Source organism: Actimicrobium antarcticum (assembly GCF_039536745.1).
Classification (GTDB): domain Bacteria; phylum Pseudomonadota; class Gammaproteobacteria; order Burkholderiales; family Burkholderiaceae_D; genus Actimicrobium; species Actimicrobium antarcticum.
This window is the reverse complement of record NZ_BAAAZE010000002.1, coordinates 129,921-174,586: the sequence shown is the minus strand read 5'-3', so window position 1 is coordinate 174,586 and position 44,666 is coordinate 129,921. Positions and strand designations below refer to the sequence as shown.

At 61.1% G+C, this 44,666-nt stretch carries 36 protein-coding genes and 1 tRNA gene; 17 read left to right on the top strand and 20 right to left on the bottom strand.

Annotated features, from left to right (window positions below; translation table 11 throughout):
• Window positions 1-487: 487 nt before the first annotated feature.
• From ABD720_RS02000 to ABD720_RS01990, 3 genes are all read left to right on the top strand, one after another.
• Entirely contained in the window at window positions 488-895 is a 408-nt protein-coding gene (locus tag ABD720_RS02000; RefSeq protein ID WP_344761539.1) for a ribbon-helix-helix domain-containing protein, read from the top strand.
• Window positions 896-1,091: 196 nt separating this feature from the next.
• Complete coding sequence (locus tag ABD720_RS01995; RefSeq protein ID WP_344761538.1) at window positions 1,092-2,375, top strand: PQQ-dependent sugar dehydrogenase; 1,284 nt, start codon at window positions 1,092-1,094, stop codon at window positions 2,373-2,375.
• Window positions 2,376-2,510: 135 nt separating this feature from the next.
• On the top strand, window positions 2,511-2,864 hold the full coding sequence (locus ABD720_RS01990) for a c-type cytochrome (protein ID WP_344761537.1): 354 nt from the start codon (window positions 2,511-2,513) through the stop codon (window positions 2,862-2,864).
• Between the two features lie 464 nt (window positions 2,865-3,328).
• Here ABD720_RS01990 and ABD720_RS01985 read toward each other — a convergent pair whose 3' ends face one another.
• The 9 genes from ABD720_RS01985 to ABD720_RS01945 all read right to left on the bottom strand — a co-directional run bounded on the left by ABD720_RS01985 (window position 3,329) and on the right by ABD720_RS01945 (window position 12,799).
• Window positions 3,329-4,324 carry a fasciclin domain-containing protein gene (locus ABD720_RS01985; protein WP_344761536.1) on the bottom strand — a complete coding sequence of 332 codons (996 nt, stop codon included), beginning with the start codon at window positions 4,322-4,324 and terminating at the stop codon, window positions 3,329-3,331.
• A gap of 235 nt (window positions 4,325-4,559) precedes the next feature.
• On the bottom strand, window positions 4,560-5,210 hold the full coding sequence (locus tag ABD720_RS01980; protein WP_344761535.1) for a TIGR04282 family arsenosugar biosynthesis glycosyltransferase: 651 nt from the start codon (window positions 5,208-5,210) through the stop codon (window positions 4,560-4,562).
• Window positions 5,207-5,929, bottom strand: a complete 723-nt coding sequence (locus ABD720_RS01975; protein ID WP_344761534.1) for a TIGR04283 family arsenosugar biosynthesis glycosyltransferase — start codon at window positions 5,927-5,929, stop codon at window positions 5,207-5,209. The genes ABD720_RS01980 and ABD720_RS01975 overlap by 4 nt, the downstream gene beginning before the upstream one ends.
• Complete coding sequence (locus ABD720_RS01970) at window positions 5,910-8,060, bottom strand: FAD-dependent oxidoreductase (protein ID WP_344761533.1); 2,151 nt, start codon at window positions 8,058-8,060, stop codon at window positions 5,910-5,912. The genes ABD720_RS01975 and ABD720_RS01970 overlap by 20 nt, the downstream gene beginning before the upstream one ends.
• A 28-nt stretch (window positions 8,061-8,088) precedes the next feature.
• On the bottom strand, window positions 8,089-9,069 hold the full coding sequence (locus ABD720_RS01965; protein ID WP_344761532.1) for a hypothetical protein: 981 nt from the start codon (window positions 9,067-9,069) through the stop codon (window positions 8,089-8,091).
• Entirely contained in the window at window positions 9,066-10,028 is a 963-nt protein-coding gene (gene arsS / locus ABD720_RS01960) for an arsenosugar biosynthesis radical SAM (seleno)protein ArsS (protein WP_344761531.1), read from the bottom strand. The genes ABD720_RS01965 and arsS overlap by 4 nt, the downstream gene beginning before the upstream one ends.
• A 104-nt stretch (window positions 10,029-10,132) precedes the next feature.
• The gene (locus tag ABD720_RS01955) at window positions 10,133-10,999 is read right to left on the bottom strand and encodes a PhnE/PtxC family ABC transporter permease (protein WP_344761530.1); all 867 of its coding nucleotides are present in this window, start codon (window positions 10,997-10,999) and stop codon (window positions 10,133-10,135) included.
• Window positions 11,000-11,014: 15 nt separating this feature from the next.
• The gene (locus ABD720_RS01950) at window positions 11,015-11,878 is read right to left on the bottom strand and encodes a phosphate/phosphite/phosphonate ABC transporter substrate-binding protein (protein WP_344761529.1); all 864 of its coding nucleotides are present in this window, start codon (window positions 11,876-11,878) and stop codon (window positions 11,015-11,017) included.
• Between the two features lie 48 nt (window positions 11,879-11,926).
• Complete coding sequence (locus tag ABD720_RS01945) at window positions 11,927-12,799, bottom strand: S-methyl-5'-thioadenosine phosphorylase (RefSeq protein WP_344761528.1); 873 nt, start codon at window positions 12,797-12,799, stop codon at window positions 11,927-11,929.
• Between the two features lie 319 nt (window positions 12,800-13,118).
• Between ABD720_RS01945 and ABD720_RS01940 the strand changes: the two genes are divergently transcribed.
• The 4 genes from ABD720_RS01940 (at window position 13,119) to ABD720_RS01925 (ending at window position 15,263) form a co-directional block, all read left to right on the top strand.
• Entirely contained in the window at window positions 13,119-13,868 is a 750-nt protein-coding gene (locus ABD720_RS01940; protein WP_344761527.1) for a hypothetical protein, read from the top strand.
• Window positions 13,865-14,398, top strand: coding sequence for a GTP-binding protein (locus ABD720_RS01935; protein WP_344761526.1), 534 nt, complete (start codon window positions 13,865-13,867; stop codon window positions 14,396-14,398). Before ABD720_RS01940 ends, ABD720_RS01935 begins: the two co-directional genes overlap by 4 nt.
• A gap of 20 nt (window positions 14,399-14,418) precedes the next feature.
• On the top strand, window positions 14,419-14,802 hold the full coding sequence (locus ABD720_RS01930) for a roadblock/LC7 domain-containing protein (protein WP_344761525.1): 384 nt from the start codon (window positions 14,419-14,421) through the stop codon (window positions 14,800-14,802).
• Between the two features lie 101 nt (window positions 14,803-14,903).
• Window positions 14,904-15,263, top strand: coding sequence for a hypothetical protein (locus tag ABD720_RS01925; protein WP_344761524.1), 360 nt, complete (start codon window positions 14,904-14,906; stop codon window positions 15,261-15,263).
• Window positions 15,264-15,346: 83 nt separating this feature from the next.
• On the opposite strand, the gene ABD720_RS01920 is transcribed toward ABD720_RS01925, so the two are convergent.
• On the bottom strand, window positions 15,347-16,339 hold the full coding sequence (locus ABD720_RS01920) for a serine/threonine protein kinase (RefSeq protein WP_344761523.1): 993 nt from the start codon (window positions 16,337-16,339) through the stop codon (window positions 15,347-15,349).
• A 95-nt stretch (window positions 16,340-16,434) separates the two neighbouring features.
• Here ABD720_RS01920 and ABD720_RS01915 point away from each other — a divergent pair, with 95 nt between their 5' ends.
• The 4 genes from ABD720_RS01915 (at window position 16,435) to ABD720_RS01900 (ending at window position 21,487) form a co-directional block, all read left to right on the top strand.
• Window positions 16,435-17,124 carry a UPF0149 family protein gene (locus ABD720_RS01915; RefSeq protein ID WP_344761522.1) on the top strand — a complete coding sequence of 230 codons (690 nt, stop codon included), beginning with the start codon at window positions 16,435-16,437 and terminating at the stop codon, window positions 17,122-17,124.
• 278 nt (window positions 17,125-17,402) lie between these two features.
• Window positions 17,403-17,789 carry a DUF2946 domain-containing protein gene (locus ABD720_RS01910; RefSeq protein WP_344761521.1) on the top strand — a complete coding sequence of 129 codons (387 nt, stop codon included), beginning with the start codon at window positions 17,403-17,405 and terminating at the stop codon, window positions 17,787-17,789.
• A gap of 70 nt (window positions 17,790-17,859) precedes the next feature.
• A complete protein-coding gene (locus ABD720_RS01905) occupies window positions 17,860-20,178 on the top strand; it encodes a TonB-dependent receptor (protein WP_344761520.1) in 2,319 nt (772 codons plus the stop codon).
• A 4-nt stretch (window positions 20,179-20,182) separates the two neighbouring features.
• Window positions 20,183-21,487: a PepSY-associated TM helix domain-containing protein gene (locus ABD720_RS01900; protein ID WP_344761519.1), complete on the top strand. Its 1,305-nt coding sequence runs from the start codon at window positions 20,183-20,185 to the stop codon at window positions 21,485-21,487.
• Here the strand turns inward: ABD720_RS01900 and ABD720_RS01895 are convergent.
• From ABD720_RS01895 to ABD720_RS01885, 3 genes are all read right to left on the bottom strand, one after another.
• A complete protein-coding gene (locus tag ABD720_RS01895; RefSeq protein WP_344761518.1) occupies window positions 21,462-23,957 on the bottom strand; it encodes an ankyrin repeat domain-containing protein in 2,496 nt (831 codons plus the stop codon). The two genes, ABD720_RS01900 and ABD720_RS01895, sit on opposite strands and share 26 nt — an antisense overlap.
• 175 nt (window positions 23,958-24,132) lie before the next feature.
• The gene (locus ABD720_RS01890) at window positions 24,133-24,771 is read right to left on the bottom strand and encodes a response regulator (protein ID WP_344761517.1); all 639 of its coding nucleotides are present in this window, start codon (window positions 24,769-24,771) and stop codon (window positions 24,133-24,135) included.
• Window positions 24,768-26,078: a sensor histidine kinase gene (locus ABD720_RS01885; RefSeq protein ID WP_344761516.1), complete on the bottom strand. Its 1,311-nt coding sequence runs from the start codon at window positions 26,076-26,078 to the stop codon at window positions 24,768-24,770. The genes ABD720_RS01890 and ABD720_RS01885 overlap by 4 nt, the downstream gene beginning before the upstream one ends.
• A gap of 223 nt (window positions 26,079-26,301) precedes the next feature.
• On the opposite strand from ABD720_RS01885, the gene ABD720_RS01880 reads away from it, so the two are divergent.
• A complete protein-coding gene (locus ABD720_RS01880) occupies window positions 26,302-28,848 on the top strand; it encodes a TonB-dependent receptor (RefSeq protein ID WP_344761515.1) in 2,547 nt (848 codons plus the stop codon).
• 50 nt (window positions 28,849-28,898) lie between these two features.
• On the opposite strand, the gene ABD720_RS01875 is transcribed toward ABD720_RS01880, so the two are convergent.
• From ABD720_RS01875 to ABD720_RS01850, 6 genes are all read right to left on the bottom strand, one after another.
• On the bottom strand, window positions 28,899-30,188 hold the full coding sequence (locus ABD720_RS01875) for an ankyrin repeat domain-containing protein (protein ID WP_344761514.1): 1,290 nt from the start codon (window positions 30,186-30,188) through the stop codon (window positions 28,899-28,901).
• Between the two features lie 115 nt (window positions 30,189-30,303).
• Window positions 30,304-30,975 carry a general secretion pathway protein GspB gene (locus tag ABD720_RS01870; protein ID WP_344761513.1) on the bottom strand — a complete coding sequence of 224 codons (672 nt, stop codon included), beginning with the start codon at window positions 30,973-30,975 and terminating at the stop codon, window positions 30,304-30,306.
• A 4-nt stretch (window positions 30,976-30,979) separates the two neighbouring features.
• The gene (locus tag ABD720_RS01865) at window positions 30,980-32,587 is read right to left on the bottom strand and encodes an ExeA family protein (protein ID WP_344761512.1); all 1,608 of its coding nucleotides are present in this window, start codon (window positions 32,585-32,587) and stop codon (window positions 30,980-30,982) included.
• Window positions 32,588-32,715: 128 nt separating this feature from the next.
• Window positions 32,716-35,859, bottom strand: coding sequence for a bifunctional diguanylate cyclase/phosphodiesterase (locus ABD720_RS01860; RefSeq protein WP_344761511.1), 3,144 nt, complete (start codon window positions 35,857-35,859; stop codon window positions 32,716-32,718).
• 215 nt (window positions 35,860-36,074) lie between these two features.
• Window positions 36,075-37,184, bottom strand: a complete 1,110-nt coding sequence (locus ABD720_RS01855) for a Stealth CR1 domain-containing protein (protein WP_344761510.1) — start codon at window positions 37,182-37,184, stop codon at window positions 36,075-36,077.
• Window positions 37,185-37,476: 292 nt separating this feature from the next.
• On the bottom strand, window positions 37,477-39,141 hold the full coding sequence (locus ABD720_RS01850; RefSeq protein WP_344761509.1) for a bifunctional aminoglycoside phosphotransferase/ATP-binding protein: 1,665 nt from the start codon (window positions 39,139-39,141) through the stop codon (window positions 37,477-37,479).
• A gap of 151 nt (window positions 39,142-39,292) precedes the next feature.
• On the opposite strand from ABD720_RS01850, the gene ABD720_RS01845 reads away from it, so the two are divergent.
• From ABD720_RS01845 to trmB, 5 genes are all read left to right on the top strand, one after another.
• Window positions 39,293-39,745: a fasciclin domain-containing protein gene (locus ABD720_RS01845; RefSeq protein ID WP_344761508.1), complete on the top strand. Its 453-nt coding sequence runs from the start codon at window positions 39,293-39,295 to the stop codon at window positions 39,743-39,745.
• Window positions 39,746-39,996: 251 nt separating this feature from the next.
• A complete protein-coding gene (locus ABD720_RS01840; RefSeq protein WP_344761507.1) occupies window positions 39,997-40,536 on the top strand; it encodes a heme NO-binding domain-containing protein in 540 nt (179 codons plus the stop codon).
• A complete protein-coding gene (locus ABD720_RS01835) occupies window positions 40,517-42,544 on the top strand; it encodes a putative bifunctional diguanylate cyclase/phosphodiesterase (RefSeq protein ID WP_344761506.1) in 2,028 nt (675 codons plus the stop codon). The genes ABD720_RS01840 and ABD720_RS01835 overlap by 20 nt, the downstream gene beginning before the upstream one ends.
• Before the next feature lie 121 nt (window positions 42,545-42,665).
• Window positions 42,666-42,739: transfer RNA gene (locus ABD720_RS01830), tRNA-Gly, on the top strand.
• Between the two features lie 77 nt (window positions 42,740-42,816).
• Window positions 42,817-43,533: a tRNA (guanosine(46)-N7)-methyltransferase TrmB gene (gene trmB, locus ABD720_RS01825; RefSeq protein ID WP_344761505.1), complete on the top strand. Its 717-nt coding sequence runs from the start codon at window positions 42,817-42,819 to the stop codon at window positions 43,531-43,533.
• Between the two features lie 71 nt (window positions 43,534-43,604).
• On the opposite strand, the gene waaF is transcribed toward trmB, so the two are convergent.
• Complete coding sequence (gene waaF, locus ABD720_RS01820) at window positions 43,605-44,657, bottom strand: lipopolysaccharide heptosyltransferase II (RefSeq protein ID WP_344761504.1); 1,053 nt, start codon at window positions 44,655-44,657, stop codon at window positions 43,605-43,607.
• Window positions 44,658-44,666 lie beyond the last annotated feature (9 nt).

Sequence of the window (44,666 nt, the reverse complement as noted above, 5' to 3'; positions counted from 1 at the left end):
ACCGCAGATCGCGCGTCGTGGCGACCCGCAAAGGAACCTGACGCATGTTGGGCTTCGCAGCCCAACCTACGACCTGCCGGGCCGCACCCGGCTTGGCTCCACGGAGCGCAACCCGTTTTAGCTACCGCAGCCCGCAGCCCGCGCGTCGTGGCGACCCACAAAGGAACCTGACGCATGTTGGGCTTTGCAGCCCAACCACCAGTCGGTAGTTTTCATGGTGCGTACGCGATCTCGAACAAGTCATGTCGATTACCAACGACGGTAAGGCAGCGGCAACCGCAACCTGACCACCGGCTTACTGAAAGCCACACCATATATGCAAACTTCTGCCACATTCGCGTCGACGATCAGGGTACTGGATAAACTGCGGCATTCGCAGTAAAGTCCGCTTGTCAAAGGGCTGCGAAAAGCGACAAAAAGCGACAATCAGCCCATGCGCCAACGCCGGGCAGACAACGCCAGACCCATAAAAAATCAGGAGACCAGCATGTGCGAAATCTATGTCAAGGCAGATCCGATCCACTACGAATTGCGTACCCGTTCGATCCGTGTCCATGGCGTTGTCACCAGCATTCGCCTCGAAAACATGTGCTGGGATGTGCTGGCCCGCATCGCCCGTAAAGACAGCCAGTCCACCAATCAATTGATCAGCCAGTTGTACGACGAAGTGATTTGCCATCAAGGCAAGGTCAGCAATTTTTGTTCGTTCCTGCGGGTCAGTTGCATGCACTACCTGTCGAACCTGGCAGCCCGGGAAAACACGACGTCATTACTGCAAGAAAATGCCGATGACTCTGTCGCACTCCCTGTGCCAAAACCTCCATCACGGCATCGCCCCATGGCATCAGAGCTTGTCCTGTTGCAGGTGGCCGGACAGCGCTCCTGCAGCCAGTGACCGACCAACCGGCTGGCCGGCATCGGGCACTGAACAATCTCCGGAAGTAGTAGCCCGCTATTACCAGTACACCGGCGTCATGGAGAATAATCGATCGACCGTGCGTAAAAAAGCCGGTACGTCAGGTGCACTGCATCCCGTTACCGCCAGAGCGCCTGGACACAGAAAAAACCCATAAAAAAATTAGGAGATGACCATGCAGAAAACACGTTTATCCGCATCCGGCGCGGGACTGCTTGCGCTGGGCCTGCTTGCCGGATTATCGGCACCGGCCTTTGCGCAGGAACAGGCGATGGACAAACTGAAATCGATGCGCGTGTCCGGCATCGATCCGAACCTGCCGCTGATTCCGCAAACCGGCAAGAACGCCGATGCCATCAAGGAAAACCTGAAGCGCGTGAAGATGCCCGCCGGCTTCGCCATCGACCTGTACGCGATCGTGCCGGATGCCCGCCACATGGCAGTGGCACCATCGACCAACATGCTCTTTGTCGGCACCCGCAAGTCGTCGGTCTGGGCCGTCACCAACCGCAATAGCGGCGATGCTGCCACCGAGGTAAAGCAGTTCGCTCCCTCCCTCAAATTTACCCAGCCCAACGGCGTGTGCTGGACCAAGGATGGCTTCCTGATCGTGGCCGAACACAACCGCATCCTCAGCTTTCCGGCAGCCGAGTTTTTTTATGAAGGCGCCGATGTCGCGGTATCGGAAGTGGTCCCGCAGGGCAAGCTGATTCCGGTCGAAGATGAAAGCTACAACCACGGCGCGCGCGTCTGTCGCGTTGGCAAGGATGGCATGCTGTACGTTGCCCTCGGCCAACCGTTCAATGTGCCACCGCGCGAAAAACTGAAGGCATTCACTGAACAGGGCATCGGCGGGATCATCCGCCTGGACCCGTTCACGGGCGCCAAGCGCGAAGTGTATGCCAGCGGTATTCGTAACTCGGTTGGCATCGAATTCAATCCGAAGAACAACGACCTGTGGTTCACCGACAACCAGACCGATGGCATGGGCGACGAGATCCCGAGTGGCGAGATCAACCGCGCCACCAAAAAAGGCCAGTTCTTCGGCTATCCGTACATCCAGGGCAAGACGCGTATTACCGAATACGGTTACGACAAGGACCCGGTACCTGCCAACACCACCAACCCGGAGGTCTATACCGAAGCACACGCGGCGGATCTGGGCCTGACTTTTTATACGGGAGACAAATTCCCGGCCAAGTACCGCGGCGGGATTTTCTCGGCGCAGCATGGGTCATGGAACCGCACCACGCCGATCGGTGCGCGCATCCTGTTTACCTCACTGAAAGCCGATGGTTCGGCCGACAAGACCGAAGTCTTTGCCGATGGCTGGCTGGACCCGAAGACGCGTCAGTATCGCGGACGCCCGGTCGACGTGGCCAACCTGCCGGATGGATCGATCCTGGTGTCGGATGACTTCGCTGGTGCAATTTACCGGATTACCTATACCGGGATCTGATGCTGGCTTGCTGCCTGTTGCGTGAGCGGAGTTCTTCGCTGTTTTCATGCGCAATGGGCAGTTTCAACCCCTGATGTTCTTGCGCTGCAGTCCCCTCGGCTCCCTCCCCTGCTTCACTTCCTTGCTTGATTCCCGATGACTACTTTCTCCCGATTTGCAGTGCGGTCACGCACCACCCTGATGTTTGCGCTGTGCGTGTTCGGCAGTGCCATCTCCACCAGCACACCGGCGGCCGACCTCGATGCCGGCAAAGCCAAAGCCATGAGCTGTGCGATGTGCCATGGCGCGAATGGCATCAGCCAGATGCCCGGCGCACCCAATCTCGCCGGACAACAAGCGATCTACGTCGAACAGCAACTGAAGCATTTCCGCAGTGGCAAACGCAGCAATGAAATCATGGGTGTCATTGCAAAGCCGCTGACCGATACCGAGATCAGTGATCTGGCGGCGTGGTACGAGTCGATCAAGGTGTCGGTAGTGGAGCGCTGATCATCGTGCCTGATTCTTTCGGTCACAGTTGGTAAAAGAATGTGGCGGAAATTTGCAGCCGGTCGCAACGCCGGCTTTGCGGAGGTCGCAAGCTGCAAACGCAAGTTTCCGGGGTCCGCGTTTTTTTTCGCAGGGGGTATCGCGAAATTTACGCTGACCCCGCAAACGGATTGCGGAGTGCCGTCGTCGCGTACCGGCAGCGTCGGTCGCGATCAGCCGGCTCCGAATCCCGCAAGCAGGGTCAGTGTAATTTTCGCGGAACAGCATCGCGAAAAAAAACACTGACCCTGGTTGCTGCCGCCGTGGTGTGCGGCGGTTGGCAAGAGCGGGCTTTGCGGAGGTCGCAAACTGCAAACGCAAGTTTCCGGGGTCAGCGTTTTTTGCAGGGGTTTCGCGAAAATTACGCTGTCCCCGAAACGGCCTCGGTCAGCTGCCCGCAGTGGCAAGACACCTATGACGAAATCTCAAGGCAGCGGCGAAATCACCTTGTCGATCACATGAATCACGCCATTCGATGCCAGCACATCCGTGGCAGTGATTTGCGACTTGCGTCCAAGCTGGTCGGTGATGACCAATCCGGCGTCGATCTTCAGGGTGCTGCCCTGCAACGTTTTCAGCGGCGTATTGACGGGGATCTCTGCTTTCAGCACACGACCCGGCAGCACGTGATACGTCAGTACCTTGGCCAGCAGCGTCGGGTTGGCGATGGCCTCGGCCTTGGTGATGCGCAGTTCGACGAACAGGGCTGCAAACGCGTCATTGGTTGGCGCAAATACCGTGAACGGGCCGGCACCGTTGAGCGTGCCTGTCAGGTTGGCCGCACCGATGACTTCCACCAGCGTGCTGAACTGCGGCAGGGCCGAGGCGGTGTCGAGGAGGTTCTTGTTGGCGGGCAGCAGGACTTTGTCGATCACGTGTATCACGCCGTTGGCTGCAGGGATATCGGCCTGGATAATTTTTGCGGACCGGTTGCGCCCATCGGTAATCACCAGATCGCTGCCGACCGCATCGATCTTGAAGATGCCACCTTGCACCGTGGTGTTGGCGACTCCTGCCACGACCTGCGCCTTGTTCACTTTGGCGGGCAGCACGTGATACGTCAGTACGCTGGTCAATAGTGTTTTGTTGGCCAGTAACTGATCTTTGGACAGGTTGAGCTCACCCAGCAACGCGACGAAGGCATCGTTGGTGGGCGCGAACAAGGTAAATGGGCCAGCACCCGACAACGTCGCGCCGAGGTCGGCGGCCACCACGGCTTCGACCAGAATACTGAAGCGCGGATCGGCTTTGGCGACCTCGACGATATTGCCGAGAGGCGCAGCGGCAGTCGTGGTGGTGGTCGACAGCGATTGCTCTGACGGGGAATCGCTGCCGCCGCCGCATCCCGACAGAAAGCCGGTAGTGGCGACGAGGGCGGTCACGCCGAAAAGTTTGAATCGATGGATAGCGTACTGAAACATGGCAGATCTCCTGATGGGTTGGCAGGGGGGAAGGTGCCGAAAGCCCCTGTTGCCGGAAGTGAAGGATGACCTCTGCGCAAGCCGGACCTGCAGAGTCCGGTTATTTTGGGTGGAGCGGGACACGCTGCATTTGATCAAGCGCAGCGATGGGGAAATTGCACGGCAGGTTACCGGTTCAAGTGGAAGTGGCTTTAGTGGAATACATCGAGCGGCAGCGCCCGACCCGACTGGCAGATCAAGCCGCTGGCAGCAACCCGGCCTCGACCGCACGCAGATGGTCGGCCGGCATGTCGACATCCCAGCGCATCGGCATTTCGGCCCAGTCGTTTCCTGCCTGCCAGCCCAGCGCCGCAAACCGGGTGCGGGTCTGCGCCATCACCTCGACTGTGCTCCAGGTGATCTCATCGAAGGCGGCAGTAAAACCGTCTTCGTCGTTGCATCGCGCGCCCACCAGCACGTAGCCACCATCCTCGGCCGGCGTAAACACCATGCGCGCACTGCCTTCCAAAGCCGCTGCGGCAAGCTGTAAATCCGCGCTGGTGAGTGCGGGACAGTCGCTGCCGATCAGCAGTACACGCTGATTCCCGGACAACAATGTGCGCAGGCAAGTGGCCATACGCTGCCCCAGATCGCCCTCCTGCTGCTGATACTGGGGTACCTTGAACTGCTCGCAGCATGCCTGCAGGAACGGATGCGCAGGATCGCCCGCGCTCCACAGTGACACCTGTCCGGGTGCCGCAGCACAGGCAATGCGTAGCGCATGTCGGGTCATGATCCGGTGCGCCTCGGCGGCGCCCTCGGCACCGAGCAACGGAATGAGCCGGGTCTTGGCGCTTCCCGCGACAGGCGCTTTGGCGAAGACGGCAATGTGCAGGCCGGCGCTCATGAGGCCTTTGTATAGCCATAGGCGCGCGCCAGTGCGGCCGGGTCGGCACCCAGAAAATACGCCAGCCGCAAGCGCCACATCAGCCAGATCGTGCGCCAGATACCGTGCTGTTCCCAGCGTCGACCGGCGCTGCTGACCTTGTCACGCAGGCAGGCAGGACGCGAGATTTTTTTCAGGCGACGACTGAGTTCGATGTCTTCCATCAGCGCAATCGATGCGTAGCCACTTAGTTGCACGAAGACGTCGCGACGCAGGAACAGGGCCTGGTCGCCAGTCGCGATTCCCGACAGCCGCGAGCGCCAGTTCATCATCGCGGCGATGATGGCGAGCATCGGATGCGCGCCCGTGAGGGTGATGTCGAAGCGGCCCCAGGCACGGGTGTCTCCGGATAGCGCATTGGCGATCAGGGTATCGGCGTGCTCCGGCAGCGTCGTGTCGGCATGCAGGAACAGCACCACGTCGCCGGTTGCCATGGCGGCACCGGCATTCATTTGTGCGGCACGGCCACGCGGCGCCTGCACCACCAGATCGACCAGCGGTGCTGCCAGCGCGATGGTCTGGTCGGTGCTGCCGCCATCGACGAGGATCAGTTGCACGCCGCGCCGGCGCAGCGGATCGAGTCGGACCAGCACGGACGCGATCTGCGCCGCTTCATTAAGTGCCGGAATGATGATCGACAACGACACACCAGCGACGCAATCAGCCACGCTGCCACGCATGGTATTTCTCGACCCACTTCAGCAGGCGCACTGGCGTGTGGGCTTTTTTCCAGACACCGGCGACGTATTTGTTCGCTTCGGCCAGCGTCGGATAAATGTGGATGGTGCCGAGGATCTTGTTCATGCCGAGGCCATGCTTCATGGCCATCACGTATTCGGCGATCAGGTCACCCGCATGGTCGCCGACCATCGTCACGCCCAGGATCTTGTCCTTGCCCGGCACGGTCAGCACCTTGATGAAGCCATGCGCTTCGCCATCGGCGATGGCGCGGTCGAGATCATCCAGCGGATACAGCGCGATTTCATAGGCGATATTGGCCGCCTTCGCCTCCTGCTCGTTCAGCCCGACCCGTGCGACTTCCGGCTCGGTGAAAGTGGCCCATGGAATCACCGAATAATCGGCCTTGAATTTTTTGAAGCGACCGAACAGGCCATTGACGGCGGCATACCAGGCTTGATGCGCCGCGGTGTGGGTGAACTGGAATGGTCCGGCCACGTCACCGGCGGCGAAGATGTTGGGGTACAGGGTTTCGAGGTAGTCATTGGTCTCGACGGTGCGGGTTTTGGTGACACCGATACCGAGTTCTTCCAGCCCGTAACCGGTCAGGTTGGCGCTGCGGCCGAGTGCACACAACACCTCGTCGAATTCGATCCGTACTTCGGTGCCGGCATGGTCGGCGAACAGCACCTTGCCGCCCTCTTCCAGCGCAAATCGGGCCGCCTTGTGACCGGTCAGCAGCGTGATCCCTTCGGCCCGAAAACGCGTTGCCACCATCTCCGAGACTTCAGCATCTTCGCGCTGCATGATGCGATCGCCCATCTCGACTTGCGTGACCAGCGAGCCCAGTCGCGCGAACGCCTGCGCCAGTTCGCAGCCGATCGGCCCGCCACCCAGCACCAGCAACCGGCGCGGCAACGCCCGCAACGACCACAACGTATCGGAGGTGTAGCAGCCCACCAGATCGATCCCCGGAATCGGCGGCACGAACGGCCGCGCCCCTGCCGCGATGACGATATTGCGTGTCGTCAGCGTGCGCTGGCTGCCATCGGGATCGGTCACCTGTACCGCAAACGGCGAGAGGATGCGCGCATCGCCTTTGACGCAATCCACGCCCAGGCTCTGGTAACGCTCCGCCGAATCATGCGGCTCGATCGTGCGGATGACGCGCTGCACCCGCTCCATCACCGCCGCAAAATCCACCTGCGCGGTGGCACCGGTCAGGCCGAATTCACCGGCCCGTGCGATATGCGACATCAGCTTGGCCGAGCGGATCAGCGTCTTCGAGGGTACGCAACCGGTATTGAGGCAATCGCCGCCCAGCTTGTGTCGTTCGATCAGTGCCACTTTGGCCTTGACTGCTGCGGCGATGTAGGCGCTGACCAGCCCGGCAGAACCGCCACCGATGACCACCATGTTGTAGTCGTAGCGCGCCGGACGCGGCCACCTGGCATACACCTTGCGCGCCTTGAACCAGTCCAGCGCTCTTTTTGCGATCAGCGGAAACACGCCCAGCAACACGAATGACAACAGCAATCCCGGCGACAAAATGCCTTTGAGCGAGGTGATTCTGGCCAACTGCGTACCGGCATTGACGAACACCAGCGTGCCGGCCAGCATGCCGAGCTGGCTGACCCAGTAATAGGTCCAGACCCGCATCTTGGTCAGGCCCATCAGCAGGTTAATCAGAAAGAACGGGAACACCGGCACCAGCCGCAGCGTGAACAGGTACAGCGCGCCGTCGCGATCGATCCCTTCGTTGAAGGATTTCAGTTTGTCGCCAAAGCGCTTTTCCACCCAGTCGCGCAGGATGAAGCGCGCCGACAGGAACGCAAGCGTGGCGCCGACGCACGACGCAAACGAGACGATGAGCGTGCCAAACCACAAGCCAAAAATCGCGCCAGCGGCCAGCGTCAGGATCGCCGCGCCCGGAAACGACAGCGCCGTCACCACCGTATAGATCAGAAAGAATATGCCTGCGCTGGCCAGCGGATGGGCCGCCGCGCCAGCCTGCAAGGCATCCTGACGCGACTTGAGTTCCTGCAGGCTGAGGAAGCGACCGAGGTCGAACACGAAAAAGGCGATGATCGCGGCAACGATCAGCAGCAACAGGAAAAGACGGTTTTTTTTCATGGTGGACTTTGGCAATGATCAGAAAAAACTACTTGAATCCTGGCGGATAGGCTTGCGCCGGCAGGTACGACGGGCCGTGATCGATGCGTTGCAGGTAGCCGGTATGGGCGGGCGACCCCTCGGGCCAGTCGCGCAGGAATTGGGCACGCCAGCCGGCCTGATCGAATTCCAGCGCAACGGCGGCGACATACAGGTCCTGCCCGTCGGTCCGAAAAACCCGTTCGTACAGCACGCGCAAATCATCCGGCGCGGGCGTGGTTGCAATCCGGCTGATGATGCCGAACTGCGTTGCTGAAAAATTCGGCAGGCCCGCCGCGCCATTGTTGATGACACCACATTCGCGGCCTTCCACCTTGAAGCGGCGCAACGCCGGCAGACAGGTATGCGAACTGGCGAACAGCGTGACTTCGCTCTTGCGGAAAAACTGTTCATTGATGGCGCGACGGCATGGATCATCGAGCCGCTCGCGCGCAAAATCCCAGCCGGCCAGCGAGCTGGCGTCGCCATGCACAATCCCGATGCGTGCATCGCCGACCTGCGCCAGCAACTGCATAGGCAAGGCGGCCAGGTCGGTACGCTGCTCGCCCAGCGCCTGCGTTGCCGTGGCGCGCAAGATCGCGATGATCTGGTTCGAGCGCTCGACCACACCGTCACTAACATCGTCCGGATAGCCGCAGCCGCAACCGGCGGCATCGTCATCGGCAGCCAGTTCGGTCTCGACATTGCCGCGCAGCGCGACATGCTGCAGAACCCGTCGCTGCACCTCGGCGAACACCACAGCATCGCGGTCGAACCAGTGGAAGTCGCCATTGAAGACCAGCTGCGGCGTCACCGTTTCGCGCGCTGCCAGTGCGTCGATGGCATCGAGTGCAAAGCGGTTGCCGTACAAGCCGCCAATCGCGTACAGCGTCGGCGCAACCAGGTCCGGTTCGCGTACGAACACGCCCGGGCCATAGCTATACGCGAGCGGACAATTGCGTCCGGCTGGCGTGGCCGGAAGCGGCATCATGCGAGCGCGCCACCGCAACTGCTGCCGGCGCCAGCGGTGCAGCCCCAGCAATGATCGGCGACGACGATCGGATTGCCTTCCATCGTTTCGGTCAGCAAATTGGTCAGGTGACGTCGTCCCTTGCCGGCCACTTTCAGCGGCAAGCCCAGCATCTGGTTGAAATCGCAGTCGTACAGATAACCGAGGTAATCAACCGAGATCAGCGACCGGCACATGACGCTGCCGAGGTTGGCATCCTGATGCGCCGAGCGCAGCAGGTCCATGTAGCTGTGGAACTGGCCTTTGGAAATCAGGGTGCTGCCGAAACGCTGGATCGGCATGTTGGTGATGGTGAACAACTGGTTGAAACGAATCCCGAATTGCTCGCCAAGGAAGTGATCGTAGTCGCGCTTCAGGTTGGCCTGCGACGGTGGCAGTACCGGACCCTGCGGGTTGTAGACCAGGTCCAGCGACAACGCACCGTCCTCCGCGCCATACCCCAGTGCATTGAGCCGTTGCAGCACGCGGATACTGGTCTTGAAGGTGCCGTCACCACGCTGCTTGTCGACATTGTCTTCGAGGTAGCACGGCAGCGACGCGACGATCTTGACCTGATGATCGGCCAGGAATTGCGCAGTGTCTTCGTAGCCCGGCTCGTCCAGGATCGTCAGGTTGCAGCGATCGATGACCTGCACGCCGAGCGCACGCGCCTGTTCGACCAGGGTACGAAAGTGCACGTTCATTTCGGGCGCGCCACCGGTCAGGTCGATGGTCTTGATCTCGCCCTGGCGCAGCACGTCGAGAATCTGGCCTATGGTGTCGAGCGACATCTGTTCGGTACGATTGGGTCCGGCATTGACATGGCAATGCAGGCAGGACTGGTTGCAGGTGTAGCCCAGGTTGACCTGCAGCGTATCGGGACGGTTGCGGCGCAGCGCCGGAAAATCGGTGGCGACCAGCAGGGGTAACGTAGCGTGCATGAATGAGTTCCGAGAGAAGCGACAGGTGGCAGGATAAACCGAAACGACGGCAAGCGAATTGGTCGCGCCGGCTCGCGCTTCCTTACAAGCAAACTGGCCGCACCCTATTGCGTGCGTGCCGCGAGCGTTGTTCGTACGCGCCGGCTGATCCGGTCGAACACGGTCACCAGCAGTACGATTGCGATTAGCAACGTTGCCAGCCGCCCCCACTGAAATAGCGAGACCGCCTCCGACACCAGCAAACCCAGGCCGCCAACGCCGATCAGACCAAGCACGGTGGAGTCGCGCACATTGAATTCCCAGATATACAAATGGATCGACAGCGCCTGCGGCAGCAGCGTGCGCGGCAGCGCGTACCGGACGGTTTGCCACGGCGTCATGCCCAGTACCAGACCGGATGCGATCAGGCGTTCGTCGATATTCTCGATCGCTTCGGCGTACAACTTGCCGTAGGTGCCAAACGAATGAAAAGCGATTGCCAGTATGCCCGCCATCGGTCCGAGCCCAATGATGCCAACCAGCAGCAGCCCGAACACCAGCGCATGGATCGCCCGGGCGATATCGAGCAGGCCGCGCGCCGGACTGGCCAGCCAGACCGGCACGCCGAGGTTGCGCGCGGCTGCCAGTCCGAACGGCAGCGCCGCGACTGCGGCAAGCAGCGAGCCGAGCGTGGCGACTTTGAGCGTGGTCCAGATGGCTACGGCCAGACCGGTCAGATAGCGCCGTTCGCTGGCGCGCTGGTCTTCCACGCGCAGCACCACTCCGGCATCGTTCCTGAATTCCAGATGGGGGTTGCCGAACCAGGCGTCCAGCAGGCTGGGACGGGACAGTTCGCTGGCGGTTTTGCGTAAATTTTCCAGCGGCTTGCGGCCGAACTGGATATCGCCGGCCTGCACGAAACTGACCACGCTGGCCACAATCAGCACGCCGTACAGCAACCCGAACCACCACAGCCGAGCACGGCCAGCCAATGTGAACCGCACGCCTTATTTGCGCGGTTGCAGCTTGCCGGTCGCCAGGCCCGCGTCGCGAATCGAGCTGTAGAGCTTGTCGTCACTCTTGACGAAGCCGGTGTAATGCGCTGGCAGCAGCGACGGATTGGTTTTCAGTTCGGCACCGACCTGCTCCAGAGCTTGCTGCAGGCGCGCCACCATGGCCTTGTCCTTCATCATGTCGGCGCTGACGGCGACCGCGTCGTTAGGCAGCGGTGCCGAGGTCCAGATGATCTTGCTGTCGGCAGCCTTGATCAGGCCCTGTTCGATCATCGCATTGCGGTTGCGATCGTAGTCGGCACCGGCATCGAGTTCACCGCGCGTGACCTGGGTTTCGATGGCCTGATGCTTGGTGTAGAGCACCTTGCTGAAGAATTTTTCGGGGTCGCTGATGCCCATTTTCAGGAACTGGTGGGTCGGAATCAGGTAGCCCGAGGTCGAGCCCTTGTCGCCGAAGGCAAAGGTCTTGCCTTTCAGATCGGCCAGGGTGTTGATGCCGGATGTCGGGTGCGTGATCATTAACGCAAAATACTCAGGCTTGCCGTCGTACAGGATGGTCGCGACTGCCTGCGCGCCGGACTGATTGTTCGCCAGCACATAGCCCCACGGCCCCATCAGGGCGATATCGGTTTCGCCATTGGCCAGGGATTTCGCCAGCCCTTCCCAGCTGTCGACGGTGCGCAGCTCGACCGGCTTGCCGAGCTTTTTTGACAGGTACTCGGCCAGTGGACGATAGGTGGCGTCGTTCTTTTCCTTGTCGGGCTGGAATAAACCGACGCCGAGACGGATCGCATCGGCAGCCAGCGCGCCGCCGGTGGCGAAGACGGTGACCAGCAACAGCAGGGCAATACGCAGCATGGGAATCCTTTTGATCAAATCAGGTAGTCGGGTGCAGAGGTCTATCGCTTACAAATACTTTTGCAGCAAGGGCGCGAGTCTGTCCCGCGTTGCCGCCGGCATCGCAGCCGGTTGCGTCACCAGCGCCTGCGACAGCGCGCTATGCGCCTGTGACACCGGCGCCGCCGCACCCAGTCGGCGTATCGCCGCCCGCAACACTTGCTGCGCGCCGGCCGCATTGTGCAGCATGTTGCCGATCGCCATCTCAGCGGTCACGACATCGTGGCCCGGATGCCAGCAATCGAAATCGGTCACCAGCGCCAGCGTCGCGTAGGCAATTTCGGCTTCCCGCGCCAGCCGCGCTTCGGGCAGGTTGGTCATGCCGATGACCGACGCGCCCCACGCGCGATACAACTGCGATTCGGCCAGCGTCGAAAACGCCGGGCCTTCAATGCAGATGTAGGTACCGCCGCGGTGCAGCGTGGCTGCCGGCAGCGCGGCATCATCAAAGGCATCGGCCAGTACCTGGCTCAGTGCCGCACAGACCGGGTGCGCCAGACTGACATGGGCGACCGCGCCATCGCCAAAAAACGTTCCGTCGCGCTTGCGGGTCAGATCAATGAACTGGTCCGGCAAGACCATGTGGCGCGGTGGCATGTCCTCGCGCAATGAGCCCACTGCCGAGACCGAGATCAGGTACTCGACGCCGATGCTTTTGAGCGCCCAGATATTGGCGCGATACGGAATCTCGGTCGGCAGCAAACCATGGCTGCGACCGTGGCGTGCCAGGAACGCCACCTCGACGCCATCGAGTGACCCGATTGCAATGGCATCCGATGGCGCGCCAAAGGGCGTGTCGATGGTGATTTCGCGACGGTCTTGCAGACCGTCCATGTTGTACAGGCCGCTGCCGCCGAGGATGCCGAACCGGATTTTTTGCATGTGTCGAGTCTTGTGAAAAGTGAGGGTGACGGAAGTCATGCTGGCAGCGATCGTGACCACGATGGCATTCACTGGCAGCGCAACGGATTGTACGTGGAAGATCGCGGGTGACGCAGCGACGGGCATCAATTGGCATCTCGACCAACGCACCAACACCAACAGTCACATTTTATTTTCGTACAAATGGTAATAAAACAAACTAGCTGCTATATTTGTTTCGCGAGAGAAAACTTCTTCTAGAAAACTATTGCCGCAGCACACAGACGGCAATTCGACACAGGAAAACGGGCGGCTTTCATGCGTACATTCCAGCATCAAGATGCGTATCACTGTCCTTCGGGCAACAGGGAACGCCATCCGCAAGCGCTCAGGTTTGACTGTGCTCATGCTTGAACAAGCCACTCTCCAAGCGCGCACCCGGTTGTCGTTCTGCATGGATGGCCTGTCCCTGCGAGACGAACTGGTGATGCGCTCTCTGGTGCGGATACTGGATCACCGCACCCAACATCAATGGTTTTACAGTCCAAACAATGCCGATTTGCGCGTCGTCGGAGACATGGTGGCGGTAGCGGTGGCGGCCGACGCTCCACCATCCGCGAACCCGACCGGGCAGGTGTTGATGGTGGGTGCGATCAGGAAGAATGACGGTCCCTTCCTGTCCCTGCCGCTGAATTCAACCGCGCTTGAACGGATGCTGAACCACTTGGGCGAGCACATCAGCGAAGCCCGACTTACTGACGCGGTCGCCATCAGCCAGACCGAATCAAGCGACGAGTTCAGGCTACGCAAATGGCCCTCCTCGGCGATGCTGACCGGACCGGAACGTATGAAAATTGCGACACTTGTGATGGCGCGATCCATGACTCTAGAGGCACTGGCACAACGGGCCGGCGTCGCTCAGGAAATTTGCATGAATTTTCTGCGCGAACTCCAGGCAGGCGGCTTTCTGATGGTGACTAACAACGCAATCCGCAGTGCGCCACATGAGTTGGCCGCAAGCTCCACCAAAGTAAAAATCGCCTCCAGCCTCCTGTCGAGGATCCGCAGCCGTCTTGGATTATCGGCATGACTGCATCGATCACCGAACACAAAATCCTGTTCACCGGAACCATGGGTGCAGGCAAAACGACCGCCATTTCGGCCATCAGCGAAATCACGCCGATCAGTACCGACGTGAAAAATTGGGATATCTCGGTCCACAAGGCCATGACGACCGTTGGACTGGACTATGGCGAACTGACGCTGGAAAACGGCGACAAGTTGCGGCTCTACGGCACACCCGGCCAGTCGCGCTTCGACTTCATGTGGAAAATCCTGTCGCGTGGCGCGCTCGGTCTGGTGATTCTGATCGATAACAGCCGTCCGGATCCGCTGGCCGATCTGGATGTGTATCTGGATGGCTTTGCTGACCTGATCAAACGGACCTCGTGCGTCGTCGGTGTCGGAAAAACCGAAGGCCATCCGGTACCTGACATCAACGCCTTCGCGGAACGCATGGAAAGAAAAGGCGTGTTGTGCCCGGTTTTTCCGGCCGACGTACGCGAGCCGGAGCACGTGCTGCAGTTACTCGACCTGTTGCTCATCCAGCTCGAATCCTGAACAGAAAAAGAAGACGCCACATGACCATCGATCCGCACATCAAGACTGCCGCCGACCTCACGATCGCCACGCTCATGAGCCAGGTGAAGGGCATCCGGGCTGTCGTCATTTCTACCGAAGACGGCTTTGAAGTTGCAGCACGGGTGGAAAACACCGCACAGGTCACGCGCCTGGCAGCGATTGCCAGTTCGCTGACCGCTCTGGGCGCAGTCGCGGGAGAAGAAAGCCAGTTGGGTGCCTGCGAGAACGTCATCATTGGCGCCAAAAACGGCTGCCTGATCATGTTGCAAGCGCGTACGCCGCACATCGATCTCATCCTCAGCGTCATCACAAACAACGATGTCATCGTCGGCCAGGCGCTGTATTTCTCGAAACAGGCGGTGCAGGCACTACGTGATCTGTAACCCGCAGGCGCTGCAACGCGCATCGGAACAACCCGGCATCAGCCCATCATTTCGCCCGGGCGGCGCTGGCTTTTTGGGGCGATACCACCAAGGAGTTTTACATGGCAACGATCAAGCAATCGATGGAAGAATTGATGACCTGCGACGGTGCCTTGTGCGCCGCGTTAGTGGACTCTGTCAGTGGCATGGTGCTGGGTTCGATAGGCTCGGGCGTGGACATGGAAATCGCCGCAGCGGGCAATACCGAAGTGGTACGCGCCAAAGTGAAAACGATGCGCGACCTCGGGTTGAACGACACGATCGAAGATATCCTGATCACGCTGGGAAAGCACTATCACATCATTCGACCAATGGCGCGCAAGGAAGGTCTGTTCATTTACCTGGTGCTCGATAAAGCCAAATCGAATCTGGCCCTTGCTCGCCGAAAAACCGTGGATGTCGAAAAAGAACTGACTCTTTAATACCGACTCCATCACGCCATCACGCGGGCCGATGCAAAAAACTGCAGGCCCCGCGTTGTCTTTTTCGCTCAAGCCGTGTCACCCTAGCCGACCCACAACGGTGCCTCATCCATCAACGCCACCTGCTCGCGCAATTCCAGTATCCGGTCCTGCCAGTAACGCTGTGTGTTAAACCACGGAAACGCCACCGGAAACGCCGGATCATCCCAGCGCCGCGCCAGCCATGCCGAGTAATGCAGCAGCCGCAATGTACGCAAAGCTTCGATCAGATGCAGCTCGCGCGGATCGAAGTCGCAGAAGTCTTCGTAACCGGCCAGCAGATCCGACAATTGCCGCACCATATCGCTGCGTTCGCCCGACAGCAGCATCCACAGATCCTGAATCGCCGGGCCATTGCGGCTGTCGTCGAAGTCCACGAAATGCGGCCCCGCTTCGGTCCACAGTACATTGCCGCTATGGACATCACCGTGCAGGCGCACGTTGCGGATGTCGCCGGCACGGTCGTAGCAGCGCTGCACGCCTTCCAGCGCCAGCGTTGTCACGGCCGACCATGGCGCGATCAATTCCGGCGGGATGAAGTCGTTCTTCAGCAGCCAGGCGCGTGACTCGGTACCGAACGTGGCGATATCGAGCGTGGGCCTTTCCACGAACGGTTTGAGCGCGCCGACAGCGTGGATGCGGCCGAGAAAGCGCCCCAGCCATTCCAGCGTTGCCGGATCTTCCAGTTCCGGTGCGCGGCCACCGTGACGGGCAAATACCGCAAAGCGAAAACCGTCCAGCGTATGCAGGCTACGGCCGTCGCCCAACCGCGTGGCAGGAACGACCGGGATTTCGAGCGCCACAAGCTCTTCGACAAACGCGTGCTCTTCGAGAATGGCCGCGTCGCTCCAGCGACCGGGCCGATAAAACTTGGCCACAATCGGTGGTCCATCATCGATACCGATTTGATAGACGCGGTTTTCGTAACTGTTCAGGGCCAGCAACCGGCCATCGCCAAACAAGCCGATGCTATCGAGCGCATCGAGAACCAGATCGGGACCCAGTTCGGAAAATGAAGGAGTAGTCATGCGCGTCATTGTACGGCCGCACAGGTCACGTGGCGTGCATTCATCGACCCCGGCACTGCGCCGAGGCGATACACTACGCCCAATTAATTTTGCCGGAGTCCGCCATGCATCTCGACCAGCCCTTGTCCGATAAAGAGTTCGACGAACTCGACAAATTCCTGCTCTCCGACCGTTGTGCAGAAGACTGCATGACCATGGATTCGCTGCACGGTTACTTCACCGCGATTGTCATCGGTCCCGAGCCGGTGCCCCTGTCGGAATGGCTGCCACCGGTCTGGGGCGAGTCCGACGAAGGTGGTCCGGCCTTCAAGAACCCGAAAGAGTTCGACCACATCGTCGGCCTGATTTCACGCTTCATGAACGAAGTCGCCATCACGTTTGAAGTCGCTCCCAAAGAATTCGAGCCGCTGTTCTGCGAATTCGAATTCGAGGGCAAGCAGTTGCTCGATGGCGAAGCATGGGCATGGGGTTTCTGGGAAGGCACCCAATTGCGCGCCGATGCATGGGAACCCATCTGGACCTCGAACCTGGCCGACATCATGCGACCGATCTATCTGCTCGGCGCCGAAGAAATCGAAGAGAGCGAAATGCATCTGGTAGACACGCCGCTGAAGGCGCACAAGATGACGATCGAAATCGAATCGGCCATCCCGCATATCCTGAAATACTGGGAACCATTGCGCAAGTCGGGGATTGAAACAGTGCAGCGCGAGACGCCGAAGGTTGGTCGTAATGATGACTGTACGTGTGGCAGCGGGAAGAAGTTCAAGAAGTGTTGTGGGGCGGAGGGCTGAGTCAGGCGAGCTGGCTGCCGTAACAGACTAACGATGCCGGGCTTTACAACCAGTCCTTTCAGGAGGGGCTTTAAGCACTCGCCGGGTTGGACGGCGAGGTCTGACGTTCGCACTTGTTGTTGTTGTTGGGTGGTGTGGTGTGATGTGATGGTCGTTAGCTTAAGCAGTTTCTGCTCTCTCATTGCAGCGCGCAGTCGATGTGAGTTATCGACGATACGGCAACCGCCAATAACGTCAGGATTCGCCACCTGAAGTTCCCGTATGCTACCCTCCGCGCCATGCGACTAACCCCCTCACTACGCCACCTGACCGCCTGGATCGCCTGTTTCGCGATCCTGCTGGCCGCGCTGGCGCCGTCGGTGTCGCACGCACTAGCTGCCACCAAAGGCAGCAGCAATCTCTGGATGGAAATCTGCACCACCAGTGCCAAGCCAACCGGCACGGCCGATGGCAAAGACAGCACGATCCCCAGCCCGGCCACACACTTTGAACACTGCCCGTTCTGCCTGCACCACGCCGATACCGCCGGGCCACCGCCGTCGGCGACGTTTGCCATTCAGGTGGTGCGCAACGTCCCCCACTTCCCTGCCCTTTTTTATCAATCGCCGCGTCCGCTGTTTCTGTGGAGCGCCGCGCAGTCTCGCGCTCCGCCCGCTGCCACCTGATCGTCCCTGAGTACCCATCACCGCGCTTGCGCGGTGTGCGGCCAGTTCTCGTTTCGACACAGGAGGTTGCATGGCAACCCGTCTCAAGATTGCACTTGCCGTCAGCGTTGCTGCGGCCAATATCGCTTGCGCTCATGCGCAATCCAACGATGCCCAGGTCAAATCCCTCGGCACCATTACCGTCACCAGCCTGCAGCCCAGTTCGCTGCCGTCACAGATTCCAACCACGATGGAAGGCATCACCGGCAAGCAGATCGAGGCGACCATCAATGCCACCGACAGCGAAGACGCGCTGAAGTATTTCCCCAGCCTGCTGGTGCGCAAGCGCTACATCGGTGATTACAACCATGCGGTGCTGTCGAGCCGCGCCTCGGGCACCGGCAACAGCGCCCGGTCGGCGGTGTATGCCGATGGCATCCTGCTGTCGAATTATCTGGGCAATGGGGCGACCTACGCGCCGCGCTGGGGCCTGGTCACACCCGAAGAAATCGACCGCGCCGACGTGCTGTACGGCCCGTTCTCGGCGGCCTATCCGGGCAATTCGGTCGGTGCCGTGGTGGACTACGTGACACGCATGCCGAAGCAGTTCGAGGCGCATGTGAAGGCGGGTTATTTGTCGCAGCCATTCCGGCTCTACAACACCGGCACCACCTACAACGGCTACCAGACCAGCGCCTCGGTGGGCGACCGGTCCGGTGACTGGTCGTGGTGGCTCAATGTCAATCGGACCGACAGCCACGGCCAGCCGCTGACCTTCCCGACCCGCGCCATCAGCACCGCTGCGCCGGCAGCCAATGCGGTGGCCGTCACCGGCGCCGTCCCGGGACTCGATCGGTCCGGCGCGCCCTGGCTGATCCTCGGCACCGCGACCGAATATCACACCGTGCAGGACCATGCGAAGGTGAAGCTGGCCTACGACATTTCACCGACGATCCGCGCCAGCTACACGCTGGGATACTGGCAAAACACGTCCGAGGGCCGGCCCGATTCGTACCTGCGCAATGCCGCCAGCGGGGCTGCGGTCACGTCCGGCCCGATCAGCATCAATGGCCAAGGCTATGCGCTGACGCCGACCGATTTCAACCTCAGCAATGAAGCGATCGAGCATGTCATGCATGGCCTGTCGGTCAAGTCGAACACCAAAGGGATCTGGGACTGGGAAGCCGCCGCCAGCCTGTATAGCTACCAGAAAGACCAGTTGCGCGCCGCCACTACCGCGCTGCCCGGCGCACTGGCCGGTGGTGCCGGGACGCTCCAGGATCAGGATGGGACCGGCTGGCATACGCTGGCACTGAAAGGCATCTGGCGGCCCGATGGCATCCAGGGCGCGCATGTCGTCGATGTCGGTTTTCAGCAAGAAAATTACCGGCTGCATATCCTGAAATCGACTATCGCCGGTGACTGGCGCAGTGATGCCGCCGGTTCTCTCAACAATGAAGTTGGCGGCAAGGCGCAATTGCGCAGCCTGTATGCACAGGATCGCTGGACACTGACACCGCAGTGGCAAGCCGTGCTCGGCCTGCGGGCCGAGAACTGGCGCGCATCGGATGGCTACACGCGCTTCTCGGCGACCAGCGCCGCCAATACCCGCTACGCCGCCCGCAGCGACAACTTCCTGTCGCCAAAAGCCGCGCTGTCGTACCGCTGGTCCGATGACACGGTCCTGAAAGCCTCGATCGGACGCGCAGTACGCATGCCGACTGTCTCCGAACTGTACGGTGCGACCGCGACCAGCAATGCGCAATACGTCAACGACCCGAACCTGAAACCCGAGAAATCCTGGACCAGCGAACTGACCGCCGAAAAGGAACTCGCCAGCGGCTTGCTGCGTGCGACGTTCTTTACCGAGAACGTGCGCGACGCGCTGTATGCACAAACCACCTTTGACACCACCGCCAACAGCAACATCAGCCGGGTCCAGAACATCGCGCGCATGCAAACCCACGGCGTCGAACTGGCGTTCAGCGGTGTCGATGTCGCGCTGCGCGGCCTGGACCTGTCAGGCAGCGTCACCTACGCCGATTCACGCATCAGGGAAAACGCCGGCTTCGTGCGCGTGGCCGGCGACACCATCGGCAAATATCAGCCCAGGGTGCCGGTCTGGCGCGCCACCGCGCTGGCCAGCTACCGGATCGATCCGAAGTGGACTGCGACGCTCGGCGCACGCTACAGCGGCAATCAGTTTTCGACACTCAACAACGAAGACACCAACGGCTTTGCCTATCAGGGCGCGAGCAAGTACTTCACGACCGATCTGCGCGTGCGCTATCAACTCGCCAGGCAATGGAGCGCCGCGTTCGGCATCGACAATCTGAACAATTACAAGTACTGGAACTTCCATCCGTATCCGCAACGCAGCTACAGCGCCGAACTCAAATTCGATCTCTGATGCCATGAAAACCACGCACGTCGTTTCGTTGCATGCTCTGCGCAAAAGCCTGTACTGGCGCATCCATTTCTGGGCCGCGCTGATTGCGTCACCGTTCGCGCTGGTGGCGACGCTGACTGGCCTGCTGTACATTTTTACGCCGCAGATCGAGGTGGTGCTGTATCGGCATCTGGATCGGGCTGCCGTCGGCGGTACGGCACGGCCGCTCGACGCCATCGTGGCGGCAGCCACCCGTGCCGCACCAGCCGGATGGACGGTGCAATCGGTCCTGCCGGCCGCGTCCGATGCGGCCACCACGCAAGTCAATTTTGTGTCGCCGATGGCTGGCCATGCCGGTCATGAAGGGCATGGCCAGTCGAGCGTTGTGGTGTATGTCGATCCCGCCACGGCGCAGGTGGCCGGCAGCCTGGCGAGCCACGACCGCTTCGGCAGTTGGGCCAAACGGCTGCATTCGCGCTTGCTGCAAAACGACAGCTGGCGCTGGATGATCGAGCTGGCCGCCAGCTGGCTGATGGTGATGCTGGTGACGGGAGTCGCATTGTGGTGGCCGCGCGGCAGCAGCACGGCACTGCCGCAACGCGGTGCCAGTGGCCGACGTGCCTGGAAACAGTGGCACGCCTTCACGGGTGTCGCGCTGGCGCTGGTGAGTCTGGTGATCCTGACCACCGGCCTGACCTGGTGTCGCTATGCTGGCGACCAGATCCGCACGCTGCGCGACCGCACCGGCCAGGCCTCGCCACGGATGCCAAAAAACCTGCAGTCACAGCCGATCACGGGTATGCCATTGGACTGGCAGGCCGCACTCGACGCGACGCGCAGGCAAGTGCCTGACAGGGCATGGCAACTGACGCCGCCACGCGGCGCGACCGGTGTCTGGCGCGCCGCCAGCGTTGATCGCGCGCGGCCGGACCAGCACGTCGCGCTGGCGCTCGATGCCGGCACCGGCCAGCGGCTGTACTACGCCGACTGGGACCAGCAGACCCTGTTCGGCAAGGCGACCGCTATCGGTATCCCGTTGCATCGTGGTGAATTTGGCTGGTGGAATCAGGCACTGTTGCTGGTGTTCGGTCTGGGCATCCTGTTCTCGCTGGTATCGGGCTGGGTGATGTTTTTCAGGCGGCGGCGGCCCGGATCGATCGGGCTGCCGCGCCTGCTGCCGGGCGCGTGGCGCTCGGCCTCGGTGACAGGCTGGATCACGGCTGCGGTGTTGTGCCTGCTGATGCCGCTGATGGCGCTATCAGCGGCCTGTCTGGTGCTGCTGGAGTGCGCGATATTGCTGCGTTCTACAGCGCGTCGAGTACCGTCCTGAGCTGCGCCTCGACCTGCGGCTGACGCCAGCCACGCCGCCTGACCAGCTCGTCGATGGTGGTTGCGCGCAAGATATCCTTGCGCACGGTACCGGCATGTTCATCGTACTTGAGCCGGTCTTCATCGCCAAACACACCCTGGTCGCATTCCAGGTACTGATCATCGAACGCCCGGTTGACGATTCCGCCGATGCGCAGGATTTCATTGAAGATGGCGCGGTCATGCGGTTCGCGCGCCATCAGCGTGGCATCGATGCCGGCCGGGGCATCCAGCAAGCGCTGCACGCAACCGGTATTGCAGACCCGGGATTCGTTGCCGATGTCGTATAACCGTTCCAGCACAGCGTCCTGCAATTGCCCGGCACAGGTGCGGTCCGCGGGCCAGGTCGAATCCCGCAGTGATTGGATATGCGCCTGCAGCAAGCGCAACGTTTCCGGTGCCGTGATCGTTAGCCCATCTTCATCGACCTCGGTGTCTTGCGACAGAGTCTGTTGCACTCCTGAAAACATCAATCGGGCGCGCCAGGCATGCTGTAGCGCGGCACGATCGAACTCCGGCTGGCTGGAAATCCAGCTGGCCATGTGCACCCGGGCGGCATCAGAAACCGGTTGTAATCGCTGCGCGTGCGTAGGCTCGATGTCCAGCAGGGCGGACTGTATGCGCCGATTGGCAATGGCATCGGTGGCACGTGCACCGATGCAGCGATTGATGGTCGCGATGGCATCCTCCATTGGCAGACTGGCCGTATCGCGCTCTTGCAGCCGCGTCAGGATATCGCGACCGCGCAGCAAAAATCCTGGACGATGCACGTTGGCGTGCCAGCCTTGCTGCGCAATGTTGTTCAACTCGCCCTCGAGGGCATAGTTACCCTGTGCCTGCGCGATGTCTTCGATTTCGCTGCGGGGATAGGCAATGCCACCGATCAGAAACTGGTTGTGATAATGATGCGCCTGGTCCGGGTCCGCCTGCGGTTCCGGCGGCGCTGCCTGCAGCAGCAGGAGGGCACACTCGCGTGCCTGTCTGCTGTAGCCACGATGAAATTGCAGCGACTGCTCCAGTGCCAGCGTCAACCGGAATGCCGCGTCCTTGATATCGAGATCACGGCGCGCACCGGCGGGTGCACTCGGATGCTCCATGCTGGAATCGAGGAGCAACTTGCCGAGGTAGGCATTGGTGATGCTGGTCGCATAGCGGCACGGCGTACCCGTGCGCGGCTTGAAGTGTGTCCAGCGTTCCAGTTCTTCGATCTTGAAATCGCGGTCAGACAGGGTCGGCGGTGCACCCGCCTTGCGACGGAAATAGTCCAGCACGCGGCGCGATGTGCCCAATAGCAGGATCGCGCCATTCGGATCCGTATCGGGATGGTCGAGCAGCCGCAAGGCAACTTCTTCTTTTGGGGCAATGCCGACCCGCGCCGAACACAGTAACAGCGCCGTGATACCGGTCTGGTCAGACAAATTGACATCGATGCCAGGTGTGTCGAGCAGCTTTTCCAGCACCTGCATGTGACCGCTTTTGGCAGCAAGATGCAACGCCGCATCGAATCCGCCATGCAGCCGGTTGACATCGATACCGGCGGCGCCAACGAGCGCACCGACACTCTGTTCATGCCCCAGATCGGCAGCGATCTGAAGCGCCGTTTTGTGGTTCGCCGTCTGCGCATTCACGTCCACATCTGGCGCGCCGAGAATCGCTTCGATCACCCGTGTGTGCCCCATCTTTGCAGCCAGCTGCAATGCGGTGTAGCCAAACGACGTCAGCTGGTTAATGTCCATTGCGTGCTGACTGGCCATGGTGGAAATCACGCCGGAATGACCACCGCGAGTCGCCAGGTGCAGCGCCGAGTAACCATTGTGCGCCCATGTATTCCATTGACCAGGCATCGCATCCATCAGTACTGCCACGGCACCGGCGTGACCCTGAAATGCCGCTATATGGAGTGCGTTGAAACCGTTGGGCCTGGCGGCACGGCAATCGCATCCCCGATCGACCAGCAGTCTGACGATGTCAGTGTGACCGTTGCGAGCCGCGTGATGCAGGGCCGTCGCGCTGCGCGGGCAACGTGCTTCAACATTGAGGCGGCGGTCCTCGAGTAACGCCTGCACCACCTCGCGCTGACCCAATGATGCGGCGAGCATCAGGGGCGTCAACTGATCCGGCAAGCGCAGGTTGGGATCGGCACGCAGGCGCAACAGGGCCCTGACAGTGGCGCTGTCTTGCGCCTGAATGGCACGATGCAGCGCTGACAGGCCATTGCCATCGCGCCTGTCCTGATTGCCGATCGTGCAGGACAAGCCGCGACGCTCGGCCTGTTGCGGTGGCTGCAGTCGCACGCGCGTGTTGCGAGATGCCTCGTCTGGTGGCGTCGACGCCGAGGAACCGGCGTCGGCCGGGGTGGAGGTCAAGGCAGGTGCTATCGGGCGGGGCGGGCTGCCTGGTGGCGTGTTGCCGCCGGGGCGATTCAGGTTCATGGAAATGTCGGACAGTCATCATCAGGGTCAGTAAGACCAGCCACATCTCGCTAAATGCTGTGCTGGCTCGTAGTGTGCCGATGAGTCGCCTGAACACAAAACTGGTTCCATTGCAGCGCGATATTCGGTGTAGACGCTTCGGCAATCTCCTGAAGAAGTCGACCGTACCGCGCAGTCAGGCGGTCTGAATCCGCACCAGCCCGTGTCGCGCCGCCAGATGCAGCAACTGGAAATCATTCTCGGCATCGAGCTTTTGCCGGATTGCCGTGAGGTAATTGAGGACTGTTTTCGGACTGAGTTGCATCGCGGTGGCGATGTCGGCGGCCGATTCGCCGTGCACACGCATGCGCAGCACATCGAATTCACGCGGTGTGAGCTGGGCAAAAGCGTCCGAACCATCGGACGCGTTCTCGGCCAGAATTTGCGCAATGGCTGGTGAAAACACCCGCTTGCCGGCAGCGATGCGGCGAATTGCGTCGATCACGTCCTCCGGTTCGCAGTGCTTGGTCAGGTATCCCTGCGCGCCGCTGCGCAGTGCCTGCGTAATATGTCCGGCGTCTTCATGCATGGACAGCACCAGCACTTTCAGTGCGGGTCGGCGCGCCAGCATGCCGCGGATGGCGTCGATGCCGCTACTCCCCTTCAGGCTCAGGTCGACCAGGGCAACGTCGGCGTGCGTGGTTGTCACCAGTGCGTTGGCCTCATCGGCACGCGCGGCTTCACCGACGACTTGCAGGCCGGGTTCGGCATCGAGCAGGCGGCGGTAACCGGTCCTCACGATGGCGTGGTCGTCGACCAGGATGATGCGAATCATGTTTCCTCCCGTTGCACTTCTTTTGCCAGCGGCAAGATGATCTGCAAAACCAGTCCGCAGGGTTGTTGCGGACACATTTGCAAGCTGCCGCCGATCATCAGCAATCGTTCTTCCATGCCTGGCAGGCCACTGCCACGCAGCGCGACATCGACCGGCAAGCCGCGGCCATCGTCCTCGATCTGCAATGACAGTGCATGCAATGCCACCGAAATCGTCACCGAACACCGCCGCGCACCGCTATGCCGCACGACGTTGGTCAGCGCTTCCTGCACTACCCGGTACAGCACCAGGCCGGTCTCTTCACCCAGCGCCGGCAGGCGTGCCGGCAACACCAGCCGAAAATCGATACCCGCGTCACGTTGCTGCCAGCCGGCCACCAGTTCGCGCAGCGCGCTCGCCAGACCCGGTCCATCCAGGCCATGCGGACGCAAGCGCTTGAGCATGGCGCGCAACTGCTCGCCGGTGGTACGCACGTCGCGCCGCAAGTCTTGCGCGCAATCGCTGATCTGGCTGGCGTCGAGCTGCTGTGCATGGCGTTGCAGGTACGCTGCCGTGACGCCGATCGCCGTCAGAGTTTGTCCCATCTCGTCATGCAAATCCCTGGCCAGCGTGCGACGCTCGTCTTCCTGTACCCGGATCAGCTGACGCGACAGTTGTCGCTGCGCTGCGCGTGACGTCGACAACGCGGCAGCAAGCTGGTCGATCGCCCCGGCAACCCGACTGAATTCACGCAGTGCGAAAGCCGGCAAAGCCGGGTCGACCGCGCCCTGTGCCAACCGCTGCAAGCCCGCTTCCAGCTCGCGTACCGGCGCCAGCGCGCGGTGGGCGGACCACCATGCCACCAGCAAGGTTGCTCCGGAAAAGAACAGCAAGGTGAGCGAAAGTCGCACAGTGTCACTCAGCCGCTCCTCGATCTCGGACGAGGGATTCGGTGCGATGCGCAAACTCTGCCGACCGAGCTGCACCAGCTGACCGGCCTCGGCGGTCGGAATGATACCCAGCAGGCTGGCCATTCTGGTCGTCAGTGACGCTGGCTCCGCAGGCATCAGCTCACTGCCGGCACGGATGCTGAGGTGGCGCAACGGCGCCGCATTGAGGATCGCGGCAAGCCGGGTTGTGGCCTCGACCTGGGACAGCGCCGGATCGAACTGGCTGGCCCCCAGCAACACCCGCACCAGCTGCTCCGAGGCGATCACTTCGGCCCGCACATCCTTGTGCAGCGAATACAGATTGATAACGACCGTCACCAATAACAGCACCAGCAGCAATGCGCCAAGGTAGCCAACCAGCCGTCGTCTGAGATCCATTGTCTGCTCCATGCGCTGCTGCCCGAACTTACCCGTTGAACTTACCCACTACCCTACCGATTGACCATACCGCGCAAGTTGCATGCCGGCGAACGCCCGTCGGGAATTTTTCCCGGTTTTACCGTGGCAAAGTCCTGCTTCTTGTCTCCGCGGGCCGACTATACTCGGGTCGCCGCCGGCACAGACCGGCTACAAAAAACAATAATCCATCCCAGGAGACCTCGTGCCCCATCCCATCTTCCGTCCCGGTCACAAGACGACCCTCGCCTTTGCGTTATCCGCCGCATTCAGTACGGCCGTCCACGCCCAGCAGGAGCAGAAACTCGCGCCCGTCGAGGTCATCGGCATCACCCCGCTGCCCGGCTTGGGCCAACCGCGCAACGAAATTGCCGCGCCAGTCCAGAGCGCCCGCAGCGCCGACCTGCTGCGCAGCGGCGCGCTCGACCTGAGCGACTTCATGAACCAGCGCCTGGGCAGCGTGCATGTCAATGAAATGCAGGGCAATCCGTTCCAGCTCGATGTCAGTTATCGCGGCTATACCGCGTCGCCGTTGCTGGGGACGCCGCAAGGCATGTCGGTCTACATGGACGGCGTGCGCATGAACCAGCCATTTGGCGACGTAATGAGCTGGGACCTGATTCCGCGCGGCGCGATTGCGTCGATGACGCTGATGCCGGGCTCGAATCCGTTGTTCGGACTGAACACGCTGGGGGGCGCGTTGTCGGTACAGACCAAGGATGGCCGCAGCAATCCCGGCACGTCCATCCAGACCACGCTGGGCAGCAATGCCCGACGCGCGGTCGAAGTCGAACATGGCGGTTTTAATGACAAGGGTTTGAGCTGGTACCTCAACGGCAACCTGTTTCGCGAAGATGGTTGGCGCAATGATTCGCCCTCCGATGTGCGGCAGGTGTTTGGCAAACTGGGCTGGCGCGATGGCAGCACCGACCTGAAACTGACGCTGTCCCACGCTGACAACCAGCTCAATGGCAACGGCTTGCAGGAACAGCGCTTGCTGGCGTCGGATCGCGCCAGTGTCTACACCAAACCGGACATCACGCAAAACCGCTCGACCCTGCTCAACCTGGTCGCCAGCCACAGCGTCAGCGAGCAGTTGCAGTTCTCCGGCAACCTGTATTTCCGGGATATCCGCACATCGACCTATAACGGCGATATCAACGAAGCCGCGCTGGATCAATCCATCGTGCAACCGTCGGCGGCCGACCAGAGCGCACTGACTGCGGCCGGTTACAGCGGTTTTCCGGCCAGTGGCGCAACGGCGGCCAACACGCCGTTCCCGTACTGGCGCTGCATTGCACAGGTGCTGCAAAACGATGAACCGGCCGAGAAGTGCAACGGCCTGATCAACCGCACCCGCACCGAACAACAGAATTACGGCGTCTCCGGACAACTCACCTGGCTGGGCACGCTGGCCGGCCAGCGCAACCAGCTGGTGGCCGGCGCCGGCTATGACGCCAGCCGGGTCCGGTTCGGCCAATCGTCCCAGCTCGGCTACCTCAATGCGGACCGCAGCATCACGGCCTTGAATGCCTTTGGCGATGGTGTCAGCGGCGGCACCGTGGATGGCGCACCGTATGACACGCGCGTCGATCTGTCGGGCCGCATCCGGACCTGGAGCGTGTTTGCCAGCGATACGCTGTCGCTGCGCGAACAGCTGCATCTGACGCTATCGGGCCGCTACAACACCACCGCGATCCGCAATCGCGATGCGCTGCATGCCGACGGCGACCCGGCATCGCTGAGCGGGGACCACACGTTCTCGCGCCTGAATCCGGCCATCGGCATGACCTGGAGCCCGACCGCGCAGCTCAATGCCTACCTCGGACTCAACGAAAGTAGCCGCGCGCCAACCGCCATCGAACTCGGTTGCGCCAATCCCGAGCAGCCCTGCAAGTTGCCCAATGCGATGGCCGGTGATCCGCCGTTGCAGCAAGTCGTCACGCGCACCGCCGAAGCCGGCGTGCGCGGAACAGCAGCGGGCAATCTGCAATGGAACGCCGGTGTGTTCCATGCCGAAAACCGCAACGACATCCTGTTCGTGGCCGACAACCAGGCTGGCTACGGTTACTTCAGGAATTTTGGAAAAACCCGACGCAAGGGCGTCGAACTGGGTCTGAGCGGCAAGCTCGGCAAGGTCAGCCTGGGTGCGCATTACACCTTGCTGGACGCTACCTATCAGAGCGCAGAAACGGTCAATGGCAGCAGTAACAGCAGTAACAGCAGTAACAGCAGCAACAGCGGCACGGCCAGCGCCGGCACGCCCGGCCTCGACGGCACGATCAATATTCGTCCCGGCGACCGCATTCCGCTGGTGCCACGGCAGATGCTGAAACTGTCGGCCGACTATGCCGTGTCGCCCGCCCTGAACTTTAGCAGCAGCATGGTGGCCATGGCCGGCGCACTGGCACGCGGCAACGAGAACAACGGCCATCAACCGGATGGCACGACCTACCTCGGCCAGGGCCGTAGCGCCGGCTATACCCTCTTCAACCTCGGCGCCAACTACGCGGTGACGCCGCAGCTGCAACTGATCGCGCAAGTCAACAATGTGTTTGATACCCGCTACAGCACGGCAGCTCAGCTGGGAGCGACCGGCTTTGACGGCGGTGGCAACTTCGTCGCGCGTCCGTTTGGTGGTTCGGCGGCTGATGGCTACGCGCTGCAGCATGCGACCTTTTATGCGCCGGGTGCACCGCGCCTGTTCTGGGTCGGATTGCGCTATGCGTTCGAGAAGACTTCCGGCGGCTGAGGCTGACACCGCCCATCCGATCGGGTGTCAGGCATCCCTGCAAAACCGGTTCAGCGCCGGTTTTCGGTATTTTGCTGCTCGTGCGCCTTGAGCGTTTCGGCGACCTCCGTATGGCCCCACGCTTCGGCAAGCTGTAATGGCGTGCGTCCGTTGTTCATCCGGACGTCACTGGCTATCCCGGGCGTCGCAAGCAGTATGTGGACCGCATCATGATTGCCATGCGATGCCGCAAAATGCAGTGGCGTCGCCCCGGTATAGTCCCGCTTGTTCACGTCAATCTGGCGCGAGTTCAGCAGCAGCCACAACAATCTCGCGTTACCAGTCTGCGCGACGCAATGCAACGGGGTGGACTGCGTCAGCGACTCCGCATTGACGTTGATGCCGGGCGTACCAAGCAGGACCAACGCCATTGGTGCATTCGATGCCCGTGCGGCCATATGCAACGTCGTGGCACCCTGTACATCTACCGGCGCGTTGACATTGATGTCGGGATGCAGCAACAGCTCGGCCACAAGAGCAATATTGTCGGTAGCGGCAGCGATCGAGAGCGTCGAACGGTTCGACACATCTCTCATGTTGACATTGACTCCCTGGATGCCGACAAGCAACCGTACAACATCGAGTTCATTATGTTTCAGGGCGCGCATCAAGGCTGTCCAGTGCGAGTGATCGGTCACATTGACATCACTTCCCGGCATGCCAAGCAATCGCAGCACCGTTTCCGGATATCCGCGGGCGGCGGCAAGATGCAGCGCAACGGACCCGTCCGAGGTACGGGCATGAAGATCAACACCAGGGGTGCGTCCCAGCAGAGAGAGTTTGTCGTTCATTCCGTGTAGTGCCGCGAAGTGCAGTGGCGTGGCGTTGGTATCTGTCAATTTTGCGTTCAGGTTGATACCGCTGGCTCGTTGTATCAGCATGTTCAGCGTGCTCAGGTCGCCGTCAGTGACGGCCAGATGCAGTGCGGTCAGGCCGCTGGGGTGCGTCGCATTGCACTGGATATCCGGGTGATCAAGCAACAGCTGCATGACTTCGTGATCGCTTTGCGACGTTGCCAGCATCAATGCGCTGTACCCCTCGGCTGACGTGCCGTTGGGATCGGAATGGGGCAGAAGCGTTTGTATGACAGGAAAATTCTTGGCGGCGATTGCCTCACACAAAGTGGGTTGCACGGAAACCGCAGCACGCAGTGCCCGCGCGGCGCGGGCGCCATGCATCGCGGGCTGATGCATGCTTGATCCGGACGATGCAGGAGCGGGAATATTTTCCTGGTGCGGCGCTTCCGGAAAAAAATAGGCGGGTATATGCGGCGGGCTGTTCGACGGCGAATTGACGTTCATGGGGGAAGTAGGCTCTTCAAAAATTGATCAACTCCGCTGTCTGGACAGACAGCCCGGATGACGCTCAGTGTGTGCCGTTACGACCCGCCTCGGTTCCATGAGAATGCAACAATTTTTAAAAAGCGATCCTAAACCTCATGCCCTTGTAGCGCAGGATCGCGGACTTGGGCATCAGGCTCTCCAGCACCAGGCCCGGCGCGACCTCGTCGCCTTCGTGCACCAGCCGCTTGTCGATCAACAGCATGCGGTCGGCCGGATTGTCGGAGTACATCGAGCCACCGATCGCAAGCGGTGGCAGCTCCCGCTGCAAGTTGGGCGGTAGGGTTGCGAGCGTGAGCATCGGACCTGATGGCGCTGTTGTCGATGGCACAGTCGTACCCGCGACCATGACGGGGGCCGCCGGCAATGCCGGCTCGGTGCGCAGTGCGGGTATCGGCTTAGGTGCTGGCCTGGGTGCCGGCTTGGGTACAGGCCTGGCAAGCGGCGGTGGAACAGCCACGTCGGCGGCCAACTGCGCCGATGACGCACCGACCTCGACGGGCTGCAGCGGGTGCGCCTGCGGCTGAGCAATCAACGCAACCGGTACCACCGGACGGTTCAGCCACCACGCCAGCACCAACAGCGCCAGGCACAGTCCGGCCAGCGCCAGCCAGGTCGCACGCCGCTGCCACAGGCTGGCCGGATGCGACGGCGCCAGGCCGGGTACGGCTCGCGAATGCAGGCCGGGCAATTCGCCCAGGTGCCGTTCTGCATCGGCCTTTTTGAGCGCATCGAGAATCATGGACATCGGCTTATTTCCTTGCTGGCGACGGGTCAATGACACGCGGGTCCAGACGGGGCTCGTCCGAACCGGCAGCCGTCGCCAATCGCATCAGGGTTTGTGGACCAGCGACACCATCAGGACTTAGCCCCTGCGCCAGCTGAAAGCGACGGATCCGCGGTTCGTCATACACCGCGTCGGTCGATGGCGGCGGCGAGCGATCTACCCGCGCCAGCCGGACCGCAACCCAGTCGACCGCCGGGCCGCGATCGCCTTGCATGATCAACTTGCGAAACTGCTCCGGACCACGCCACAGCGTACTGAATTCGCCATCCCAGCGGCGCGCCAGCGAATCCAGGTTGACCGTGTCTGACACCCCATCGATCTGCAGCGTGACAGCGCTTGCACCGACGCCTGTGAGCACGGCGTAATAAGGTTTGTCGTCATCGTCGCGCAGCGTCAGGATCGCCGGTCGACCAAGCTGGCGCAGTTCGTTCATGCCTTTGCCGGTGAAGCAATACAGACTCTTCGCCTGCAACGCCTTGCAGGATGCGTCACCGCTGAAGTCCGCCTGCCAGAGCTGCGCCAGCTGCCGATAGGCCGCGGGCAGATCACGCGCCGCCTCACCGACCACGACCGGCGCGCGCTCATTGACAACTACAGGTGCCGGAGCAAGCGCCATAGACGGTGCAGAAATAGCAGGAGCGGTAGAAGCGGCGGGAGCGGCAGGAGTGGCGGCAAGCGCCTGCACACTGGCAGCACCGACCACAGGCTGCTTTTTGGTGCTCCTCAAAAGCGCGTCGACATCGCCGAAGATGCCACCCAAAACGAGGATGACTGCCAGCGCACCCAGCCCGATCGAACGCCACCTGACATTGCCGGGTAGCGCACGGCCAAACACTTCCAGCGCCGCCGCATCGACAGTACGCGCATCCACCGCATGCTTGCCAGCGGCATACGCGCCCAGCAACGCGCGGTCGCACAGCAGGTTGATCCGGCGCGGAATGCCCCGCGTGCGCCGGTGGATGCGGCGGATCACCCGTGCGCTGAAAGGTGCAGCCTGCTTGCTGCCGGCCACCGCCAGACGATGGGCAATGTACTGCGTCGTCTCGGCCGGTGACAGGGCGTCCAGGTGAAAACGGGCGATGACGCGCTGCGCCAGTTGCTCCAGCTCGGGCCGCTCCAGCATCGTGCGCAGTTCGGGTTGGCCGATCAGGATAATTTGCAGCAGCTTGCGCTCGTTGGTTTCGAGGTTGGTCAGCAGGCGCAATTGCTCAAGCACGTCAGCCGACAGGTTTTGCGCCTCGTCGATGATCAGGACATTGTTCTGTTTGACGGCGTGGGTCGCCAGCAGATAGCGGTTCAGCGGATCAATGAAATCCTTGACGGTGGCAGTCTCTTCGACGCGGCGCTGCACCGCGATGCCGAACTCGTCACAGATCGATTGCAGCAGTTCGATCACGGTCTGCTTCGGATTGAACAGATAGGCGACATTGCAGCGCGCCGGAATCTGTTCCAGGAACAAACGGCACACGGTCGTCTTGCCGGCACCGATCTCGCCGGTCAGCAGCACGAAACCACCGCCGCCGTTCAGACCGTACAGCAAATGCCCCAGCGCCTCGCGATGCCGTTCACTCATGAACAGGTAGCGTGGATCAGGAGCAATCGAAAAAGGGTTTTGCCGGAGGCCGAAGAATCGCTGGTACATGTCCGAAGGCTAGCACAAAGCCATCACCGTCAAGCTTGCCGTCGGCAAGCCCGTTGCGCTTACTGCCACTGCAGCCATGCCGCTACCGGCATCGGTCGTGCCAGCAGATAGCCCTGCAATGCGGTGCAACCGGCCGCCTTCAGGAAGTCGGCCTGTTCGCGGGTTTCCACGCCTTCGGCGACGACCCGCAAGCCAAGGTGGCCGGCCATCGACAGGATGGTCTGGACGATGGCGGTATCGCCGGGATTATCGGGATTGCCGGGCGTATCCTGCACGAAGCTGCGATCGATCTTCAGTTCGTACAGTGGCAATCGACGCAAGTAGCCGAGGCTGGAATAACCGGTACCGAAATCATCGATCGAGAAGCGGATTCCGATACTCACCAGCTCATGCATGCGCAGGATGGTCTCTTCCAGATTCTCGATCAGCAAGCCTTCGGTCACTTCAAAAATCAGTTGCGAGGCGTCAGCACCGGTCTCGGCCAGAATCGCTTTGACCTGACCCGCAAAGTCGATCTGGCGGAACTGGCGCGGACTGACATTGATCGATACCGGTAGCGGATGGCCGGCTTCTTGCAGACGTAATACCGTCCGGCAGCCTTCCCGCAACACCCAGTCACCCAGTGGCAGAATCAGCCCCGACTCCTCGGCGGCAGGGATGAACACCGCCGGCGACACCGGCCCGCGTACCGGGTGGGTCCAGCGCATCAGCATTTCGCAGCCATCCGGCTGGCCGGCGGCATCAAACTGCGGTTGCAGGAACATCTCCAGCTGGTCGGTGCCGATGGCTTCGGCCAGATCATTTTCAAGCGCCAGCCGCTGTTCGACATCGGACTGCATCGCCGCCTCGAAAAACGCGATGCGATTGCGCCCGGCACTTTTTGCCCGATACATGGCGGTATCAGCTTCACGCAGCAGGTCTTCGGTGGTCTGTCCGGGCTTGGGCAGCAGCGTCACGCCGATGCTGCCGCCGGAAAGATAGGATTGCCCGTCGATCAGGAAGGGGCGGCTGAGCGCCTCGCGGATTTTTTCGGCGACTGCCATCGACTGCCGGGTGCCGGTCAGCATGTCGGCAGCAAGGCGCGGCAACAGCACCACGAACTCATCGCCACCGATGCGCGCGACGGTATCTTCGGTACGCAACAGCCCGGCAAGACGCTGTGCCACCAGCCGCAACAGTGCGTCGCCGGTGGCATGTCCGCGCGCATCGTTGACGTTCTTGAAGTGATCCAGATCGATGAACAGCACGCCACCAATTTCGCCGCTGCGCTGTGCCGAAGCCAGCAACAAGCTCAGCCGGTCCAGCAACAGTCGCCGGTTGGGTAATTCGGTGAGGGCATCGAAAAAGGCCAACTGGTGAATCTCACGTTCGGTCCGTATCCGTTCTGTGCTGTCGCGCATGACCAGGCTGGTGACCTCTATGCCATTGGCATCGGTATAGAGCGAACTGGTCAGTTCTGCCTCGAACAGGCTGCCGTCGCCGCGCACCATGGTGAGTTCACCCCGCGTATTGCCGCTGGTCGCACGCTCCACCAGCATCGCGGCCAGCCGGGTGTCGCCCGAAAACACCAGGTCGGCGCGGGTGTGACTGCACAATTGCTCTTCGGTCATGCCAAAAATTTTGCAGGCAGCCGAATTGGCAGCCAGGACCATGCCATTTGCATATGCGTGCACAACGCCATCAAGACTGTTTTCAAACAGCAGCCGAAAGCGGTTTTCGTTGGCAAGAGCGGCTTGTTCCGCCAATTTTCGTTCAGTAATGTCCTGGATGGCGCCGGAATAGCGCACGGCTTTGCCGGCAGCATCCCGCTCAATCACGCCGAATACGTCGATCCAGCGCACGCCGCCATCAGGGCGGATGATCCGGTATTGCATGTTCGATGATGTCTTGCCTTCGACCAGTCCAGTGCGGCGCTGGCGGACTTGCGCCAGGTCGTCCGGGTGAATCAGGCGTTCATAGTCATCCTGCGAAATGCGTTCGGTAGCGGTATCCAGTCCCAGAATCGCAAACAGGATTGGCGAGGCTGTGTATTCCCGGCGCACCAGGTCCATTGCGTAAAAACCGACCCGGGTGATTTCCTGTGCTTCGATCAATTGCCGCTGGTTGCTGCGCAACTTGGCCAGCATGCTGGAAAATCCCGCATCGAGTTCGGCAAACTCGGCATTGGCCGGCGGCGTTGCGGGCAAGTCGTTATCGGCATTGCCAACGATATCCTGCTCCGCCCTGTGCATCCGTTCAAGCAAACGCGCTACCGGTTGTTCCAGGCTGCGTCGCGCAATCAACCAGGCCAGCAGGAAACCGAACAGCGATGCCGCTGCCAGTAACACAAATTGCACAATCAACTGCTGGTTAGCGACAGCCACAAGATCGGACTGGAGCACGGAAACATCGACTACCAGCGCGTCGCCGCTCACCCACTTCTGGACATGCAGCCACTGCGCACCATGGACGTCGGTAGTCATGAAAGGGTTATTGCTACTCGTCGGAAGCTGGGTTCGTATCACCTGCTCGATATCGGGTGTTCCGATCGGATCACGCACATTGCCACTCGAAAACAGCAAGTGTCCGCCAGAGTCGCTGATGCGGATATGGAAACGCTCCGAGAGCGAGACAGATTTAAGTTGTGTGGCAAAAAAATCCAGATCGAGCGTCGCGAAAGCGACGCCACGCAATTGGCTATCGTAGTCGTAGACCGGCATCGCAAAGTCCAGCAAATCACGCCCAGGTGTCACGCCATTCTGGTAGTCCCCGACCTGAAATTTTCCGGACTCGGCCACCTGCCGGAGCAGCGGCTGTTGATCATCCCGCACACGCACTACGCTGGCGCCAGACTCGCATTCCATGTTTCCCTGCAGGTCGAACAAACCGATCGCGGCATAGCCCGGACTGGCTGCCTTCACATTGCGCAGATATTCGCCGCAGATGACGCGCAAGTCATTGCGTCTTACCGATGGCCCGCTGGCCACCGTCGTCAGGATCTGGCGTACGCCGCCTATCAATTGGTCTTGATTGGCCGCGACCAGCCTGGCAACCGAGTCGATTTCCTGTTGCGCTCGCAAGAGTGCATCGCGCTGCAGCACAAGCGAGGTATAGAGGTTGATTGCCACACCCGGAGCGACTGCGATGAAGGCAAGCAGAATCAGTAACGCGCGTAAGCGGATTTTTTGTTTCGGGCGCGCGGCCTGTGGATGGATGACATTCATTGATCGATTTTTGGCTACGGGCAGTCGGTCCGGAATAGCCAGCCAGGTTCGCCAAACCGGACTGTCCCGAGAGTATGCAACAGCAAAGAATTAAAAATCCCCGTCATCATGAAAAAATTCAACATTGTAAATTCGACGCGCCGTACGATGACACATGTGCTGTCTTGTGTCCATGATCAAATTTCCTAAAAGTAACTTTTTCGACAACTGCCCGGTCAGACGATTTCCTCTGCGCCGGTGACGGGCACCATCCCGCCCACCTTGTGCAGATCGAGTTCGTACAGATTGCGCTGCAATACGGGATTGACGGCATCCGAACGGCGCCGCCGATATGGCGCGGGCTGTCCGGCCAACGCGTCATTCTCGAAACCGGACGCCTCGGGAAAAATCTGCTGCAGCGCCTCCCGTACCAGCGCCAGGCGCGGGTCAAGGGTGTGTGCATCATCGGTCGTGTCATTGATGCAAAAAAATGCGAGCTTTCCCAATTGCGCAATCAACGCGGCGAGCTGGTGCGCGGTGTCGGTGTCGCCGGTCGAGACATACAGATGACTGTAATCCCTGACCGTCGCGACGCCATTCGCGATCGCCCAGCGCATCACGAAATCCGACACGATGGTGGGTTTGTCCCAGGTCCGGAATACCGTTGACCGAACCATCGAGAACATGTCCGGCGCGGCAACTTCCAGCGCGAACAGCATGGAGCGCAACATCGGCCGCGGCGAATGCGCAAAGGTCCGAAAGGTATGCCGATACGCAGGAAAGTCGCGTGCTGCCAGCCACTGACCGGACAGGCGGCAGGCGTTCTCCAGCGAGGTCGCGTCCTGGCGTAATGGCTCGTCGGAGACCATCGGCTCGTCCGACCAGGCCACGCGGATACCGTCATCCGAGAACCAGTCGTCAACCTTGACCGGCGCGCCAAAGAAGACATCGTCGTTGAAATAGAAAAACCGTTCGGACAGATTCGGGATGCGGTGTATGTACGACTCGATATTGCCCGAATCAAAGGTCGGCAGTGATGCGGCCGGAATCAGGCTGGCGTGGTCGACGATGGTGATGTGTTCCGACGCGCGTAACCAGCCGGGTGCCTGCGCATCCGTGACGATATAGACATGCCCGTGTTCGGGAAAAAATTTTTCCAGCGCGCGCAGGCTGTAGCGCAATTCATCGTTATCACGGAAGCGCCCTTCGACGTTGCCGTACACCGCAATCGCGTCGCGATGCAGGACGCTCAGCTTTTCGGCAGCGCGATGGCGCCGTCGGCGCCAGGCAGGATCATTGCCGTCAACCCACAGGTAGACGATATCGATAGGTGTGGCGTCTGTCATGAGCGCAAAGGAAAGCCCGAAAAAGAATAGTGAAAGTAGCAGTAACCGCCAGCATGGAACGCATGGTTGCCAGTGAAGCACCAGAAGCAAACGCCTGCTTGCCGCCAATGCACCAACTTTATTCGCGCAATGCTGAAGGGTCGCGGGCACCGCGGGGGCCTATGGTACGTCTTTATTTAATGTCGTGGGAGCATGCCCTTGTTTGGGAATGGCGGACCAGTGTGGCCGTACAGATCGCGCTGGTCTGCGTACGTAGGCCGGTCAGAGCGACGCCGTGACCCGCGCGTGTTCGTCAGGTCGGGCGATCCATCACGCCGCCACCCTGAAACGCACCAGCGGCGGCTGGCGGAACAGGATTGGTGCGGATGTTCAGCCTCCGCAAAACCGGTGCGATGAACTCCATGAGGGCTTGCGTGGTGGCAACCAACCCGCTGTCGAACACTATCGTGGTCTTCAGCTCGTCAGGCGATAACGCATCAGCGTGGGCCATCTGATTGACAAGCACCGTGACGTCGGCGTCCGAGACATCCTGCGACCGCGCAGCAAGACGTGTACGCAGCGTGGCATCGCTGGCCTGGCAATCCAGAATCAGGAAAGGAACGCCGAGTTCCCGTGCAAGTCGTTCGAACAGACCACGCTGATCCCGTTTTAAAAATGCAGCATCGATTACTACCGGCAGCCCGGCAGCGAGGACGCCACGCGCCAGCACGCCTAGCCGCTGGTAGGTCAGTGTGGTTCCGGCTTGTGCATAAATTCCGCCATCCGGCGCGGCGGCAGCGACGGCGCCGGCGCCGGCGCCGGCAGTGATTCCATGCAGACGTTTGCGTTCGACGTCGGAGCGTATCCGGATCGCCCCAACGATCGTCGCCACGCAGCCGGACACGGTAGATTTGCCACTACCCGAGTAACCGTGGGTGATCAGGATGGCGCCCGGCGGCGCCACACAGTGCTCTGCCGAAAACGCCAGGTAATCCCTGGCCTGCTGTGCCGGTGTCATCGCTGGCCCGGCATCGGACACGTGCTGATCGTTCCGCAACAAGGCAACCTTGCAGCGAACCAGGGCCCGCTGCACCTCGTAATAACGCAGCACCGGAACGCCTTCGTAATCACCGGTGATCTCCAGATACTGATTGAGGAGCCGGTTGGCCAGGTCGGGACGCGCGTGACATTGCAGATCCATCGAAATAAACGCCATCTCGCTGAGCACATCGATCCAGCGCAACTGCACCGCAAACTCAAGGCAATCGAACGGAATCACTTCGCCGTGCTCGGTCAGAATATTGCCGCTATGCAGATCACCGTGGCATTCCCGGACCTGGCCTTGTGTCTTGCGCAGAGTGAATAGCGCGTCGAGTTGCTGATGCTGCAGAATTTGCCAGTCAGTGATGCGGGCCAGTTGTTGCCGTTGCACGGAGCCGGTGATGCGGGAATCAATCAGCGCCAGTGTCTCCTCGGCGGTCTGGCGGATGGACGCCGGCGTACCGGCACTGCTGCTGCCGCCAGCCACCGCAGCAGCCTGATGAAAGTGCGCCATCAGGATCGCCAGCTGGTCGATATCGGCGGTCGTGAGGCGGTGCAGCGCGAGGCGTGAACTCCATAGCGACTGCTGGGAAAATGCGTGCATCCTGACGGCGTACTCGATCGCCTCGCCGGCCCCATCCAGCGACGGCTGGTCGGCACTGCCGGTGATGGCAACCACATCCAGATACAGCGCGGCTGCAAGCCGGCGGTTCAGGCGCAACTCTTCATGGCAATCATGACAGCGCGCAGCCAGCGTGGAAAAATCCACGAAATCGAACTGCACCGCCTTCCTGATCTTGTAGGCCCACAATGCGGTGACCAGCACCCATGAAATAGGGGTCTGCATGACGTCGACGGTCTGGCCGTCCTTGCCGAGAACGGCGGCCAGGCGTTGCACCAGGTTTTCCTGTTGCTGCAGGCGTTTTCGATGGTTCATACCCTTTGCCCGGTTGACTGACACTAAATGCGAAACAAGCGCTCTTCAACACGGATTCCGAATCTGTGAGAAGGTGTGGTCTGGTTTTAGTGATGCCGAACTAACAATATTCTTTGTTGTTCTGCGCACAATTTTCTAAAGGAATTACTTCATGAAAAAATTACTCCTCGCAACCATCATCGCCACCGCCGCATTCTCCGCCCAAGCCAAAGACATCGTCGATACCGCTATCGGTGCAGGGAACTTCAAGACGCTCACCACGGCACTGCAAGCAGCCGGCCTGGTCGATACCCTGAAGGGCAAAGGCCCGTTCACCGTCTTCGCACCAACCGACGAAGCGTTCGCAAAAGTCCCGAAAGCAGATCTTGATGCGCTGCTCAAAGACAAAGCCAAACTGACCTCGGTGCTGACCTACCACGTGGTTCCTGGCAAAGTCATGGCCAAGGACATCAAGGCCGGCAAGGTCAAGACCGTACAAGGCTCCGAATTGACGCTGGCGACCGCTGGCGGCGTGACCGTCGACAAGGCAAAAGTCACTGCTGCTGATATCGTCGCCGACAACGGCGTGATCCACGTCATTGATACCGTGCTGATGCCGAAGTAATACTGCAAGCAGGATGCGATGGCCGCTATGAATCGGCGCCATCGGCCCCATGAGCGCCCTCCGAGACCTGGCCAAGGTGACGAGGGCGTTTTCCGTTTACAGAGACCCGGCCAGCGTTGGCAACGCATAGAGGTGGCCCAGGCATTTCCGGGAGAACGGGAGGCAGCCATGATCAACAGCAACATTGCATGCAACAAACTTCCCCGCCGAAGAGCATAATAAGCAACACATTGAACGTCGCGAGGCAGCACATGAAAGGCATCATTTTCAATTTACTCGAAGAAGCCGTCAGCAACGAGTTCGGCGAAGCGACCTGGGACAAGCTGCTCGATGAAGCGAAACTGTCTGGCGCCTACACCTCCCTCGGCAACTACGCTGACGATGAAATCGTCGCCCTGGTGGGCGCCGCATCGAAGGCGCTGAATCTGCCACCCCAGGACATCCTGCGCTGGTTCGGCCAGCGCGCCATTCCCTTGCTGGCGGTGCGACTTCCCGATTTTTTTCAGAGCCATACTGATACGCGCAGCTTCCTGCTGACGTTGAACAACACCATACACCCTGAAGTACACAAGCTGTATCCCGGCGCGGACACGCCGATGTTCGATTTCGGCGCCAGCGACGATGGCGGCCTGGTCATCGGTTACAGCTCGGCGCGCAAGCTGTGCGCGCTGGCAGAAGGCTTCATGCTGGGCGCCGCCACGCATTACCACGAACAGGCCGACATCACGCAACCACAGTGCATGCACGACGGTGCATCCAAATGCGTGTTCCATGTCCGATTCCATCAATGACACGGCGTCGGCACTTGTCGACGCCGAAATCACACTCCTGAAACGGCGCCTTCGGCGAGAATCCGCCGCGCGCGCGGAAGCCGAAGCAATCGCCGAACGTGGAATGCGCGACCTGTTTCGTCGGAAACAGGAAATCGCCCTGCTCGAAACAATTGCTGCGGCCTCCAATGAGGCCGATAGTGTGGAAGACGCAATGCGTCATGCGCTCGCCGCCGTCTGCAAATTCGCCGACTGGCCGCTGGGCCATTTGCTGCTGGTCGATGGCGGCGCAGATTCCGTGTTGACGTCCACTGCTCTCTGGCGCGACGACAGCAACGGCAGCTACGACGCGCTGCGCGCACTGACTGCATCGATCGCCTTCGGACCCGGAGTGGGGCTGCCTGGCAGGGTGTGGGCAAGCGGTACACCGGCCTGGATCAACGTTGGCAGTCCTGACGCCGATGCCTATCCGCGCCTGCCCGAAGCGGAGCGCGCAGGCTTGCGCTCGTTGTTCGCGTTTCCGGTGGTGATCGGCACCGAAGTGGTCGCGGTGCTCGAGTTCTTCAGCATGCGACACCAGACGCCGGAAGAAACGGTCTTGCGTCTGATGGCCCAAATCGGCATCCAGCTCGGACGCGTGGTGGAACGCAAGCGCACCAAGGTCCGGTTGATGCACGACGCGCTGCACGACCCGCTGACCCAACTGGGCAACCGCAAGTTGTTCCTCGACCGCCTGCAGCAGGCGCAGTTACGCGCTTTGCGCGTACCTGGCTATCAGTTCAGCGTCCTGTTCGTCGACCTGGACCGATTCAAAGCCATCAACGATGGTCTGGGACATCACGCCGGCGACCAGCTGATCATCGCCGCTGCCAACCGCCTGAGCGCCTCGTTGCGTCAGACCGACCTGGTTTCGCGCGGCGAAAGCGACGGCGACGACGGTGGCGAGGATCTCGTGGCACGCATGGGCGGCGACGAATTTACGATCCTGCTCGACAATATCCGGCACGAGCGCGTCCCCGCGCGCGTGGCCGAGCGGCTGATCAGTGCGATGGCCGATGCCTTCGTGCTGGACGAACAGCAGGTCACCGTCACGGCCAGTATCGGCATTGCCCTGAGCACGACCGGTTACGCCGACGTACAGAACATGCTGCGCGACGCCGACATCGCCATGTACCACGCCAAGCAGCAAGGCCGCGCGCGCTGGGTCATGTTCGACACGGCCATGCAGGAAAAAGCCTTGCGCCGCCTGCAGCTCGAATCGGCCCTGCGGCAGGCGCAGGGCCGCGGCGAACTATGGCTGGCCTACCAGCCGATCGTGTCCCCGAACGACGGTCTGATCCGCGGGTTCGAGGCACTTCTGCGCTGGGAACACCCGGTGTACGGCGAGGTCGGTCCGGCCGAATTCATCCCGGTGGCCGAAGAGATCGGTCTGATCGGCGCGATGGGCAGCTGGATCCTCGAACATGCCTGCCGCCAGCTGCGACTCTGGCAGCAAGACAGCGGACTGCCGTTGACGATGAGCGTGAATCTGTCGGCCATGCAGCTCTCCGACGACGGCCTGGTCGACCTGGTCGCGCAAACGCTGACCGACACCGGCATCCTGGCCGGCACCCTGAAACTGGAATTGACCGAAAGTACGGTCATGGCCGACCCGGAGCATGCGCTGGACATTTTCCGGCAGCTCAAAGCACTCGGCGTGAAACTGTCGCTCGACGATTTCGGCACCGGCTACTCGTCACTCAGCCACTTGCGCCGCCTGCCGATCGACACCCTGAAAATCGACCGCTCGTTCGTCAGCCAGATGGACCTCCTCGACGACAAGCGCCAGATCGCCGAAGTCATCATGATGCTGGCGCACACGCTGGGGCTGGATGTCGTGGCCGAGGGTGCCGAAACGGCCGCCGAGGTCGGTCTGCTGCAGGGAATGGGCGTGGATTTTGTGCAGGGTTATTACTATTACAAACCGATGCGGGCGGATGCGGCTGACGCGGCGTGGCGCGAGCAACGGGCGCGGTGGGAATCGCGGTGAGCGTGCTGGATACGGGGTGCACGACGCAACTTCCGGCAAGGTCAGGATTCAAGGTCTTGCTGGCCACACCGCGGCGGTGAGTTGCCGACCGACGCCAAAACCGACGTATAATCCGGCTCTCGCGGGTGTAGCTCAATGGTAGAGCAGAAGCTTCCCAAGCTTACGACGAGGGTTCGATTCCCTTCACCCGCTCCAGACCGACAGAATCAGGCACCCGCTCCATCGTGCCTTTTTTATTAGCGCTTTCTTCCCCGACCGACAGAGTATTCCGCATGACCGACCAGCCATCCAGCGACACCCGCAAACTCATGTTCTACGACCCGACCGAACACCGCATCCGCAGCTTTGTCACGCGCGCCGGACGCCTGTCGACGGCGCAGGCACGATCGATCGAGACACTGGGACCGCAGTTTTGCATTCCCTACACCAAGGCGCCGATCGCGCTGGACGAGGCCTTTGGCCGCAGCGCGCCAACGATTTTTGAAATCGGCTTCGGCATGGGAGAAACCAGCGCCAAAATCGCCGCACTGATGCCCGAGAAAAATTTTATTGGCGTGGAAGTCCACACACCGGGTGTCGGCAGCCTGCTCAAGCTGATCGGCGAGCAGGAGCTGCAGAACCTGCGCCTGATCCAGCACGACGCCGTCGAAGTCCTGACGCACATGATCGCCCCGCTCTCGCTGGCTGGCGCGCATGTCTTCTTCCCGGACCCCTGGCACAAGGCGCGCCATAACAAGCGACGGTTGTTGCAGGCGCCACTGGTGCAATTGCTGGCGTCACGGATTGCGCCGGGCGGCTATCTGCATTGCGCGACAGATTGGCAGGAATATGCCGAGCAGATGCTGGCGGTATTGGGTGCCGAGCCGGGCTTGAAAAACACCGCCGATGGCTATGCGCCACGACCGGCGTATCGGCCGGTGACCAAGTTTGAAAACCGCGGCGTGAAGCTGGGGCACGGCGTGTGGGATGTGGTGTTCGAGAAGGTTTGACGGCTGAGGAATCGTGATTGCGGAGTTGCAATGGCCGAGGTTTCTGGCGGTTGCGACAACCGCCAGTCAACTCACCCCCCGCCATCCATCTCCCGCAGCGCCCCCATCACCATTTCTGCAGACATGTCCTTCATGCACCGATGGTGCCCAAGCGGACACTCCCGTTGCCGGCATGGCGCACATTCCAGCCCCAGAGACAGCGAGCGCGACACATCCGAAAACGGTGGCGCATGGTTCGGATCGGTCGGTCCGTACAGCGCCACGATCTTGCGGTTCAGTGCCGAGGCAATATGCAGCAACCCGGAATCATTGCTGATCACTGCATCGGCTTGGGCAATGATCGCAATGGCATCCCGCAATGGCGTCGCGCCCGCCAGATTGTTGGTGGCCGGTGACAAGGTGACAATCGCGTCGCCTATCGGCAGATCTTTTTTCGACCCGAGGATCACGATCTGCACATCGGGCACGGCCTCTTCGAGCAAGCGCGCGAGTTCGGCAAAATGCGTAATCGGCCAGCGCTTGGCGGCGCCAAATTCGGCACCGGGTGCGAAGACCACCAGAGGTCGGTCGGAGGCCAGTCCGGATTGCTGGAATGTTGCAGTCCGGGAAGTCTCATCCACCATCAGAGTCGGCCGCGGCAGTTGCGCCGGCAGCGGCACCACGGTGGCCGGCGGGTTGGCCAGTGCGGCATAAAACGCCACCATGGGCCGCGGCGCAAGTTTGTCCTGGCGGTGCACGACATTGAGCAAGCCGTAGCGCATTTCGCCGACATAACCCACCCGCTGCGGGATACCGGCCAGCCAGGGAATCAGGGCGAATTTGAGGGTGTTCGGAAGGACGTAAGCGTCCGCGTAGCCGCGCTGACGCAATTGCCGCGCAAAGGTCCAGCGCTCGCGCAATTGCAGCGCGCCGTGCCGGAATGGGGTTTCGATCACGCTGTCGACTTCGGCCATCGCGTACCAGACCGGTGCGACCCAGGCTGGTGCCAGTACATCGATCGGTCGATCCGGATGGGCTTGCCTGAGCAGTTGCAGCAACGGCTGCGCCATGACCGCGTCGCCGATCCAGTTCGGCGAGATCACCAGCGTGCGCATCACTTGCGGGCCACGCGACCCATCAGACACAACGATTCG

What these genes read in the sequence shown, in the direction of transcription:
- ABD720_RS01980 (WP_344761535.1), bottom strand. Translation starts at nt 5,210, where the DNA reads ATGAGCGCCGGCCTGCACATTGCCGTCTTCGCCAAAGCGCCTGTCGCG.
- trmB (WP_344761505.1), top strand. Translation starts at nt 42,817, where the DNA reads ATGACCGACCAGCCATCCAGCGACACCCGCAAACTCATGTTCTACGAC.
- ABD720_RS01950 (WP_344761529.1), bottom strand. Translation starts at nt 11,878, where the DNA reads ATGCTGCGTATTGCCCTGCTGTTGCTGGTCACCGTCTTCGCCACCGGC.
- ABD720_RS01855 (WP_344761510.1), bottom strand. Translation starts at nt 37,184, where the DNA reads ATGACAGACGCCACACCTATCGATATCGTCTACCTGTGGGTTGACGGC.
- ABD720_RS01860 (WP_344761511.1), bottom strand. Translation starts at nt 35,859, where the DNA reads ATGAATGTCATCCATCCACAGGCCGCGCGCCCGAAACAAAAAATCCGC.
- ABD720_RS01835 (WP_344761506.1), top strand. Translation starts at nt 40,517, where the DNA reads ATGTCCGATTCCATCAATGACACGGCGTCGGCACTTGTCGACGCCGAA.
- ABD720_RS01985 (WP_344761536.1), bottom strand. Translation starts at nt 4,324, where the DNA reads ATGTTTCAGTACGCTATCCATCGATTCAAACTTTTCGGCGTGACCGCC.
- arsS (WP_344761531.1), bottom strand. Translation starts at nt 10,028, where the DNA reads ATGCACGCTACGTTACCCCTGCTGGTCGCCACCGATTTTCCGGCGCTG.
- ABD720_RS01850 (WP_344761509.1), bottom strand. Translation starts at nt 39,141, where the DNA reads ATGAACCATCGAAAACGCCTGCAGCAACAGGAAAACCTGGTGCAACGC.
- ABD720_RS01935 (WP_344761526.1), top strand. Translation starts at nt 13,865, where the DNA reads ATGACTGCATCGATCACCGAACACAAAATCCTGTTCACCGGAACCATG.
- ABD720_RS01905 (WP_344761520.1), top strand. Translation starts at nt 17,860, where the DNA reads ATGGCAACCCGTCTCAAGATTGCACTTGCCGTCAGCGTTGCTGCGGCC.
- ABD720_RS01975 (WP_344761534.1), bottom strand. Translation starts at nt 5,929, where the DNA reads ATGCGTGGCAGCGTGGCTGATTGCGTCGCTGGTGTGTCGTTGTCGATC.
- ABD720_RS01990 (WP_344761537.1), top strand. Translation starts at nt 2,511, where the DNA reads ATGACTACTTTCTCCCGATTTGCAGTGCGGTCACGCACCACCCTGATG.
- ABD720_RS01900 (WP_344761519.1), top strand. Translation starts at nt 20,183, where the DNA reads ATGAAAACCACGCACGTCGTTTCGTTGCATGCTCTGCGCAAAAGCCTG.
- ABD720_RS01910 (WP_344761521.1), top strand. Translation starts at nt 17,403, where the DNA reads ATGCGACTAACCCCCTCACTACGCCACCTGACCGCCTGGATCGCCTGT.
- ABD720_RS01870 (WP_344761513.1), bottom strand. Translation starts at nt 30,975, where the DNA reads ATGTCCATGATTCTCGATGCGCTCAAAAAGGCCGATGCAGAACGGCAC.
- ABD720_RS01895 (WP_344761518.1), bottom strand. Translation starts at nt 23,957, where the DNA reads ATGAACCTGAATCGCCCCGGCGGCAACACGCCACCAGGCAGCCCGCCC.
- ABD720_RS01930 (WP_344761525.1), top strand. Translation starts at nt 14,419, where the DNA reads ATGACCATCGATCCGCACATCAAGACTGCCGCCGACCTCACGATCGCC.
- ABD720_RS01840 (WP_344761507.1), top strand. Translation starts at nt 39,997, where the DNA reads ATGAAAGGCATCATTTTCAATTTACTCGAAGAAGCCGTCAGCAACGAG.
- ABD720_RS01865 (WP_344761512.1), bottom strand. Translation starts at nt 32,587, where the DNA reads ATGAGTGAACGGCATCGCGAGGCGCTGGGGCATTTGCTGTACGGTCTG.
- ABD720_RS01945 (WP_344761528.1), bottom strand. Translation starts at nt 12,799, where the DNA reads ATGCAAAAAATCCGGTTCGGCATCCTCGGCGGCAGCGGCCTGTACAAC.
- ABD720_RS01875 (WP_344761514.1), bottom strand. Translation starts at nt 30,188, where the DNA reads ATGAACGTCAATTCGCCGTCGAACAGCCCGCCGCATATACCCGCCTAT.
- ABD720_RS01940 (WP_344761527.1), top strand. Translation starts at nt 13,119, where the DNA reads ATGCGTATCACTGTCCTTCGGGCAACAGGGAACGCCATCCGCAAGCGC.
- ABD720_RS01890 (WP_344761517.1), bottom strand. Translation starts at nt 24,771, where the DNA reads ATGATTCGCATCATCCTGGTCGACGACCACGCCATCGTGAGGACCGGT.
- ABD720_RS02000 (WP_344761539.1), top strand. Translation starts at nt 488, where the DNA reads ATGTGCGAAATCTATGTCAAGGCAGATCCGATCCACTACGAATTGCGT.
- ABD720_RS01995 (WP_344761538.1), top strand. Translation starts at nt 1,092, where the DNA reads ATGCAGAAAACACGTTTATCCGCATCCGGCGCGGGACTGCTTGCGCTG.
- ABD720_RS01920 (WP_344761523.1), bottom strand. Translation starts at nt 16,339, where the DNA reads ATGACGCGCATGACTACTCCTTCATTTTCCGAACTGGGTCCCGATCTG.
- ABD720_RS01845 (WP_344761508.1), top strand. Translation starts at nt 39,293, where the DNA reads ATGAAAAAATTACTCCTCGCAACCATCATCGCCACCGCCGCATTCTCC.
- ABD720_RS01970 (WP_344761533.1), bottom strand. Translation starts at nt 8,060, where the DNA reads ATGAAAAAAAACCGTCTTTTCCTGTTGCTGCTGATCGTTGCCGCGATC.
- ABD720_RS01885 (WP_344761516.1), bottom strand. Translation starts at nt 26,078, where the DNA reads ATGGATCTCAGACGACGGCTGGTTGGCTACCTTGGCGCATTGCTGCTG.
- ABD720_RS01915 (WP_344761522.1), top strand. Translation starts at nt 16,435, where the DNA reads ATGCATCTCGACCAGCCCTTGTCCGATAAAGAGTTCGACGAACTCGAC.
- ABD720_RS01925 (WP_344761524.1), top strand. Translation starts at nt 14,904, where the DNA reads ATGGCAACGATCAAGCAATCGATGGAAGAATTGATGACCTGCGACGGT.
- ABD720_RS01965 (WP_344761532.1), bottom strand. Translation starts at nt 9,069, where the DNA reads ATGATGCCGCTTCCGGCCACGCCAGCCGGACGCAATTGTCCGCTCGCG.